Source organism: Rhizobium sp. NPDC090275 (assembly GCF_044772225.1).
GTDB lineage: Bacteria > Pseudomonadota > Alphaproteobacteria > Rhizobiales > Rhizobiaceae > Rhizobium.
Genome location: NZ_JBIVYL010000008.1, coordinates 115,344 through 173,014 on the forward strand (window position 1 = coordinate 115,344; position 57,671 = coordinate 173,014).

The window sequence follows — 57,671 nt, forward strand, 5'->3', positions numbered from 1 at the left end:
GCCGCCCGCAACATCACGCCGACCATGACGCTCTCGCTGAACACGCTGAAGCCGAAGAGCGCGCAGCCGCCGCACAAGCACAATTCGGCCGCCATCACGCTGGTCGTCGCCGGCGATCCCGCTTACTCCATGGTTGCCGAGCAGAAATGCGACTGGTCGCCCTGGGCAACGCTGGTCACGCCTGCAGCCGCCAAGCACAGCCACCACAATGACGGCAACACCCGCGCCGAATTTTTGATCGTGCAAGATGGCGGGCTCTACTATCATGCCCGTACCATGGGATTCGAGTTTTACTGATGCGGCTTATCATCGATACCGATACCGCAGGGGATGATACCTATTCCCTGCTGCTGGCCATGAAGACGCCGGGGTCGACGCTGGAGGCGGTGACCGTCTGCGTCGGCAATGTGCCTTTCGACCAGCAGGTGGAAAACGCGCTGGCGACCATCGAGGCCGCCGGCTTCTCCGGCAAGGTGCCGGTTTACTGCGGTGCACGGCGACCGATGGTCAAGCCGTGGGAAGCCTCCACCATGCACGGCAATGACGGGATGAGCGGCGCCAACCTGCCGATCGCCCGCCAGCGGCCTGAAACGATGCATGCGGTCGATGCGATCATCGAAAAGGTGATGGCGGAGCCCGGCGAGATCGACATCCTCGCCCAGGCGCCGCTGACCAACATCGCGCTGGCGGTGATGAAGGAGCCGCGCATCGCCAAGGCGGTTCGCCATCTCTGGATCATGGGCGGCACCGACAACTCGGTCGGCAACATCACGCCCTGCGCGGAATACAACTTCTTCATCGATCCGGAAGCGGCGAAGATCGTCTTCGAGGCGGGCTTCAATATCACGCTTTCGACCTGGACGCTCACCATGCGCTCCAGCCTGTTCGAAGCGGACCAGCTCGACGAAATCTTCGCGATGAAAACGCCGCTGTCGGAGTTCTACCGCAAGGTTTCGGCCACGCCCCGCCAGACGGCCGAGGCGCGGTATGGTCGGCCGATCAGCACGCATCCGGACTCTTTGACCTGCGCCATGGCGCTCAATTCCGATCTGATCGAGATTGCGCGCGACGCCGTTGTCCGGATCGAGACCGCGGGTGAGATCACCCGGGGATTCTCCGCCGTTCACCCGCCAGTTCTCGGCAATCGCTGGCCCGAGTTCAAGGTCAACGCCCGCGTTGTCGAGAAGGCGTCGAACAATGGTTTCTTCGAGATGATGAAGCGGGCGCTCTCCTAGGTCCAGGCCTTCTTCGTCAATTTTCGAGGACCGGGGACGGCGTCGTTCCCGGTCTTTTTTTGCGCATGCCCATCCGCGAAAATGGCTGTTTGCCGATATTTCGAGCCTTGATGTCTGATGGCTAAAAAATACCCACGTCGTGCACAACAAATAGCGCATCAGGAACACGAATATTGAGTATATGTATGCAAATAATGATAAAAATGTATAATTATTGCGCTGATGCGGTGATTGCAGACCTAATTACCGCTCTCTGTCGCGGTAAATGTAGGTTTCTGGGTTGAAAATTACGTGGCTTTGCATCTGGCACGGTGCTTGCTTGTATTTATTCGACGAAGATTTGCATACGTGACAGGAGTCGTGCTCATGACTGACAGGGCGATTACGCCGGCCGAACTATTTCCTCGCGGTCCGGCTTCCGGCGCCATGGGGCTGATCGAGTTGCTGAAACCGCGAAAGGCGCAAGCCACTCTCCCAGCTCCGGCCTTGCTCGAATCTGCCGATACCATGGATGACGGAAAGCCGCTCATTGAGCTGCGCAACGTCTCCAAGACCTTCGGCGCGACGAAGGCGCTGAGTGATCTCGAGGTGTCCATTCGCCCTGGTGAGCTGGTCACCGTGGTCGGTCCCTCCGGTTGCGGCAAGAGCACGCTCTTCAACATCCTTGCCGGTCTGGAAGAGCCGGATGCGGGTAATATCCTGCGTCTGAAGGGCGTGAGCTCCACGGCTTCGGATCTGCTCGGCAAGGTATCCTTCATGCCGCAGCGCGATCTGCTGCTGCCGTGGCGCAATGTCATCGACAACGCCATCATCGCGCTTGAAATCGAGGGCATGCCGCGCGCCGAGGCGCGCAAGCTGGCGATGGAGATGCTTCCCGAGTTCGGTCTCGCCGGCTTCGAGAAGCAGTATCCCAACCAGCTCTCAGGCGGCATGCGCCAGCGCGTGGCGCTGATGCGTACCTTCCTGTTCAAGCGCGACCTGATGCTGCTCGACGAACCGTTCGGCGCACTCGATGCGCTCACCCGCACGATGATGCAGCGCTGGCTGCTCGATGTCTGGCAGAAGCACAAACGCACGGTTCTGTTCATCACTCACGACGTCGACGAGGCTATCTTCCTCGGCGACCGCGTGCTGGTCATGACTGCGCGACCAGGCAAGGTGAAGCTCGAACAGGTTGTCGACCTGCCGCGTCCGCGCAAGGCCGACATCGTGACGTCTCCCGAATTCATTTCACTGAAAAAGACTCTTCTTGAGGCAATCGAGGAGGAAAGCATGAAGTCCTTCCAGGTCGCCGGACACTAATTGAAGCATGAGGAAACAGATTATGACTGACCACTATTCGGGTCGCCCGGCCCATATCGCCGAAGACGAATGGAAGGCTCGCGTCGATCTCGCCGCCTGCTACCGCATGGTTGCCCGCCTCGGCATGGACGATCTGATCTACAATCACATCTCGATGCGCGTGCCCGGTCACGATGACCAGTTCCTTCTCAACCCCTACGGTTTCCTGTTCGAGGAAATCACCGCGTCGAGCCTCGTGAAGATCGACATCGAAGGCAATAAGCTCGACGACACCCCCTACACGGTCAACAAGGCCGCCTTCGTCATTCACGGCGCACTCCACAAGTCGAGCCATGATGCCGTCTGCGTGCTGCACACGCATTCCGATGCCAGCGTCGCCGTATCGTCGCAGAAGGGCGGCCTGTTGCCGCTCAGCCAGTTCGCCATGCGCTTCTATCAGCGCCAGGCCTTCCATGCCTATGAGGGTGTCGCCATCGATCTGGCGGAGCAGGAACGCCTTATCAGTCATCTTGGCGACAACAAGGTGATGCTGATGCGCAACCACGGCATCCTCACCATCGGCCGCACGCCGGGCGAAGCCTTCATGCTGCTCTATTACTTCGAGCGCGCAGCGCGCATCCAGCTCGATCTCCAGGCAGCGAGCGCTTCTGGCGCCGAGCTCGTAGTCCCGCCGCACGACGTTTGCGAGAAGGCGGCACGCCAGTTCTGGGAGAGCAAAGGCGACATTCTTATTGCCGGCGAACGGGAGTGGCCGGCTTTCCTGCGTCAACTGGACCGGGAAGGCTCGGACTTCCGGCAGTAAGCACATCGATGGGAGGGTAACGATAAGTCACGAACAATATAAAAGAGGGTTTCATGCTCAACAGACGTAACGTCATCGCAGCTTTCGCTGCCGCTGCCATCACGCTTCCGGCACTCGGCATGGGCGCTGCTCCTGCCTCCGCACAGGAGATGGTCGATGCCAGCCTGCGCCTCAAGTGGCTCACGCAGGCCCAGTTCGCCGGCTTCTACGTCGCGCTCGAAAAGGGCTATTACAAGGACGAGGGCATCAACCTCACCATCAATCCTGGCGGACCGAACCTTCTGACCGAAAACCTCGTCGCCACCGGCGCCGACACGTTCGGCCTCTCCGGCGGCACTGACAGCGTCTTCGCGGGACGTGACAAGGGTCTGCCGATCGTCTGCATCGGTGTCGCACATCAGCAGACCCCATTCGTCTTCGTGTCGCACAAGGACGGGTCGGTTCAGAGCGTTGCCGATTTCAAGGGCAAGAAGATCACGACCTGGTTCACCGGGGCCAACCACGTGCTTGCGGCCATGCTGTCGAAGGCCGGCATCGATCCCAAGGAAGCTGATATCCAGCCGCAGCAGGTTTCCGTCACCCCCTTCGTCGACGAGCAGGTCGATGTCGTGACCGCCACCCGCTACAACGAGCTCTATGTCATCAACCAGCGCGTCGGTAAGGAAAACCTCAACCTCTTCGTGCCCGAGGACAGCGGCGTTTCCTTCCCGCGCGATACGCTGATCGTTTCCGAACAGACCGCCGCCGAGAAGCCTGAGCTCGTCGAGAAGTTCCTGCGCGCCAGCGTCAAGGGTTGGAAAGAAGCCTTCGCCAACGAGAAGGAGGCGATCGACATCATCATGAAGATTGCGCCGACTCTCGACCGCGCCCAGCAGGAATTCATGCTGTCCGAGATCAAGACGCTGATGACGGCGGGCAAAGCTTCCACGGATGGCATCTTCACGATCGACAAGGCCGCCGTCGGCTCGGCCAACGAACTGCTCGCCAAGTACGGCGTGATCTCCAAGCCCGTCGATCTCGACAAGGCCTTCAACGCTTCCTTCATCGACAAGATCCCGGCCGAGGAACGACGCCTGTGACTGGAATGAAAGCTTCCGCGACAAGCCTGCCCGTCATCTCGACGGGCAGGATCTACGCAGCGGTGAAACCAATCCTGTGGCTGGCCATAGGGCTGTTGGCGATCGAGGTGATCGTCATGGCCTTCGGTATCCGCCCCTATTATCTGCCGCGCCCAAGTGCCATTGCCGCCAACATCATGGCGACGCCCGGCGCCTATCTTGCCGGCCTGTGGCGGACCTTCCTTGAGACGGCGCTCGGCTTCGTCGCCGGTAGCCTGTTCGGCGTGGCGATCGCGGTCGTCTTCCATCGCTGGACTGCGCTTCGCGAGCTGTTCTTCCCGCTTTTCATCGTCTCGCAGACCATTCCGGTCATCGCTTTCGGCGCCGTGGTCGTGCTCTGGTTCGGCAACACGCTGTTCGCCAAGGCGGTGATCTCCTTCTACGTCAGCTTCCTTCCGGTGACGGTCAATGCCATCCTCGGCTTTTCGTCGGTCGATCCGAAGCAGGTTCAACTCATGCGCAGCTTCGGCGCCAGGGACGGGCAGATCCTGCGGCGCATCTATCTGCCGGCCGCCTTGCCGCAGATCTTCGTCGCGTTGAAGCTCGCCTCTTCGCTGGCTCTCGTCGGTGCGATCGTCGGCGAATGGTTCGGCGACACGACCGGCCTCGGCGTGCTGCTGCTGCAGGCGATGTACAACGAAAACGTCGTCGGCATCTGGGCAACCATCGTCGTCTCCGCCTGTCTTGGCATGGGGCTCTATGGCCTCGTTTCCTGGGCCGAGCGCCATATCGTCTTCTGGGGGATCGAGAAATGAGCACTCAACGCACGGACAACCTGCGCCAGATCGGCCGCGGCATCGCCGGCGCGCTGCTCATCGCGGTTATATGGGAACTGGCAGCGCGCGGCTTCAACCTGCCCGCCTATGTGCTGCCTTCGGTTTCCAGCATTCTCTCCGGAATGGTCTCGGACGCTCGCAATCTTCTCGACGCCACCGCCTATACGGCGGGTGAAGCACTTGCGGGTTATGTGATCGGCTGCGCCATCGGCATGTCGCTCGCCGTCCTCGTCACCGTCATCCCCGCCGCGCGCGGTGTCGTCCTGCCGCTGGCGACCGCCATCAATTCGGTCCCCGTCGTCGCCTATTCGCCGCTCGTCCTGCTCTGGTTCGGCATGGGCATGACGTCGAAGGTGGTGATGGTAGCGATCGCCGTCTCCTTCACGATCTTTCTCAGCACCATCGCCGGCCTCGACCGGGTCGACCGCAAGACGGTCGATCTCATCCGCTCCTTCGGCGCCGGACAGTTTGCCATCGTCTGGCGGCTGCGCCTGCCGACCGCGCTGCCGCTGATCATCGCCGGCATGCGCGTCTCGACGGTGCGCAGCGTTCTGGTGGCCATCGTCACCGAAATGCTCGGCGCTTACGGTGGCCTCGGCTGGGTCATCTACCAGGCAGTGCTTCAGATCGACTTCGTCAAGGTCTGGGCGGCCATCATCGTCGCCTCGACGATCAGCCTCGTGTTCTTCGGCGCGATCAGCTTCGTCGAGCGGCGTTACGTCTTCTGGAGATAAGCATAGCATGACACGCAAGATTCACTTCGGTCTCTTCCTTCTCGGTACCGGCAGCCATGTCGCCGGATGGCGGATGCCGGGCGCGGTCGATAGTTTCCAGAATATCGACCAGGTCCGCGCCATCGCGCAGGAAGCCGAGCGCGGCCTGTTCGACCTGATCTTCATGGGCGACAACCTGCACGCCGATCCTGCAGCGCATCCTTCCTACACGGCTCGGCTCGAGCCGCTGACGCTGCTCTCGGCCGTCGCCGGCGCGACGAAGCATATCGGCCTCGGCGCCACGGTCTCGACCACCTACAGCGATCCCTTCACGGTCGCCCGCGTCTTCGCGTCGCTCGATCACCTGAGCGGCGGTCGCGCCGCCTGGAACGCGGTGACCACGGCGAACCCGACGGCGGCGGCGAACTTCGGGACCATCCATCCCGATCACGCCAAGCGTTACGAGATCGCCGAGGAGTTCCTGACTGTCGTTCGCGGCCTGTGGGATTGCTGGGCGGACGACGCGATCGTCGCCGACCGCGAGACCGGCCTTTACATCGATCCTGCCAAGGTTCGCTGCCTCGACCACGACGGAGCGCACTTCAAGGTCAAGGGACCGCTGAACATCGGCCGCTCACCGCAGGGCCAGCCGATCATCCTGCAGGCCGGCGGTTCGGGCCCCGGCCAGGAACTGGCTGCCAAGTCGGCCGACGTGGTCTTCTCGGTGACGCAGGATCTCGACGAGGCGCGTGCTTTCTACCGCTCCGTCAAGGATCGTTTGTCGAAATACGGTCGCGCCGAGGACAGCATGGTCATCCTGCCGGGTCTCATGCCGATCGTCGGACGCACCGAGCGCGAGGCGCACGACAAACTCGCGGCGCTTCAGGGTTTCATCAGCGAGACCAATGCGCTGTCGCTGCTGTCCGATCGCTTCGGCATCGATATGAGCGTCTACGATCTAGATGGTCCCATTCCCGACGACCTGAAGCCATCGGACAATTACCACGCCTTCGCCAAGGTCATGCTGGACAAGGCGCGGCGCGAGAACATGCGGCTGCGGGATGTCTACAACCTCATGGCCGCGGCGCGCGGGCATTGGGTTCTATGCGGCACGCCGGAATACATCGCCGACACGCTGGAGACCTGGTTCAAAACCGGCGCTGCGGACGGTTTCAACATCATGCCGTCGCACTTCCCTGATGGCCTGACCGATTTCGTCGACATGGTCGTGCCGATCCTGCAGCAGCGAGGCATCTACCGGACCGAGTACGAGGGCAACACCCTGCGCGATCGCATGGGTTTTGAACGGCCGGAACGGGTATAGGAGCCTGACATGGGGATCATGGATCACAGCTTCGAGACGGTGGAAAGCATGCAGTTCCGTCGCGGCATGTCGCGCCTCGGCGCGGCGGTCAACATCGTGACGACACGGGCCGACGACGGGCCTTATGGCTTCACGGCATCAGCGGTTTGCAGCGTCAGTGATACGCCGGCCACTCTGCTCGCCTGCATAAACCGGACGAGCTCCTGTTTTCCGGCATTTGAGACCGCGCGTTTCTTCTGCGTCAATACGCTCGCCCCGAGCCACGAAGCGTTGTCCAATCTGTTTGGCGGCAAAACCGCGATGGCCGAACGCTTCGCAATGGGTCAGTGGACGGAAGGGAAAAGCGGTGTGCCTGTTCTTGAGGACGCCCTTGTCAGCTTCGAATGCGAGCTGACACACGCTGTCGATCAAGGGACGCATCGGGTGCTGTTCGGGCGCGTTCTTGGCTTGTGCGCTGGGGGCAACGAGGAGGCGCTTCTTTACTGCGCACGGCGGTATCTGACGGTTGGGGCTCCGAGCTAGCGAAGACATCCTCAGCCTATGGCGATGCTGGACGAAGCGGCCTTCCAGCGCGCCATGTTGCCTTTCCGCGAAAGTCGTCATCTTATGTCCCGACCATCGCGGTGGGGAAACCAATGGACGGCACACATCTCTTTGAACTTGTGATCGCAATGTTCGTGGCGATCATCGCGCTTCATTATCTTGCTCATCGGTTGGGACTGCCTCCATCCGTGGCGCTTCTCACGGGCGGTGGGCTTCTCGCCTTCCTACCCGGGCTGCCGGCAATCACGGTCGATCCGGAGCTGGTGCTTGTTATATTTCTCCCACCCTTGCTGTTCGACGGTGCTTGGTCCATCGCCGTAGAGCGGCTGCGTCGTCACATGCTTGGCATTGCGTCGCTTGCGATCGGCGCCGTGTTCTTCACCACCGCTGTGATTGCCGTGGTCGTCCATCTGCTGATGCCGTCACTGCCATGGGCCGCGTGCGCAGCTTTGGGAGCAATCGTTTCCCCGCCCGATGCAGTATCCGCACGTGCGGTTCTCGAGCGAGTGAAGTTGCCGCGACGTCTGCAGATACTTCTCGAAGGCGAGAGCCTTCTAAATGACGCAAGTGGTCTGGTTGTCTTCCGCTTCGCCGTGGCGACGGTGGCAACCGGGACGTTCAGCGTATTTGACGCTGTCGGCACGTTTACGCTCCTTGCCGTCGGCGGTGCTGCCGTCGGCATTGTCGTGGGAACTGTCTGGGTCCAACTCATTCGTCGCCTGCAGGACGACTATCTGATCATAGCATCCACGGCATTGCTTTCCTGGGTCGCCTATCTTCTTGGCGAGCAGCTTCACGTATCCGGCGTCATTGCGACTGTTACGACGGGCCTGATCGCGTCCTGGCATCAGCATACGGTTCTTTCGGCTGCGACGCGTATGCGCGGGACGTCGTTCTGGACAGTCGTAATCTTCCTGATGGAGGCCGCGGTCTTCATCTTGATCGGCCTTTCGTTGAGGGACGTAATCGAGCGCGGTGGCGGCTTCGGTGCGATGATCGAATCCATGGCGTTTCCGGCTGTCGTCGTCCTCCTTGCGCTTGTGCTGGCGCGGTACATTTGGGTGTTCGGCTCCGATCTCGTTGTCCGCCTGTGCAACTCCGCTGGCCTTGCGAAGACCGTCCCTTTGGGCCTCGGAGGCGTGTCCGTACTCGGCTGGGCGGGTGTTCGTGGCGTCGTGACGCTCGCGCTCGCTCTGAGCTTGCCGGAAGACTTTCCAGAGCGAGACTTTATTTTGATCACAGCCTTCGTTGTGATCGCCGGCACAGTGCTCATCCAGGGGACGACGCTCGGCAAGATGATCGCATGGGCAGGATTGGGAGATGCGGAAACCGAGCGCGCTCCTATGACCATGAGCCAGGCTGAAGCTGCAATGGCACAGGTGCAGTTCTCAACGGTGCAGGGGCTGGCTTACGATGAAGCCGGCACACTGATCCATCCGCAGCTGCTGAAACGCTACGAACACCGCGCGACCGCCATCGTCGACTACGCTGCCCGTACCGAGGACTACGTGCCGATGTTGCAGGCACATTTCGACGTCGTTCTCGAAGCTGTCGCGGCTGGCCGCAGGGAGCTCATCCGCCTTCATCGTGCGGGTGAAATCGATGATGAGACACTGCGTGAGCTCGAACGCGACCTCGATCTGGAAGAGCTGAGTTCGATTTCCGCCAAGGCCTGAGGCGGCGGGTAATAGCGAGCAGCCGAGTCCACCGTACCTGGACAGCCAAGCGCGAACGCGCTTTGTAACGGTCGCAGACTGTAATAGCGTGGCGCAGCGATCTTGCACCCCGATGCATTGCCAAATCGGGTAAACACCGTGAAGCCCGAGGGAATGCATTATGAAGGCCATGTATTACGAAGCGTTCGAACAGACACCGGAGATCCGGACACTGCCCGATCCGGAACCGACGTTTGGCGGCGTGGTGATCAAGGTCGGCGCGACAGGTCTGTGCCGCAGCGATTGGCATGGCTGGAAGGGGCACGATCCAGACATTCAGCTGCCGCATGTGCCCGGCCATGAACTGGCCGGCAACGTGGTGGCGACGGGCAAGGGTGTGATGCGCTTCAAGGTCGGCGATCGCGTTACCGTGCCTTTCGTTTCCGGTTGCGGCCATTGCGCGGAATGCCATTCCGGGAACCAGCAGGTCTGCCCCAGCCAGTTCCAGCCCGGCTTCACCCATTGGGGATCCTTCGCGGAATATGTGGCGATCGATTATGCCGACACGAACCTCGTTACCTTGCCGGAAGAGATCGACGACGCGACGGCCGCCAGTCTCGGCTGCCGTTTCGCCACCTCTTTCCGCGCCGTTGCCGATCAGGCTCGTACGGGCCCCGGCGACTGGGTCGCCGTGCACGGTTGCGGCGGCGTGGGCCTCTCCGCCATCATGATCGCCACTGCGCTTGGCGCAAACGTCATCGGCATCGACCTGACCGAGGACAAGCTGGCGCTCGCCCGCCAATGCGGCGCGGTTGCCACGATCAACGCCGGTTCCGTGCCTGATGTGGTCGAAGCGGTGCGTGAAATCACCAAGGGCGGCGCGCATGTGTCGATCGACGCGCTGGGTCACCCGACGACCTGTTTCAACTCGATCAAGAATCTTCGCCGCCGCGGCCGGCATGTGCAGGTCGGTCTGATGCTCGGCGAACATTCGACACCGCAAATCCCGATGGCGCAGGTGATCGGGCATGAGCTTGAGATCTATGGCAGCCATGGCATGCAGGCCTGGCGATACGACGCCATGCTGACGATGATCACATCCGGCAAGATGAAGCCGCAGCAGCTTATATCCAAGAAGGTAGGCCTTGCCGAAGCAATTCCCGAGCTGATGACCATGGACAAGGCCGAGACACCCGGTATCGCGGTTATCACCAGCTTCTAGGACGCTTCGGCAACGCATTGCACGGAGGCGCGGAATTTGCGCTGCAGCAATTTTGCGCTTGCATTTAAAGACGACCGTTCGTAAATAAATCGCCGAACAGGAGTGTGCGATGGGCCGTACGAGAAAAATCAGCGAAGATGATATCCTCGATGCTGCCGAGCGCGTCGTTGTGCGCCTGGGCGCCGCCGGGCTCTCGATCGATGCCGTCGCCCAGGAGGCTGGTGTCAGCAAGGCGAGGGTGGTCTACGACCACAAGTCCAAGAGCGGCTTGCTGGAGGCGCTTGTCGATCGCAAATTCAAGACTGATGTCGCGCATGTCGAAGAATGCGTGTTGGCAGCCAAGGATACGCCGCATCCGGAGCTTTTCGGCCGCATCGCGTCAGCCGAGAGCACGATTGATGACACCGATCGCGCCGTTGCGATGGCGGTGAGCGCGTCGATGGCAAGCGGTGACAAGCTTCAGGAGACCATGCGGGAGTGGTGCGATCTCGATCTGAGAAAAATGGCGGAAGGCGCGCGGCCGAAGGCAGCTCTCATGGCCTATTTGGCGCTCACAGGCTTCTTCTGCACCGAGCTTTTTACATTTCATACGTGGCCGGAGGTGGAGCGGCGTGAGATTCTCGACGGCATACGGTCAATCTATCTCTCTTACGCCGACAAGACATGACGCACCCTAAGGGGTGCGGTGCAATTCAAGAAGGAATACGGAATGCAGCGTAGTAGAACGGCGCGCCTGAAGCTGTGCCTGATTGCCACCACTTTTCTGATTGCCGCATCTGGAGCCGCGTTGGCTCAAGAGGGAGCCGCGATGCCACCGCCGGCGGTCGGCGTCGTCGAACTCAAGGGCAGGGATGTGCCTGTTGTCAACGAGCTTCCCGGCCGCATCGCCGCGACCCGTATCTCGGAGGTGAGGGCACGTGTCTCCGGCATTCTGCAGGAGCGTGTCTTCGAGCAGGGCGCAACGGTCAAGAAGGATGATGTTCTCTATCGTATTGATCCGCGCCTGTTCAAGGTTCGCGTCGCCAGCGCGGAAGCTGCCCTTCAGCGCGCCAAGTCGATCGAGGACAATGCGAGGCTGCAGCTTGAGCGCCAGAAGAGCCTTCGTGACCGCAACATTGCGTCGGGTATCGATTACGACACCGCGGCCGTCAATCTCGCCCAAGCAAGCGCCGATGTCGCCTCTGCTGAGGCGGGTCTCGACGAGGCGAAAATCAATCTCGAATACACGGAAGTTCGCGCACCAATCTCCGGTGTCATCGGTGCCGCTCTGGTGACAGAAGGCGCGCTGGTGACCGCCGACGGAACATCGAACCTGGCGCTGATCCAGCAGGTCGATCCTGTCTACGCCGATTTCACGCAGTCGGCGCAGGAATTGCTGAACCTTAAGAGAGCCGTGGCTGCCGGTACGCTGGCGAGCGCTGCGCCAGGCGAGGCGCGTGTCGAACTGGTCTTCGACGATGGCTCGCTCTACGCCGAGACCGGCAAGTTGCTATTTGCAAACGCCAATGTCGATTCCAACACCGGACAGGTGACGTTGAGGGCGGAATTCCCGAACAAGTCGGGTGATCTGCTGCCCGGCATGTATGTCCGCGTGCGGATCGAGCAGGCCGTCAAGCACAATGCTGTCACCGTTCCCCAGCGCGCGGTCATCCGCGACGATACGGGCCAGGCGCAGGTCTACGTGCTCGGGGCCGACAATGTCGCGGAACCTCGCAAGATCACGCTCGGCCAGGCGCAGGGCTCCGAATGGCTCGTCGAGAGTGGCTTGAAACAGGGTGAAACCGTGATCGTCGACGGCGTCCAGAAGGTCCAGCCGGGTGGAAAGGTGGCGCCCGAGGCATGGCAGCCTGCCGACCAAGCGACGAGTTCCTCTCAGCAGCCCGCGAAGGCACCGGAGTAATCGATCATGGCACAACTTTTCATTCGCAGGCCGATTCTGGCCTGGGTCTTCGCGTTGTTCATCTCCATCGCCGGGATCATCGCCATCCCGTTCTTGCCGATCGCGCAGTATCCCAAGGTCGCTCCGCCACAGCTGACGATCTCCACAGCATATCCCGGCGCATCGCCGCAGGAAATCTATCAGGGCGTGACGCGCCAGATCGAGGATGAGCTGAACGGCGTTGCCGGACTGATGTATTTCGAATCGACCTCGGACAATTCTGGGTCGGTGAGCATCAACGCCACGTTCCGGGCGGGAACCAACATCGATCAGGCATCGGTCGACGTTCAAAACGCGATCCGTCGCGTCGAGGCGAGGTTGCCCGCCACCGTGCGTACGCAGGGTGTTACCGTCGAAGAGGCAAGTTCCGGGTTCTTGATGATCGTCTCGATGACGTCGACCGACGGTAGCCGGGACGAGGTCGAGCTAGGCGATTATATCAATCGCAGCGTCATCGGCGAAATCCGACGCATCGATGGCGTTGGTCGTGCCCAGCTCTTCGCCGCGCAGCGCGCGCTGCGTGTCTGGATAGATCCCGACAAGATGGTCGGCCTCAACATCAACACCGACGACATCAACGCGGCAATTACCGCGCAGAACGCGCAGGTGGCGGCGGGACAGATCGGAGCAAGTCCGAACCCCATCACCCAGGATCTGACGGCTACCGTTCTCGTCCAGGGTCAGCTGGGTACGCCGGAACAGTTCGGCGAAATCATTCTGCGCGCCAATCCCGACGGCTCCACGGTCCGCTTGAAGGATGTCGCCCGTATCGAGCAGGGCGCGGAATCCTACAACTTCACGAGCCGTCTCAATGGTCAGCCGTCGGCGGCGCTCGGTATCCAGTTGTCGTCTACCGGCAATGCCGTGGCGGTTTCCGCGGCAATCAAGGCCAAGATGGACCAGTTGAGCCGCTTCTTCCCAAAGGGCGTCGAGTATAGCGTTCCCTACGATACCAGCCCGTTCGTCTCCGCTTCGATCGAGAAGGTGATCCACACCCTGCTCGAAGCGATCGTCCTAGTCTTTATCGTGATGTTCGTGTTCCTGCAGAACTTCCGCTACACCGTCATTCCGACGCTTGTGGTACCGGTGGCGCTGCTTGGCACCTGTGCGGTCATGTATGCGACAGGATTTTCGATCAACGTCTTGACCATGTTCGCGATGGTTCTCGCGATCGGCATCCTGGTCGATGACGCAATCGTCGTCGTCGAAAATGTCGAACGCATCATGGCCGAGGAAGGGCTGTCGCCAAAGGCGGCAACGCGGAAGGCCATGGGGCAGATTACCGGCGCCATCCTCGGCATCACCCTTGTTCTATCGTCGGTCTTCATTCCGATGGCCTTCTTCCCTGGATCGACGGGTATCATCTACCGGCAGTTCTCGCTGACGATGGTCGTATCGATCCTGTTCTCGGCCTTCCTGGCATTGTCGCTTACGCCTGCACTTTGCGCGACCTTCCTGAAGCCGATCAAGGGCGGTCATCATCAGAAGGGCGGTCCGGGCGGCTGGTTCAACCGCAAGTTCGAGCAGCTGACCAACGGATATGCCGCGTCGGTCACCGGAATGGCGCGCCGCGCCGGCCGCATGATGGTCGTCTATCTCGCGCTCGCCGTCGGTCTCGGCTATCTGTTCGTCAACCTGCCGACATCCTTCGTTCCCGACGAAGACCAGGGGTTCCTGATCGTCGACATCCAGGGGCCGCCGGAAGCCAGTGCCAACCGCACGATCGAATCCATCCGGAAGATCGAAACGATCTTCAAGGCGGAGCCGGCCGTTGCCAATATCGTTGCCATTCAGGGCTTCAGCTTCTCGGGCAATGGCGCCAATGCGGGTCTTGCATTCGTCACGCTGAAGGACTGGTCCGAGCGCGGCGAGGGCAACTCGGTGCAGGACATCGCCAACCGCGCCAACATGCAGCTCTTTGCACTGAAGGACGCGACCTCCTTTGCACTGTCGCCACCGCCAATCGAGGGCTTTGGTACAACCGGCGGCTTCTCCTTCCGTCTTCAGGATCGCGCGGGCCTCGGACAAGCAGCGCTTGCGCAGGCGACCGCCGAACTGATGGCGAAGGCCGCGCAAAGCCAGGTCGTGACCGGCGTGCGCATGGAAGGCCTGCCGGATGCTGCGCAGGTTATGTTCGTCATCGACCGCGAGAAGGCCAACACCTTCGGCGTGACGTTCGCGGACATCAACAACGCGATCACCGCCAATCTGGGCTCCTCCTACATCAATGACTACCCGAATAGGGGACGTATGCAGCGTGTCATCGTGCAGGCGCAGGATCGCAGCCGTCTGCAGATCGAGGATGTGCTGAAGATCAACGTGCGCAATGCCAGCGGTGGCATGGTTCCGCTGTCGTCCTTCGCGATCGCGCAGTGGCAGAAAGGCCCGCCACAGATCGTCGGCTACAACGGCTATCCCACCGTGCGCATCTCCGGTGCGCCGGCGCCTGGCCAATCGACCGGCGCAGCCATTGCTGAAATGGAACGTCTGGCGTCGGAACTGCCAGAAGGCTTCGGCTTCGAATGGTCCGGCCAGTCGCTGGAGGAAATCACGTCAGGCAGCCAGGCGCCGTTCCTGTTCGGCCTCAGCATCCTCTTCGTGTTCCTGCTTCTCGCGGGCCTCTATGAGAGCTGGTCCATTCCGATCTCGGTCATCCTGGTCGTGCCGCTCGGCGTGATCGGCTCGGTACTGGCCGTGATGCTGCGCGACATGCCGAACGACCTCTATTTCAAGGTCGGATTGATCGCGATCATCGGCTTGTCGGCGAAAAACGCCATCCTGATCGTCGAGTTCGCCAAGGACTACTACGCCGAAGGCAGATCGCTGCTGGATTCGGCCGTCGGCGCCGCAAAGTTGCGCTTCCGCCCGATCGTGATGACGTCGCTTGCATTCACGCTCGGTGTCGTGCCCTTGGCGATTGCGACCGGACCAAGTGCCGCCAGCCAGAACGCTATCGGAACGGGTGTGCTCGGCGGCATGATCTCGGCGACCATCCTCGCCATCTTCTTCGTGCCCGCCTTCTTTGTCTTCGTGTTGAAGGTGATGCGGACAAAGAGGCCTGTCGAGGACGAGGGCGTAGAAGAGACGCGCGGCTGAGCGCTTCGCGCTGGACCGTCGCGTCGACGATCACGATCAGTTGCTTGCCTTGCGATCGGCTTTTCGAGGTGTCGTCAAAATGTTAGCATGCCAACATCGACAGTGTCGGTACGCGTGACCACTCGGCCACGCGTACCGACAACGCATTTATGTCCGTGCTTCATAAGCCCAAGCAATTTCGAGCCACTTATAACCGGTGGTGAAATAAACGAAACTCAAAGGCTAACTGCGAGACTGGGCGAATTCACTCCTGGTCTTGATTCCAAGGGATCGACCGATCGCAGCTGAATCCAGCTGTGCCGGCTGTCAAGGAGCGATCATGAGACTTGAGATCAATAACCAGACGCATGAAGTTCAGTCGGAAGGTGACACGCCGCTGCTGTGGGTCATTCGCGACGAACTTGGCATGACCGGAACCAAATATGGCTGCGGTCTTGCCCAATGCGGTGCCTGTTCCGTGCTGGTCGATGGCGCGATCGTTCGATCCTGCGTGACGCCGATCGACAGTGTTGTGGGCCATTCGATCACCACCATCGAGGCGATGGAAAATGATCCGGTCGGCCAAAAGGTGGTCGCTGCATGGGTTGCCCATCAGGTTCCGCAGTGTGGCTACTGTCAGTCTGGCCAGGTCATGGCCGCGACCGCGCTTTTGAAGCAGACCCCCAATCCTTCGGATGACGATATCGCCGCTGCGATGGTGAACCTCTGTCGATGCGGAACCTACAACTCGATCAAGGCGGCCGTTCAGGATCTCGCCGGACAGAAAGTAGGCACGCTATGAACGAGATCACTCACAATATTCAAGCCGAAGGCGAAGTCCCGAACGGCGAGCCGGTCAACATCTCCCGGCGCCGCTTCCTTCTTGGAACCATGGGCGCCACTGCCGGCGCGCTGGTCATTGGCTTCGGCGTGCCGGTCCGCGCCGTGCGTGCTCAGGAAGCCGCTGCAAGCATGGCGCCCGGTACCCGCGTTCCGGCCTTCCTGGAAATCCGTCCGGACAATACGGCCCGGCTGATGAGCCCGTTCGTCGAAGGCGGGCAGGGCGTCTTTACCGCCATGGCGCAGATCGTTGGCGAAGAACTCGACCTGGACCCACAGTCCTTCGTCGTCGAGAACGCGCCGACTGGTCCCGATTATCTCGTCGTGATGGGCAAGATGCGCATTACCGGCGGCAGTATGTCGGTTCGAACGAGCTATGACACAATGCGCCGTCTCGGCGCGCTGGCGCGCGCGATGCTCTTGCAGGCTGCGGCCGGCAGGTTGAACCTGCCGGTCGATCAGCTGTCGACGGAACCCGGTTATGTGGTGCACGCCGCCACGGGCCAGAAAGTGGCCTATGGCGATCTCGCCCACGATGCGTTGGCGCTTCCGGTTCCAGCGCCCGACAGTGTCACCCTCAGGGATCCGAGCCAATTTCGCTGGATCCGCAAGCCGGTGCAGCGGCTTGACGTTCACGACAAATCCGTCGGCAAGGCGATCTATGCGATCGACTGCAAGGTGGACGGCATGCTTCACGCCGCCGTGCAACACGCACCGCGCCTCGGCATGTCGGTCGGCGCGATCCGCAACGAGGATGCGGTCAAGGCGATGGCCGGCGTTCAGTCGATCCACCGCCTTCCGGGCGCGGTTGCGGTTGTGGCCGAGCGCTGGTGGCATTCCAAGCGTGCCGCTGAATCGCTGCAGGTAGAGTGGAGCGAGGCCGGTGAGACGCCGATCATTGAGGGTATCCGCGCCATGCCCGCGGATTTTTCGACCGCTGCGTTCAGCCAGCGTCTCGCGAACGAGCCGGGCAACGGCAAGGACGCGGAGAGCAAGGGCGATGCTGCCGGTGCACTTGCATCGGCAAAGACGGTGGTCACCGCGACCTACCACAGCCAGTATCTCCACCACGGCCAGCTTGAGCCGCCTTCGACATTGGCGCGGTTCAACGATGACGGCAGCCTGGATCTCTGGATGCCGAACCAGGCGCCGGAAATGTATCAGGCCGCGATCGCCAAGCTGATCGGTCTCGATGCGGCGAAGATAAACATCCACAGCCCGCTTCTCGGCGGCTTTTTCGGCCGGCACTTTCTCTATCCGTCCGCCAACCCCTATCCGCAGGCGATCCAACTCGCCAAGGAGACAGGCAAGCCGATCAAGCTGATCTGGACCCGCGAAGAGGAATTTCTGCGCGACCCGCTGCGGCCGATGGCTGCGGTGCGATTCCGTGGTGGCCTGGATGAAAGCGGAATGCCGATCGCACTGGAGGCCATCAGCATTTGCGAAGGCCCCTCGGAGAATATCAACGGCCACAGCGAGGACAAGCTCGATGAGACCGCCGTCGAAGGTCTGACGGGCAAGGAATACGCCATCCCCAACCGACGGATCGCTCAGATCTACGTCGAGAACCCGACAATGCTCGCCTATTGGCGTTCGGTCGGTAATTCGATGAACGACTTCCTCTATGAAACCTTCCTCGACGAACTGGCGGACAAGGGCGGTAAGGATCCTTACGAGCTGCGCGTGCAGCTCTTGAAGGATAACGCCAGACTGTCAAACCTGCTGAAGGCCGTGGGCGAGATGTCCGGTGGCTGGAAGCGTGGCCCGTTCACGGCCGAGGACGGCACGCGCCGCACGCGCGGGGTTGCCATGGCCTCTCCGTTCGGCAGCTTTACCGCTGCGATCGCGGAGGTTTCGATCCGGGCGGGCGAGGTTGTCGTGCACGATATCTGGGAAGCCATCGATCCCGGCAGCATCGTCAATCCGGCGATCATCGAGGCGCAGGTCAATTCGGCAACGGCGCTTGGCCTTTCGCAAGTGCTCCTGGAAGAGGCCATCTACGAAAAGGGCGAGCCGGTCGCGCGCAACTACGATCTCTATCCCATCCTTCCGCCGAGCCGGATGCCGCGGGTTCATACGCGGATCATCGAGAGCGGGGAGAAGATGGGCGGGATTGGAGAACCGGGACTGCCTGCCATCCCGCCAGCTGTGGCGAACGCTGTCTCTACCCTGACGGGGCAACGCATCCGCAGCATGCCGCTCTCCCACTACACGTTTGAAAGCTAGCGCGCGTAAGCGGCGCACCGCCCGTGCCGGCCGGGGAGGATCGTTCCCCGGCCGTTTGAGCCTGAGGCAACAGCCTTCAAACGCAGCACTCATAAGGGATGACCAATCCTTGAAAAAAATTCTTCTCGTTCTTCTCGCGATCATTGTCATCGTCGCCGGAGGCCTGACATGGTTCGTTACCAGCAAACCATCCTCACCCTTTGACGGCGGAACCGCCTCAGGGGCGGCAAGCAATGATCTGGTGCAGCGCGGCGAGATGGTCGCGCGCCAGGCCGACTGTGTCGCCTGTCATAGCACGCCCAGCGGCAAGCCGTTTACCGGCGGCCTTGAAATGGGCACGCCACTCGGATCGATCTTCGCCACCAACATCACGCCCGACCGGGAAACCGGTATCGGCAGCTACTCGTTGGCCGATTTCGATCGCGCTGTCCGCCACGGCGTGACGCCGGATGGCCGGCGTCTCTACCCGGCCATGCCTTATCCCTCTTACGTCAAGTTGAACGACGACGACGTACGCGCGCTCTATGCCTTCTTCATGAATGGCGTCCAGCCCGCGAACGAGCCAAACAGGCAGAGTGGCATCAAGTGGCCCTTGAACATGCGTTGGCCACTCGCTTTGTGGAACGCAGTGTTCGTCGATCAGGGCACTTATGTCAGCAAGCAGGACAAGGACGATCTTTGGAATCGTGGGGCCTATCTCGTGCAGGCCGCCGGGCATTGCGGCGCTTGTCACACGCCACGCAGCCTGACCATGAACGAAAAGGCGCTGGACGACGCAAGCCCGCTCTTCCTTTCCGGCGCGCTGCTTGACGGCTGGTATGCGCCGAGCCTTCGCCAGGATCACAACACCGGTCTTGGTCGCTGGAGCGAAGACGACATCTTCCAGTTCCTGAAAAATGGCCGCAACAAGCACGCGGTGGTCTTCGGCTCCATGGCGGAAGCTTACAACAATTCCACGCAGTTCATGACGGACGAAGACCTGAAGGCGATCGGCCACTATCTGAAGTCGCTTCCGGGCGACGCCGGACGCGATGGCTCACCGTGGACATATGCGGAGGCGACACCAGTGTCGGCACCGGCCGCCAACAGCGCGCCGGGTGCTCAGACCTACGCCACCCGCTGCAGCTTCTGTCATGGGGTTGATGGCCGCGGAAAGAACGAGTGGATCCCGCCGCTGGCTGGATCGGCCGCCTCGCTGATCGAACATGTCGACTCTCAGGTCAACGCCACGCTCAACGGTTCGGCACGCGTGGTGACGGCAGGCGTTCCCGATGCCTACCGGATGCCACCCTTCCGCCAGCAGTTGTCGGATCGCGAGATCGCCGACGTGCTGACCTACGTCCGTTCCTCCTGGGGCAATCATGGCGGCCCGGTGAAGGCCGAGGACGTGAAGGCGATGCGCGAGCATACGGACCCAGCGAGCAGCAACCCGATCGTTCTACAGATGCGGTAAAGCAAAGCGCATCTGAGCCAGCGCAAACTTGGCCGGCTCAGATGTAGTTGCTGAGGTCATCGGTGCACGATCTAGTACCACAAGGACGGCGGCTGAGGCTGTCAGACTATGCTTTCCGCGCGTGCGAAACGTGGATGTGCCTGCGCTGTGCCACCCACAGAAGAAAAGCCACACCGACCAAAGCCATCGCGCCCGACATGATGGCCGTCCAACCATCAAGTTCCCAGAGAAAGCCTGCGAGCAAGGAACCAACCGCGCCGCCGAGAAAGTTGCACGAAACGAAAGCGGTGTTGAGACGGCTTCGAGCTTCTGGCTCGACCGAGAAAAGGCGGGTCTGGTTGAGAACGTTGTTGCCTTGGATCGCAACGTCGAAAAGGAGAACGGCAACGGCGACGGGTATGATGCTGGCCGAGCCGGCGGCGCCGATCCCGAGCGATACAAACGCCAAGAAAAGTGCCGCACCCGTGCCGGCAGCAGAATAGCCATTGTCATGCAGCCAGCCGACGCGTCTCGCGGCAAGCGAACCGGCAAGGCCGACCACGCCCATCAGGCCGATCTGGCTGAGAGAGTATGAGAACGGCGGGGCGCTGAGGAGGAATGTCAGCCCCGTCCAGAACATGGTGAAGGTGCAGAAGCCGATGGTTCCGATCGCCAGGGTGACCTGAACCGATCTGTGTTTGCGGACGACGGCGGGTACCGAGGCAAGCAGCAGTCCATAGGCGATGCGGGGTCTCTCGTTTTCACTTGGCAACACGCGCGTCAGCAACACCGAGAAGGACGCCGTGGTCGCCGCGGCGAGAAAATAGACGGTCCGCCAGCCGAAGGCGTCCGCGATGACGCCGCTGACCGTGCGTGACAGCAGGATACCGATCAGGATGCCGCCGACGATGGTTCCGACCGTTCGCCCACGCTCCTCGGGGCTTGAGAGGTCGCTTGCGAGCGGAATGAGCAATTGGCCGGCCACGGTCGTGAGGCCGACAGCTGTGAGGGCCGCCAGAAGCGTCGTGTAAGACGGCGCCAGCGCGGTCGCGAGCAGTGCCAACGCTGAGACAAACATAACGACTGGAATCAGCGTGCGCCGGACCATGACGTCCCCCAGCGGAACGATCAGGACGATGCCGAGCGCATATCCGATCTGCGTCATCGTCACGAGCGCGCCGGCCGAGCCAATTGGCACGCCGAGGGATTTCGCGATCGTTGCAAGCAGAGGCTGCGCCCAATAGAGGTTGCCAACCGCCGCGCCGCCGACGATGGCAAACAGCCAGGTCATTCCGCCCGACATCCGTTTCGGTGTTGATGGAAGTTCGGTTGCCGACATGTCATTTCCTGTAAGGCAATTGCGAAGAGGCTTGCAAAAGCACCTCGTGTCAATCTTTAAGCTCGCGGGTCATCTCGATCATGGTGGGTCGGAAGCCAAGTGCAGCGAATAGCTGTTGAGCTGTCTTGTTTTGCTGAGCAGTTGAGAGAACGACCCGTTCAGCCCCACGCGACGTGATCTCGGACAACGCCGCTTGAAGAAGCAAGCTACCGATGCCTTCGCGTCGACGGGAAGCATCGACGAAAAGATCGTGCACAACACCGGCAGGTCCACGCAAGGACATTTAGTCGTGCCCTTCCATCTCTTCATAAACGTAGCCAAGCAAAATGCCGCCCTGTTCAGCAACGAGTAGTATCGCGTTCGGATCATCGATCTTCCGCTCCAGAAAGCGGGCATAGGCTGGTGGCGTGTCCTTGGTCGCTTCGATGAAGCGCTGAGGATCGAGTTTGTGATGTAGCGCGACAAGAAGCGTGCCGAAAGCACCCAGGATCTGGACATCCAATGGTACTGCGGCTCGGATAACGAGGTCGGATGACGCTGAGCCAGTTCTCTTCATTGATGCCTGGAGCCTGTGCGATGATCGGCGGAATAGTTAGCGACAATGCGTTCTATCTGTTTCTACGACTTCCGTCAGCCGATCTCTGTCTTCTCGGCTGCTGATCGCCCCAGAAATGGTGACAGCCATGCGGCGGATTAGAGCGCCAGATCCAAATAGGCCTGTTCTGCCGGCTCATGGGTCGTTATCGGGCAGATCCCAGGCATCTTCGATCGCTCGGTCGTAGATGCCTGGGCTTCGTCAGTTAGACGCGCAGCAGAGCCTTGATGGCGCGGCGTTCGTCCATCGCCTTGTAGCCCTCGGCGACGTCCGCGAGGGGAACCTCGAGGTCGAACACCTTTCCGGGGTTGATCTTGCGATCGAGCACGAGATCCATCAGGTAAGGCAGGTAGCGACGGACCGGTGCCGGACCGCCAAGCAGGCTCTTCTGCTGGAAGAACAGGTTCTGCCCGTCGAAGGTCACGCCATGCGGTACACCGACGAAACCGATCTTGCCGCCGGGACGGGCGGCGCTAACGGCCTGTGTCATGGATTCCTGCGTGCCGACGCACTCAAGAACGGAATCCGCGCCAACGCCGTTGGTCATCTCCTTGATCAGCTTGACACCTTCTTCGCCACGCTCGGAAATGATGTCTGTCGCTCCGAACTCGAGAGCGAGATCCTGGCGCGTCTTGTGGCGGCTCATGGCGATGATGCGCGATGCGCCCATCTGCTTGGCCGACAGCACACCCATCAGGCCGACGGCACCGTCGCCGACAACGACCGCCGTCGAACCTTCCTGCACACCTGCCGCGTCAGCCGCATACCAGCCGGTGCCGAGCACGTCGGAAACCGCCAGCAGGCTGGGAATGAGGTCGTCGGCGGGCATCTCTGGCGTTGCGACCAGCGTACCGTCCGCGAGAGGGACGCGTGCGAACGGCGCCTGCGCGCCAGTCATGAATTCGCGCTGTTCGCACGAGGACTGGAAGCCGAATTTGCAATGCGGGCAGGTGTTGTCCGACAGGCAGAACGACCCAACCACGAACTGGCCGGGCTTCACCGTCTTCACAGCGCTGCCGACTTCGACAACCACGCCGCAATATTCATGGCCCATGGCCATTGGTGCGGTCACCTGATTGGCGCCGCGAAACGGCCAAAGGTCCGAACCGCAGACGCAGGAGGCCGCCAGCTTGATGATCGCATCGGTCGGCTTGAGTATCTTGGGCTCCGCGACCTCTTCGCATCTAACGTCGCCTGGAGCGTAAAGCATTGTTGCCAGCATGGGTGAGTTCCTTTCATGTTACAATGGGACCGCGTTCACTCGTTCGGCGGCAAATCGGTCAGCGCGCAGAGTTCTGTTTGCGCTTCGAAATCCGCTGCCCGTTGATTATTTCTGTTTCATTTCCGTTCCATCTTGAGTCACCAGGCCGACGCAAAGCACACAACCTACACCCATCAGGCCAATGACCCAGCCCATTGGCCATGGTGTTCCGTCGGCGAAAAGTCCAACAAGGCCGGAACCGGCAATGCCGCTGCCGTATTGAATTGCGCCGACCAGCGCCGACACTGCTCCAGCCTGCTCCGGGAAGTCGGACAGCGCTCCGGCAATCGAATTGGCGACGATGAAGCCGGTCATGGACACAAATATGAGAAGTGGGACGAATATACCCCAAAGGCCCCCAGCGTCGAAATAAGAGGCGACCGCCAGAACGATACCAGCGATCATAGCGCAAAACGCTGCGCGGGACAGTATCGTGTCCATGCCAGAACGTGGCACGAGACGGGTGTTCATCAGGTTGGTTGCAACGATGCCTATAATGCCCGAACCGAACAGCAGGCCGTAATATTCAGCCGGAACATGATGGTATGTGATGAAGGCGAATGGGGTGCCAGCTATATAAGCGTAAATGCCCGAATAGAAGAATGCACCCACGCCGGCGTAGCCGAGGATTTTCCTATGGCCGAGTAGTTTGCCATACCGACCAAACGCGCCAAGAAGCGAATCCTGCCGGCGCTTTTCGGGCGGTAGGGTCTCCGGGAGCGTGAACAAGGCAAGCAAAGTGGCCGCACCGACTATCACTAGCGTCCAGAAGATAGCTCGCCAGCCGGCGACAGCAGCTATCTGGCCGCCGATGATCGGGCCGAGGAGCGGTGCGATAGCCATGACCGCAATCAACGTCGAAAGCATCTGTGCTGCACGCGGCCCGGCGTAGAGGTCGCGAACCATAGCTCGTGACAATACGACACCGGCGCATGCCCCCAGCGCTTGAACGATACGCCAGATTATAATCGCTTCGACATTCTCGGCCATCGCGCAGCCAGCCGAGCCGATGATAAAGAGAACAAGGCCGGCGGCCACGGGCACGCGGCGTCCATATTTGTCGCTCACAGCACCCCAAAAGAGTTGGCCGAGGCTGAAACCGATCAGGAAACCGGAAATCGTGAATTCTACGCTGCCGGTACTCGCTCCAAGTGAGGCAGCCATCTCCGGCATTGCCGGCAGATAGAAGTCGGTCGAAATGGATGCAAATCCCATGAGAGCGCTGAGAATGCCGAGAACATGCCAGCGACTTGCATGAGTTGCCTGTATCTCAATCTTTCCTGCCCGAACAAAGGCGGCGGCGTCGTTTTCGGATGACATGTGATCTCTGTAAGCTGGTGATTATCGGCATGCTTTTGCAGAGAATATATATGCCCCCATCGACGCCGATTAGGCGCTGAGTTCGGGATGAACTTATGCTGTGGGTTCATTAATGGGCCGCATAGGGCTGGTCCGGGCCAGAAAGCCCTTTGATGCTATGCAGCGAGTGTATCGCACTCGAATTCCAACACAGGCCCTTCCGACATCTTGTAACAGACCCTGGAGCCCCGATCGGGCGAGGGGTTCGGTGCGTGCCTAAACACACGGCAGCGATAAGCTAAAGCCGGAATAAACTAAGGTACTTGCTTAAAGACGAGCAATCGCCTGCTGGTTAGATATCGCGCGGTCATCCAGAAGCCGATCTCCCATGACCTCGTTAAGGCGGTCACGTAAATCCTGGGGGGTGACGTCTCCTTCGGCCGCAAAACGCATAAGCAATTCTGCCGCCTGGATAGCGGTGTGATCTCTGACCGAGAGATCGTGTTGATCGCAGAATTCATCGAGGACTTCTCGCATGACGATGACGTGCCAAAACTCTCCACGCATGTGTCCGTCTCCTTGAGGGGTATCGGTACGTGAACCTAACGCCGCCGTGTCGCAGAGATTTGCCCGGCTGTACAAAATTTGTCGCAGAGCCGTGTCACGCGACCTCGCCGGCAAAAGCCAATGTCTGTCAATGCGTTGCAGATGATGAGGGAGAATGGTCCCGGGTTCCTCGGCTGTGCCGTCAGTCTAGGCAAATGAGAGATCGTCAAAAGTCAAATATAGTTTCGCGGAAATCCACCAACTAAAAGGATAGGTGAGGAATCGGCCGAAGTAGGTAGCGTCAACTATCACCACTTTCGAATATAGTTAATGGGAATATAAGAATATGATCTTCGTATCTCTAATCTATCCCAAATAATCGAGAGGGGCATCCATGTATCGCAGCGCGCACCGGTGGGTTTCCCGTTCCATGTTGACGGATCTATTTGATCCGCGTTGGTGGCTGACGACAGGCGGGACGGTGAAGGCGCGCGTGGCTGCTCCCAAGCCCGACGACGCAACCCAGGTTGCCTCCGCGCCGGTGCAGGCTGTGGAAAAAGACAAGTACGATCTTCACGTCGACAGTGCTGCCGATGGAGCCGCGCTGAGCGACCGCGGCACTGAAGAGAGTGGCGATGTAGCAGACAATCTCGACAGCCCTGCAGACGAGGGCTCGCAGCGGCGGGAGCACGGCCCGGCGAGCATCGGCAGGGTGGCAAACCATGCCGATGGCCATGCGGGCTCGTCCCGGACAGTTGGAGCTCCCGGTTTCGTGAGTGCATCTGCGTCGGGCCCAGGATCGCAGTTGCATCCCGCGCATTTTACGCGGGGTTCCATGAGCACGGATCCGCTGGCGCCGTTTCTGCGGCAAGGTGGGGCGCCAGCGGGACGCGGTTCTGGCGCCTCCATGAGTGGGACCGGCGATTCCGGCCACGTCGTGATTCTGGATGTGACCCCCTCAGGTCAGGCGAACGCACAAGTCACCGGTCCTCATGTCCACTCGTTCGGCATGCCATTCAGCGTCTGTGGCTGCGGCTATTACACCTCGCCGACACGGATACTCGAACTGGGGAAGGACAGTGGCATCCTCCAGGCCGATGGCCAGTTGCCAGGAACCCGACTGGTGGAGGGACCCGATCACGTTTCTACAGGTAAAGCGGTCATGGGCGCTTCGGTCAGCGACCCGCTGCTCGATCGCAACCTGTCATTCGCGACGACATGGACCGGAACCGCGAACTGGAACAGCGCGACGGCTCAGAACGGAACGCTGCCGGGCGGCGGAGAGGCCGGAAGCGGCGGCACCAAGGGCACCGGTGTGCTCACGGGATCCGTTACCACCGCGCAGGTTGCGCAGAGAGCCGCGACGCAGAGTTTCGCTGCGACCGCCACGTTCGCGGCCACAGCTGCGGCAAGCGCGACCAACGCGGTCGTGCTGGAAAACCAGAAGCAGGGCAATCCCGAGAGCGAGTGGGGCATCGATGGTGCCGGCAGCTCCAACATCGAGGGCTTCGCGACGGATATCAGCGTCGATAACGGCAAGACGATCAGCTTCAAGATCAATACGGATTCCAGCAACTATCGCATCGATATCTACCGCCTCGGCTATTATGGCGGCTTGGGCGCGCGCAAGGTCGGTACGATTCAGCACACGGGTGTGCAATCTCAACCCAATCCATTGCGGGATGCCACGACCGGTGCGGTCGATGCCGGAAACTGGGCTGTTTCGGCGTCCTGGACCGTGCCTGATGATGCTGTCTCCGGCGTCTATATCGCCAAACTTGTCCGCCAAGACGGAACGTTCGGCGAAAACCACATCCCCTTTATCGTTCGTGACGACGACAGCCATAGCGACGTGGTCTTCCAGACAGCGGATGAAACCTGGCAGGCGTACAACGGCTGGGGCGGCGCGAATTTCTATGGTGGCAACGGCCCGGCCACAGGCCAGGGCGCCGGCCGCTCCTATGCCGTCAGCTATAACCGCCCGATTGCGACACGTGGCGGTGTCGGCACCTACGCCGGTCCGCAGGATTATCTGTTCGGCGCCGAATATGCCGGTATCTACTGGCTGGAGCAGAACGGCTACGATGTGTCCTACATCTCGGGCGTCGATGCTGACCGCTACGGTAGCCTGCTTCTCAATCACAAAACCTATATCGACGCGGGCCATGACGAGTATTGGTCCGGTCAACAGCGAGCCAACGTCGAAGCCGCGCGCGACGCGGGCGTCAATCTCATGTTCTGGAGCGGCAATGAGGTCTACTGGCGGACGCGCTGGGGCAATGCCTACAGCGCAGACGGCACGCCCTATCGCACGCTGATCTCCTACAAGGAGACATGGTCGCCGGGTGCCAGCATCGATCCTTCCAACGAGTGGACCGGCACCTTCCGCGATCCGCGTCTAAGCCCGCCGGCCATCGGTGGCGGCAATCCAGAAAACTCGCTGACCGGCCAGCTGTTCAAGGTCGATGACGTCGGCAGCAACCTTGAATCGATCACTGTTTCCTACGACGACGCGAAGCTGCGCTTTTGGCGCAACACCAGCATCGCCAATCTCCAACCCGGCCAGACGGCGACGCTGACCAAGAACTACCTCGGCTATGAGTGGGACGAGGCGGTCGACAACGGCTTCGACCCGGCCGGCCTCGTGAAGCTGTCGTCGACGACGGTTCCTGTTAGCAGCTATCTGTTCGACTACGGAAACACGACGGGCAATGCAGTCGCGACGCATAACCTGACGCTCTATAGGGCGCCCAGCGGCGCTCTCGTCTTCGGGGCCGGTACGGTTTACTGGACTTGGGGTCTGAGCGACAATCACGACAACCAGGCGACGCCGACCGATCCCCGCGTGCAGCAGGCGATGGTCAACTTGCTCGCTGACATGGGGATCCAGCCAGGGACGCTGCAGGCTGGACTGATCGCGGCAACAGGCTCGACCGACCACACGGCGCCGACTTCGGTGATCAATACGCCATCAAGCGTGGCTGTCGGATCCAGCATCACGATCAGCGGAACTGCGGTGGATGCGGGTGGTGGCGTGATTGCCGGCGTCGAGGTTTCCACGGACAACGGAGCCAGTTGGCATCCGGCGACCGGAGATGAGAACTGGACATACTCGTGGTCGCCCCAGGCTGCGGGCACCTACACCATCCTGTCCCGTGCGGTCGACGACAGCATCAACCTCGAGAAGCCGTCGGCCGGTAAGACGGTGACAGTGAGTGGGCCGAGCTTTACCTCGCTCTTCCTTGGCGCGACGCCGGCCGTCGTAAATACGGATGACCAGGCGTCCGTCGAACTCGGCGTTCGTTTCCAGACGTCGGTCGCGGGCACGATCAGTGGCATTCGCTTCTATAAGGGTAGCCAGGATACCAGTACGCACACCGGCTCACTGTGGTCGAGCACGGGCGTGCAACTGGGAACGCTGACATTTACGAACGAGACGGCGACAGGTTGGCAGACGGCCTATTTCACAAGTCCAATCACCGTGACACCCGGTCAAATCTACACGGCATCTTATCACACCGATACCGGCCGCTACTCGTCGACAACAAATTACTTCACATCCGATGTGACTAGCGGGCCGCTGACAGCACCTGCGAGCAACAACGGCGTCTACCGCTACGGCAGCGGCAGCCTGTTCCCAACTGCCACGTTCCAGGCGGAGAATTATTGGGTCGACGTAATGTTCAATTCCGGCTCTGCGCCGGCGAACACGGCTCCGACTGCGGTTGCCGATACCGGTGACGCAACGGAAAAGGGTGGCATCGCCAATGGGTCGGGCGGCGTTGCAGCGACCGGCAATGTGCTCACCAACGATACCGATCCTGACAGCGGCGACACCAAGACAGTCAGCGCGGTCAGCTTCGGGGCCACAGTGGGCACGCTCGGCTCGGCGCTCAACGGCACTTACGGCAGCCTCGTCTTGAATGCGGCTGGTACCTACACCTACACGATCAACGAAAGCAACGCGGCGGTTCAGGCCCTGCGCCTGTCGACCAACACGCTGAGTGAAGTCTTCAACTACACGATGCGTGATACGGCCGGCGCGACGTCAAGCTCGACGCTGACGATCACCATCCATGGCGCCAATGACGCACCGGTCCTGGCAGCACAGACGGCGGCGCAGAATGCCACTGTCGGCACAGCCTTCTCGCTGGCGCTCCCGGCCAACACCTTCACCGATGTCGATACCGGCGACACGCTGACCTACAGCTCGACGCTGGCCGATGGTACGGCATTGCCGTCCTGGCTGAGCTTCAATGCCGCGACGCGAACCTTCAGCGGCACGCCGACGGCAGCCGGTACGCTCAGCGTACGGGTCACCGCCACCGATCTCGGCGGTCTCGCCACCAACGAAACTTTCAATATTGCCGTGTCGGTTCCCGGCAACACGACGCCAACTGCGGTCGCCGATACCGGTGACGCAACGGAAAAGGGCGGTGTGGCGAATGGGTCCGGCGGTGTTGCAGCGACCGGCAACGTGCTGACCAACGATACCGATCCTGATGCCGGCGACACCAAGACGGTCAGCGCGGTCAGCTTCGGGGCCACAGTGGGCACGCTCGGCTCGGCGCTCAACGGCACTTACGGCAGCCTCGTCTTGAATGCGGCTGGTACCTACACCTACACGATCAACGAAAGCAACGCGGCGGTTCAGGCCCTTCGGCTGTCGACCAACACGCTGAGTGAAGTCTTCAACTACACGATGCGCGACACAGCTGGTGCCACGGCCTCTTCGACGCTGACGATCACCATCCACGGCGCCAATGACGCACCGGTTCTGGCAGCGCAGACGGCGGCGCAGAATGCCACTGTCGGCACAGCCTTCTCGCTAGCGCTCCCGGCCAACACCTTCACCGATGTCGATACCGGCGACACGCTGACCTACAGCTCGACGTTGGCCGATGGTACGGCATTGCCGTCCTGGCTGAGCTTCAATGCCGCGACGCGAACCTTCAGCGGCACGCCGACGGCAGCCGGCACGACCAGCGTGAAGGTCACCGCCACCGATCTCGGCGGTCTTGCCACCAGCGAGACCTTCAATATCGCGGTGTCGACAGCGCCGACGACCTACAGCCTGTTCACCGCATCCAATACACCGGCGCAGACCAATCTGAACGACGGGGCGCAGCTCGAACTCGGCATCAAGTTCCAGTCGAACGTCGCCGGCACGATCACAGGCATCAAGTTCTATCGCAGCGCCAACGACAACGGCCAGAACGTTGTCGATCTCTGGAGCTCGACGGGAACCAAGCTTGCCACCGCGACCTACTCAAGCACGACGGGGAGCGGCTGGCAGACGGTGAACTTCGGCACAGCCGTCTCGATCTCCGCCAACACCACCTACATCGCCTCGTATCACACGACCGGCACGTATGTGGCGACCAACAATTACTTCACCAATGCTGTCACCAGCGGCCCTCTGACGGCCATGTCGAACACCACGGCCGGCGGCAACGGGGTCTATGCGTATGGTGGATCCGCGACGTCAGGAATTTTTCCGAACGCCACCTACGACTCGGCGAACTACTGGGTAGATGTCGTCTTCAGCAGCGGCTCTGCGCCGGCGAACACGGCTCCGACTGCGGTGGCCGATACCGGTGACGCAACGGAAAAGGGCGGTGTGGCGAATGGGTCTGGCGGCGTTATCGCTAGCGGCAATGTGCTCACCAACGATACCGATCCTGACAGCGGCGACACCAAGACGGTCAGCGCGGTCAGCTTCGGGGCCACAGTGGGCACGCTGGGCTCGGCGCTCAACGGCACTTACGGCAGCCTCGTTCTGAATGCGGCTGGTACCTACACCTACACGATCAACGAAAGCAACGCGGCGGTTCAGGCCCTTCGGCTGTCGACCAACACGCTGAGTGAAGTCTTCAACTACACGATGCGCGACACGGCCGGTGCGACGTCAAGCTCGACGCTGACGATCACCATCCATGGCGCCAATGACGCACCGGTCCTGGCAGCACAGACGGCGGCGCAGAATGCCACTGTCGGCACAGCCTTCTCGCTGGCGCTCCCGGCCAACACCTTCACCGATGTCGATACCGGCGACACGCTGACCTACAGCTCGACGCTGGCCGATGGTACGGCATTGCCGTCCTGGCTGAGCTTCAATGCCGCGACGCGAACCTTCAGCGGCACGCCGACGGCAGCCGGTACGCTCAGCGTACGGGTCACCGCCACCGATCTCGGCGGTCTCGCCACCAACGAAACTTTCAATATTGCCGTGTCGGTTCCAGGCAACACGACGCCAACTGCGGTCGCCGATACCGGTGACGCAACGGAAAAGGGCGGTGTGGCGAATGGGTCTGGCGGCGTTGCAGCGACCGGCAATGTGCTGACCAACGACACCGATCCTGATAGCGGCGACACCAAGACGGTCAGCGCGGTCAGCTTCGGGGCGACAGTGGGCACGCTGGGCTCGGCGCTCAACGGCACTTACGGCAGCCTCGTCTTGAATGCGGCTGGTACCTACACCTACACGATCAACGAAAGCAACGCGGCGGTTCAGGCCCTTCGGCTGTCGACCAACACGCTGAGTGAAGTCTTCAACTACACGATGCGCGACACAGCTGGTGCCACAGCCTCCTCGACGCTGACGATCACCATCCACGGCGCCAATGACGCACCGGTCTTGGCAGCACAGACGGCGGCGCAGAATGCCACTGTCGGCACAGCCTTCTCGCTGGCGCTCCCGGCCAACACCTTCACCGATGTCGATACTGGCGACACGCTGACCTACAGCTCGACGCTGGCCGATGGTACGGCATTGCCGTCCTGGCTGAGCTTCAATGCCGCGACGCGGACGTTCAGCGGCACGCCGACGGCAGCCGGCACGACCAGCGTGAAGGTCACCGCCACCGATCTCGGCGGTCTTGCCACCAGCGAGACCTTCAATATCGCGGTGTCGACAGCGCCGACGACCTACAGCCTGTTTACCGCATCCAATACACCGGCGCAGACCAATCTGAACGACGGGGCGCAGCTCGAACTCGGCATCAAGTTCCAGTCGAACGTCGCCGGCACGATAACAGGCATCAAGTTCTATCGCAGCGCCAACGACAACGGCCAGAACGTTGTCGATCTCTGGAGTTCGACGGGAACCAAGCTTGCCACCGCGACCTATTCAAGCACGACGGGGAGCGGCTGGCAGACGGTGAACTTCAGCACAGCCGTCTCGATCTCCGCCAACACCACCTACATCGCCTCGTATCACACGACCGGCACGTATGTGGCGACCGATGGCTACTTTACTAACAGCGTCAGTAACGGGCCTCTGACCGCAATGTCCAACGCTTTGGCCGGCGGCAACGGCGTCTATGCTTACGGAGGCTCGGCGACCTCAGGCATCTTCCCTAACGCGACCTACGACTCGGCGAACTATTGGGCCGACGTCGTCTTCAAGCCGCAACTGGCAGCATAGGGAGCTGAATGGTTGATCAAATGAGGCAGGCGCGAAGACGATGGACATGCTGATGACCCCACCGCATCAGCGAGGCAAGGAGATACCGGAAAGCGACGTCAAGAAACTGCCGGTCACGGTGTTGGCCGGGTTTCTTGGCGCGGGCAAAACCACGCTTCTGACCCATGTCTTGACCAACCGTGATGGGCTGCGCGTCGCAGTGATCGTCAACGACATGAGCGACGTGAACATTGATGCCAGCCTTATCCGAAACAGCGGCTGCAACCTGTCGCACACGACTGAGACACTGATCGAGCTCAGCAATGGCTGCATTTGCTGCACCTTGCGTGACGATCTGCTTGCGGAGGTTCGACAGTTGGCGCAAAGCGGGCGCTATGACTACCTGCTGATCGAGGGCACCGGTATCGCCGAGCCAAGACCGATCGCGGCGACATTTTCGTTTCGTGACGAGAACGGTTTTGCGCTGTCCGATTTCGCGACGCTCGACACGATGGTAACCGTTGTCGATGCCGCCAATCTTCTCAGCGAATATAGCCGCGCGGATCTTCTAAGCGATCGCGGACTGCAGCGGGACAACGAGGACACGCGCACACTCGTCGATCTCCTCGTTGACCAGATCGAATTCGCCGATGTCGTCGTGATCAACAAGATCGCGGATGCGACAGAGGATCAGCGCGCGGATGTGCGCAAGGTGGTCGCCGCGCTCAATCCGCAGGCGCGCCAGATCGAGGTGGATTACGGTCGGCTGCCGCTCGACGCCATCCTAAATACCGGGCTCTTCGACGAGGAGAAGGCAGCCGAAAACCCGCTTTGGTACAAGGAACTGTATCAGCCGGAGACGCATGTCCCCGAGACCGAGGAATATGGGGTCTCGAGTTTCGTCTATCGGGCCAGGCGGCCTTTTGATCCTGGCAGGCTTGTCGCTTTTCTCGATGCCCCATGGCCGGGCGTCGTTCGCGCCAAGGGCCATTTCTGGCTCGCTACACGTCCGCATCACGTCGGCCTGATGTCGGCTGCGGGTATACAGCGAAGGTGCGAACCCATGGGGTTCTGGTGGGCCACTGTTGCGCGTGATGATTGGCCCGATCACCCCCAGTTCCATGAACAGATGCGTAGCCAGTGGGATGATACCTGGGGTGACCGACGCCAGGAGTTGGTCTTCATCGGTGTCGACATGGACGAGGTTGGTATCCGCTCCGCGCTCGACAGCTGTCTCGCCAGTGCCAATCCGCATGATTGGCCCGAGCTCGAAGATCCGTTTCCACCTTGGTGATTCCGTGTTGCTTGGAGTTATGCTCGGCGATCTTCTCCGAATAGGCGCTATGCGCGCCCGGAGCTGCCAAAAACTTAATAGGAAATGAAACTAGATCGACGTTTGCTGCGTATTGGTTCCCAGAATGGCATGGAATTGCGTGGAGCAGCAGTTGCGTCTTTTAATAATGGTACTTGGTATAGTTACGTTACTCGCGTGGATCGTGACTTTTTATCTCACCTCGATCTATCACTAGCACTGGTTGAGCCTGCCAGATCAAACGGTCGCATTAAAGCAACGTCTAGCCTACCGCACGAGGCGGCAGGCTAGACGCTTTAAAGCACAATCAGAGGATCGAGACGTTTTCAGCCTTCGACTTGCCCGTCTTGCGATCCTGGCCGAGGTCGAAGCTGACCTTGTCGCCTTCGCGAAGCGAGGCGCCGCGCGGCAGGGCCGTGATGTGAACGAAAACGTCGGTTCCGCCGTTCTCAGGCGTGATGAAACCGAAGCCCTTGTCCTCGTTGAAGAATTTAACTGTACCCTCAGGCATGGATATTCCCTTTTAAGTGTTTTGCTTGCAATGGCGACGCGAACCTATAGTGCTGAGGCGCGTCCATCAACTCCCAGCATGCGTCGAAGCCATTTCATTTGCATGAAATATGGGAATCTGGTCAGCGTTCCGCTCAATTCGGCCTGCCATGCGGACGAGAGCGCCAAAATCGACAAAGTTTTGCTGCATCCAGTGCAGCATATTCTTCGAAAAAGAAAGCGACGATGACCATTTCAGCCGATTTCGATTGTCAGACCTGCGGCGCCTGTTGCTCGTATTCATCGAGCTGGCCGCGATTCTCGACCGAAACGGATGCCGATCTCGACCGTTTGCCCGTCCGCTTCGTCGCCGATGATCAGACGGGCATGCGTTGCCACGACGATCGCTGCTCGGCTCTGGACGGCACGGTTGGTTCGAGCACATCATGCATGGTCTACGAGATCAGGCCGCAAGTGTGCCGCGACTGCCTTCCCGGCGACGGCGAATGCCTTGAGGCGCGCGCCGCCTTCGGCTTCCGCTAACTGGCCGCTCTTCCATCCAGATATCGCCGCATCGCATCGAAGGAGAAGGCAGCGATCGGCAGCTTGCTCCCGCCATCAAGCGCCAGATCTGCAAGGATTTCGCCGACCACGCTCGTAAACTTGAAGCCGTGTCCCGAGCAGGGCGAGGCGACAACGATATTTGAGCTTGATGGAGCAAGGTCGAGCAGGAAATCCTCGCTCGGCAGCATCGTGTAGCGGCATGTCGTAGCGTTGGCTCGCAGACCGGCGGCCGCCGATAGGCGCCTGCCGATGAAGCCATCAAGCAATGCGGTATCGGTATCGTTGACCGGCGGGTTTGGTTGGTTGGGGTCGATGGGTTCACGGAAATGGGCGTGCCGGCCGACCTTGACGCCATCTGTACCGATGGCGGGGAAGCCAAAATAGGATCCTTCGTCACCCTCATCGCGCAGGAAGCATGGCATGTGGCTGGGTTGCGTGACGAAGCCGTCGCGTGGCTGGTACCAGGCAACGACCTGGCGGATCGGAATGGCATGGCCTTGCAGTTCGGGCACGAGTTCCGCGATCCAGGAGCCCGTAGAGACGATCACCTTGCGAGAGCGATAGGTTCCCTCGGCGGATCGGATGGTGACACCCGCATCATCGTGGTCGATCGATGTCACGCGTTCGCCGAAGTGCAACACGGCACCATCTTCTGCCGCCAGCTTCAGGTAACCCATGACCGCGGTCTCCGGACGCAGGTAGCCCCCTTGCGGGTCGAGTACGGCGATCTCGTTCTGATCGAGCGCGAAGACCGGATAGCGACGGGCGGTTTCTTCGCGATCAAGCACCTCGTGCGCCAGGCCATGCATGGCGCAGGATGCCCGCGTCCCGCTGACGATCTTGCTGTCCGGAGCCCCGATCTGCAGGACGCCCGTTATCTCGAGCACGTTGGTCCGTAACCGCGCTTCGAGCGCGCGCCAGTTTTGATAGGCGCGTTGCAGCAGCGGCACGTAGGAGGGGTCCTCGAAGTAGCCGAGGCGGATCAAGCGGCTGTCGCCATGCGAAGAGCTTAGAGCATGCGCAGGGTGATGGGCATCGATACCGATCACCTTGACACCGCGGGCGGCGAGGAATGCGACGGCCGCACTGCCCATGGCGCCAAGCCCGACAACGGCAACGTCATATTGAGTGGTCATGGCTTTTCCTTCAGGCGATTGACGGCGGCAAGCTGCGCTGGATGAGCGACCGCACGTGCTCCATATCAAGCGATAGCGGCCGGTCGTCTGCATAGTGGGCGACGACGCCTCGAACGGCGGCGTGAATCATGTCGCTGCCGGGCGCGCGCCGCGCCGTTGACGATAGGAAGTCATGTGCCTGCGCTGCAGCCATCAGCTCGATGGCGAGGATGTATTCTGCGTTGTCGATGATCGAAAGAAGCTTATTTGCGGCCGCCGTCGGGTGGGCGAGGAAATCTTCCTGCAGACCGGATGTCAGTCCGCCATCGAGCGATGCTGGCGCGGCAAGACGGCGGTTCTCGTTGCTCAAGGCGGCTGCCGTGTACTGCGCGATCATGAAGCCGGAATTGCTCCCAGCATCGCTTGCCAGAAATGCCGGCAGGCCGCTGACGAGCGGATTGACGAGACGGTCCATGCGCCGTTCGCTCATGGCGGCGATCTGTGCGAGTGCGATACCCAGGCTATCGGCCGCCTGACCAAGTGCCGGCGCCACCGCATGCGCTTCCGATGAGACGATGGGAGCATCAGGTGTCCCCGATACGGCTGGGTTGTCGGTGACAGAGGCAAGTTCGCGATCGACGACAGCGCAGGAAGTGTCAAACACATCGCGCGCGGCGCCATGGGCATGCGGTACGGATCGCAGGCTCAACGCATCTTGCGTGCGCTTGCCGAGCGCCGCCTTGATGAGGCCGCTGCCCGCGAGATAGCGGCGCAGCCGGGCGCCTACGTCCTGAATGCCCTTCGAATGCCGTAGGGCCAAAACATCCGCGTCGAAGGCAGCTATCTGGCAGCCGACAGCCTCGAGGGCCAGCGCGGCTATGGCGTCAGCCCAATCGAGCAACCGCTCGGCGCGCGCCAGCGCCACGCTGGAAAGACCGGTCGCGCAGGCCGTCCCGTTGACAAGGCTCAAGCCCTCCTTGGCGCCGAGCACGAGCGGCGCAAGTTCGAGAGCGGCAAGCGCCTCGCGGCCAGACATCGGTTTTCCGCCGAGATGCGCGCTACCTTCGCCAATGAGTACGAGCGCGGTATGGGCGTTGTGCGTGAGATAGCCGGCCGAGCCCTTGGCGGGCACATCGGGGATGCAGTCCCGCTCAAGAAACGCCAGGAGATAGCGCAGGATATCGGGCCGCACGCCGGAGTGACCATGGCTGAAATTGGCGATCTGGGCGGCGATGATGGCGCGCACTTCGCGCGGTGCCAGCCTGTCTCCGACCCCACAGGCATGGCTGAGGATGATGTTGCGGGACAATCGGCTTTGCGACTGGCGATCGACTACCGTATCGGAAAGCGCGCCGACGCCGGTGTTGACGCCATAGGCCCGAACGCCGGTCTCGACGATCCGTTCGACAATGCGACTGGCGTTATCCACGCGCTGCCAAGTCGTCTCCGAGAGCGCAAGTGTTTCTCCTTCGGCGACGCGGGCGATATCCCGCCAACCGAGGACGCTATCGAGAACAATGGTCATTGCCCGGTTCCGAAGTGACCGATGAACTGCCGGAATGCCGGTGAGCCGCCGCCACCGAACATTTCGTCTGGCGTGCCGCTGCTGTCGACGACGCCTTCGCGCATGAAGACCACCCGGTTCGAGACGTTGCGGGCAAAGCTCATTTCATGGGTCACGACCAGCATGGTCATGCCCTCTTCGGCAAGCGCGCGCATGACGCGCAGCACTTCGCCGACGAGTTCGGGATCGAGCGCCGAGGTCGGTTCGTCGAACAGCATCACCTTCGGCTTCATGGCGAGCGCGCGGGCGATCGCGGCGCGCTGTTGCTGACCGCCCGAAAGATGGGCCGGATAGGCATGACGCTTGTCGGCGATGCCAACTTTTTCGAGCAAGGCTTCGGCTTCGGCGATGCACTCGGAGCGCGGGCGCTTCAGGACATGCACGGGGCCTTCGATGATGTTCTGCAGGATCGTCATGTGAGACCAGAGATTGAAGGACTGGAACACCATGCCGAGTTCGGAGCGGATGTGGTCGACCTGCTTCTGGCTCGCGGGCCGGCTTTTGCCGCCCTTGTGGATCATCCGGATCTGTTCGCCGTCGACCCAGATCTCGCCGTCGGTCGCGGTTTCCAGCAGGTTGATACAGCGCAGAAAGGTCGATTTGCCGGAGCCGGAAGCGCCGAGCAGCGAGATGACGTCGCAATCCTGCGCATCAAGCGAGATGCCGCGCAGGACCTCATGGATGCCGAAGCTCTTGCGGATATTGCGGACCGAAAGTCGGGTTAGGCCGGGCATGGGTGCTCCATCGGTTTGGTTCTGCTCTTATGCCTTCAGCGCGGGCGGCGCGGCGCGGCGATGTCGCGAAAGCGAGTATTCAAGCAAGGCCATGGCCTGCAGGATTATGAAGTTCAAAACGAGATAGATGATGGCCGCGCAAAGGAAGACCTCCATTGTCCGGTAGGTCTGCGAGATCAGCCGTTGTGCGACGCCGGTCACTTCCCAGACGGTGACGAGGCTTGCGAGCGCCGTCGACTTCATCATCAGCACGACTTCGGTGGAATAGGCGGGCAGCGCGTGGCGGAATGCGATTGGTGCCAGGATGCGGCGCACGAGCAGAAAGCCCGACATGCCGATCGAACGTGCTGCTTCGATTTCGCGGGGCGAGACCGCGCGGATGCCGCCTCGGAAGATCTCGGCCGAATAGCCGGCGGTGCACAACGCCAGTGAAAGTACGGCGCAGATGAAGGGCTCGCGCAGGAAAGGCCAGAGGAACGAATAGCGGATGAAGCCGAACTGGCCGAGGCCGTAGAAGATCAGAAACATCTGGATCAGCAAGGGGGACCCGCGAAACACGAAGATGTAGCCCTTGGCAAAGGCAGACAGAACCGGGTTTCCGCCAACGCGCATCCAGACGATCAAAAGCGCAAGCAGGCAGCCAGAGACCACGGATACCGAAAACAGCGCCAGCGTGGTCGGGACCGCTTTCAAGAGTGTCAGCATGGTTTGGGTGAGAAAGGCGATATCCATGGGCTTGTCCTTATGCCTTTCCCATCGCCGCCGTGGGCATGCTGCGGTTGGCGCGCCGTTCGGCGCCGTTGAAGACGCGGTCCGACAGGCTGGTCAGGATCAGATAGAGAATGCCGCCGACGATGAAAAAGAGGAAATACTGCCGCGTCGAACCCGCCGCCACCTGGCTGGTGCGCATCAGCTCGGCAAGGCCGGTAACGGAGATCAGCGCGGAATCCTTCAGGCTCAACTGCCAGACATTGCCGATACCGGGAATGGCGAAGCGGAAAACCTGGGGCATGATGATGCGGCGGAAACGCAATGCGCGGTGCATGCCGATCGCTGACGCTGCCTCGAGCTCTCCCTTGGAAATCGCTTGGAAGGCGCCGCGAAAGACCTCGGCCTGATAGGCGCCTGAGATGATGCCGACCGCCAGCGCCCCTGCGATAAACGACGGCATGCCGAGGAATCCCTCGTAGCCCATCGCCTTGCCGATCGCGGTGACCGCCGAAGAGCCGCCGAAATAGATCAGGTAGATGATGAGAAGCTCAGGCACGCCGCGAAAGACGGTCGTGTAGATATTGCCGAGCGTGGCGAACACGAGGTTGCCGGACAGCTTCGCAGCAGCGACGATCGCGCCGATCACCGCGCCGATCACGAGCGCTGTGGCCGTTACGCACAGGGTGATGAAGGCGGCAAAAAGCAGCAGCGCGCCCCATCCGCCGGAGCCGAATCCAATCAGTGACAGTGATGCCATGGCGTGTTCCCCGCATGCGTCGCTCGATCGACGTTGTCAGACATACGGTCTCCGGCGCGAGCGTCGGAGACCGGGCTGTATTTGCCGGAGGCCTTACTGCTGCGGGCTGACGTCGACCTTGAACCACTTCATCGACAGGTTCTTCACGGTGCCATCGGCAAGAGCCGACTTGATCGCTTCGCTGAACTTGTCGCGGAGGTCGGTATCGGCCTTGCGGATACCAAGCCCTTCGCCTTCGCCCCAAATCGGTCCGATGATCTCGGGGCCGGTGAAGGCGAGTGCGCCGCCGGCGGTCTCGAACGCGCTGTTGAAATAGACGGCGTCGTCGAAGCCGAGGTCGATACGTCCGTTCTGCAGGTCGAGGTCGCGATCGGCACCCGTCTTGTATTCGCGGATCTGGGCGATATCACCGAAATTGTCGTAGACGAACTTGGCGTAGACGGTGGCGGCCTGGATGCCGATCGTCTTACCTTTGAACGCTTCCTTCAGCGTGTCGATTTCCTTCACGCCGGTCTGGCCGGGCGTCATCTTGATGGTCGCACCGGTGCCGGCGGCATTGGCCAGCGGGCTGTCCTTGGCAGTGGCGAAAGCAGCCGGCGTCGCGGCATAGGGCACCGTGAAGTCGATGATCTGCTTGCGCTCTTCGGTGATCGAGAGCGCATCCATGATCACATCGAACTTGCCGGCGTTCAGTGCCGGGATCATGCCGTCCCAATCCGAAGCCACGAGCGTGCATTCGATCTTGGCGCGTTCGCACAGAACCTTCGCCAGTTCGGGCTCAAAGCCGCCGAGCGTGCCGTCGGCATTGGTCATGTTCCACGGCGCATAGGCGCCTTCGAGCGTGATGGTGGCGGTCTTCCAATCTTTGGCGGAAACGGGAGCGACAAGCCCGGAAAGCGCGACGGCGCTGGAAAGAAGAATGGCTGCGAGTTTCATAGAGATCTCCTCTGAAGTTACGATGGCCTTGCGGCTGCTCGATGCCGATCTGCGCCGGCTTGCCTGTCATCCTTCGAAGAGAAGTTGATCAGGTGGTTGTATAGGGTACCATATGAGATAATTTGTGTTATGCAAGAGGAAAGTCGATCGAATGGGCGGAATTCATTCGTGCAAAAGGAATAGGCAATGAAGCATTCCAGCGAGATGAAGCGTGAGCTGGCGCAGAACGATAGCGCGCCCCTCTATGTCGGTGTCAAGCAGATGATTCTCGACCGTATCCAAAGCGGCGAGTGGCCGCCAAAATTCCGCGTTCCTTCCGAGAACGAACTGGTCGCTGAACTCGGCGTCAGCAAGATGACGGCGAACCGCGCGCTGCGCGAACTGGCAGCGGAAGGAGAGCTCGTTCGCATCCAGGGTGTCGGCTCGTTCGTGGCGGAGCGCAAGGGCTATTCGCCGCTGTTCGAGGTCAGAAATATCGCCGACGAGATTGCGGAGCGCGGGCATTCGCATGAGGCCTCGGTGGTCGTCCTGGCCGAGGAACCTGCATCTCCGGAGACCGCGGACGCGCTTGATCTTGATATCGGTGCCCTGGTTTTTCATTCGCTGATCGTTCACAGCGAGAATGGTGTGCCGGTCCAGATCGAGGACCGCTTTGTCAATCCGGCGGCCGCGCCGGACTATCTCCGGCAGGATTTTTCATCGCAGACGCCCAATGCCTATCTGGTGGCTGCAGCGCCGCTCAGCGGCTCCGAGCATGTGGTCGAGGCGGCCATGCCGCAGGCCTGGGAATGCAAGCTTCTGACGATCCTGAAAAGCGAGCCTTGCCTGACCATTCGGCGCCGGACATGGTCTGGCCGCCAGGTGGTGTCGACAGCCCGGCTCGTCTATCCCGCGCACCGCTACCGCCTGGAGGCGCGAAGCGGCAAGGTGTTTGAAGAGTAAAGCGTGACGCTATGTTGTATATGGTACTTGACGCATCTTGCACGATGTCGGCAAGACCATTGTAGGGTGGCCGAGGTCGGGCGAATACGAGGCGCATGATTTTCCCGCGTGGGTATCAGGCCCATCTATGGGCTTTCCGCAAGCAGAGATCTTGAGGGCTGCGATGCAAGCGCGAAGCCAGGCGCCGTACTCGCCGGAAATTCACACGGCCGCCCTGTGCAAAGCCGCGTAATCCGGCGTGTGCGGGATTGCTGGAGCCGGCGGAGAGCATTTGTGTGGAAGATGGCGTCAGAAGCTGACGCCATCTTCCCTTCCATCAGAAGCTGACGTTGAGGCCGGCCTTCAGCGTGTGGTCGTGGACGTTGCCCGTCGTGCCGACACCGTTGGAGAAGGTACGCACGCTGTTGGTGATCGTGTAGTTATATTCGACGCGTGCCGAGACGTTGGAGGTCAGCTTCTGCTCGACGCCGGCACCAAGAATGTAGCCCGGCTTCCAGCCGTCTGGGCCGGCGATGTTGCCGTTGTCGCGGAAGTTGGTCATCGCGAAGCCGGCGGTGCCGTAGATCAGAGTCTGGTCGATCGGCGCACCGACCTTGCCCTTGGCGCTCAGGCGGTGACGCTCTTTCAGCTTGCCGTCTTCCACTTTCACGCGGCTGTCGCCAAGATAGGAGGCTTCGACTTCGCCGCCGACGACGGCGCCGCCAACCATGGTGTTGTAGCCGGCCTGTCCGCCGACGCTCAGGCCCTTGTTGCCGGAGAAGGGGTTGAGGTTCGGGGAGGCCATGCCGCCGTGGACACCGGCATAGGCGCCTTCCCAGCTGCCGGAAGACGGCTGGTCGTAGGAACCGAAATCGGCAGCAAGAACCGGCGAGGCAAGAAGGCTGACGGCAAGGGCTGCCGCGAAGTGTTTGATACTCATGATACGCTATACTCCATACGCATTGCTACGCACCGTCTCGCGCGTGAGCATTTACTCATTGAACCACGTCATTGGGATGCCAACGCGCTCGGATGCCGCATTGCCACGATCGTCCTCTCTAATTTTCACGATTTCATAAATAGTTTCTTAACTTGCCAGCCAATCGCACGGATGTGATCGCTGGTGTATTTCCGTCGCTCAAAGCGTGGGGCGGATGGTAATGCCGACTGATTTTTTCGCGGTGCAGCATGAATTCGCGATCAAGAGATTGCCAATTCGAATGTATTGAACCATTGTGAGTATGAGCTTTAACTTATAATCCAGCCGCGAAGGTGATGGATTTGGTGAGTGATGCATCACGAGAGCAGACAAGCGTGCCGTTGCGGAACAATATCCGCAGGTCCCTCTGGTCGATATTCTTCCTCATCCTGCCGTGCTTCGCGGTCGCGGCGCTGTTTCTTGGCGATCCTCAGCGGTTCGAAGACCTCTTTCGCCATTTCGGAATTCAAATCTTCGATGAGCCGCCACAGCCGCCCATGATTGTCGAGCCGGCCGCGACGTCCACGCCACCGCCGGCGCAACCGGTCGACATCCCCGTTCGCTTGATCGAAGCCCCGGAACCCGACGTGGCGGCTCAGTTCTTGCGCATGTGGCGGGTATCCGGGCCTACCGTCTGCAAGGCGCTGCGCGATGCCGGTATAGAGACAAGCGAATGGCGCGCGCCGTCGATGCGCAGCACCAGCCACGAATGCTATTTCCAGCGCATATACAAGAAGAACGACGTTCGGCCGCTGAACTCGGTATTCCTGAGGGTCAAGGGCAACGCCAGCGGCGACATCGTGGAAATCAGGGGAAGGCTCGTCGGTCCGCCGACGGACGCCGAGGGGCGGCTGGACGTCGGTCACATGAAAATATTCGAGACCCTGGTCCGGCAGGCGGGGTGGAGTGATTTTGAGGACGCGCTGGCGCCCATACGCAGTCTTCATGATTTCGAGAATGAGCGGTTTGGAGCCTATTTCAGCTTCCGGCGCGATACCGAGAGCCAGGACAGCTACAATTTCATGCTTGTCGTCGCCGCCGGTTCCGGGCCGCAGACGCGCACCAAGGCCTACTTCTCGCCGGAGCGATGGGTTGAGGCGCCTGATCCCCGAATTGCCGAACTCTCCTTGCCGATCAGCCAGTTGGCATCGAAACAAGCGGCCGATCGCCAGCAGGGCGTAGCCTCCCGCTGACCGCGCGCGCACTATACGCCACAGATCGCCCGCATCATCCGCACGATCGCCTGGTCAAGGGCCGGATCAACCGGCAACCGCTGCGACGACAGCTTGACGATGACAGTTTCGCTCTCCGGGTGGATCCATATCCACTGGCCATGGATGCCGATCGCCGCCAGCTCTCCGGCGCCCGTCTCGTACCAGTAATTGCGGTAGCTTCCGTCTGGAAATAGCTCCAGCTGATCGCCGTTCTTCCATGCTTCGCGGCGCTTGCGCGACCAGAGGTCGGCGATGAAGTCCTCTGACACGATCCCGGCGCCACGCCTACGGACAAGGTCCCCCAACAGCGCAAGATCCCGTGCGGTGGCTGACATGCCGCCCGCAGCGCGCGCGGTGCCGATACGGTCGACGGTGACCATGGCGTCCGCTCCGGCGCCGATTGCCTTCCACAGGTGGTCGCTGAGCAGCGAGGCGAACCGCGCTCCAGCAGCGCGTTCGAGGACGATGCCGGCGAGATCGGTATTCGGAGAGCGATAGGCGTGCCGTTCGCCATGTGACCCGCCACCCTTGCCGATGCTGCATATGAATCTTTTTAGATCCGGTGCGGGATCGCCGGGCTTTTCGGGGTTCCATCCGGTGGAGCGGCGGTAGCGCTCGAAACCACCTGAGGTGTCGAGGTAGCTCTCCACGAAATCGACGCTGATCTCCATGTCGAACAGCTGCTGTACCGTCGCATCGGCATAGGCCGAGCCGGCGACCTCGGGCACATAGCGGCTGATCGGGCTTTCGAAGGACAGCAGGTCTTCATCCGCAAGAATTCCGGCGAGCAGGCCGGTCAGCGACTTGGAGACCGAGAATATGATGTGCGGGCAGGAGGGATCGGAGTGCGGCGCCGACCAATCAGCGATAACGCGTCCGTCTTTCATGACGACGAGTTCGTCAGTTTCGCTCTCGGTGAGAAAGTCTGGCAGCGATGACGGTGCATCTTCCAAGCCCGAAAGCGAGACGCCTGATAGCGCATCGAGGCCGATTGGCTCGGCCGCTTTTCCACCGCGCGTGCCCGGGATGATCGCCGAAGGAACGATCTCGCTGACATGCTCGAAGGACCAGCGGCTGTAGGGGACGGTGCGCCAGTTGGCGAGCGTGACGTCGGCGCGATTGAAGGGGATCTCAGCCATTCCAACTCTCTCCGCCGGCAATCATGCGCCTTCAAAACCGGTCAGCACGCTCACCGCGTTGACGCCGATCTCCTCGACGGCATAGCCGCCTTCCATGACGAACAAGGTCGGGAGCCCGAGCCTGGCGATCCGCTCGCCGATCTTCGGAAAGTCCTCCGTCCTGAGCTTGAATTTGCTGATCGGGTCTTTCTCGAACGTATCGACGCCAAGCGAAACGACCACCACGTCTGGCGCGTAGGAAAGCAGCTTGCCGCAGGCCTCGTCCATCGACTGGCTCCACTTCGCCCAGTCGGTGCCGAAGCGCATGGGGTAGTTGAGGTTGAAGCCTTCGCCGGCGCCGATGCCCCGCTCATCAGTATGGCCGAGAAAATAGGGGTACTCCTGCATCGGATCGGCATGCAGGTTGATGACCTGCACGTCGTCACGCGCGTAGAAAATCTCCTGCGTGCCGTTGCCGTGGTGGTAGTCGACGTCGAGGATCGATACCCGCTGGGCGCCGTTGTCGCGCAGCCATTGTGCTGCCACGGCGGCATTGTTGATGTAGCAATAGCCGCCCATGAAGCCGGCGCCGGCATGGTGGCCGGGCGGGCGGCAGAGCGCGAAGGCGGCGCGTTCGCCGGACTGCACGAGGCCGGCTGCCGTCAGCGCCACGTCGTGGGAGGACTTGATCGCATCCCAGGAGCCCTCGACGATGCCGCAGCCGGCGTCGAACGAGTAATAGCCGAGCAGGCCATCGATGAATTCGGGAAGGACATCGCCGCGCAGGCCGCGTGTCGGCCATGTGAAAGGCAGCGCCGTACCAGTCCGTCCCTCCGCCGTCCATCGGTCCCAGATCGTCGGCAGAAAATCGAGATAGTCCTGACGGTGAACCCGCGCCGCTGTCGTCAGATCGTGCTCCGCCGGTTCGATGATCGTGCCGAGTCCGACCGCCGCGACACGCGCGGCGATATACTCCGCCCGCGATGTCAGCTCGAAGCCGGGTACAATGGCGCCCGCCACAAGCTCAAGCTGGTTGGCATGCCCGCGATGGCGGGGGGAAAAGACGGTCTTCATCAAAACATCCATTCGCCAGAAAACGGCGGCACCCCGCGCCATCAAGGCCGGGGTGCCGAGATCGGACTTACTTCTGCAGCTCGGTCCAGATCTTGGTGTAGAGCGCCTGAACATCAGGCGGGCAGGTCTGGGATGGCACGCCGACCGACGCGAATTCAGCCGGGATGTTGATCTCGGGCGCATTCTTCATGTCCTCAGGCATGAACTTGTCGGAGCCGGCGATCCCGTTTGCATAGCGGTGGAAACCGGAATTCATGCCGGCGTTTTCAGGGTCCATCATGAAATTCTGGAACAGCTTGGCGTTCTCGACATTCTTGGCATCCTTGAGGACGGAGAGGTTGTCGCTCCAGTTGACGTAGCCTTCCTTGGGATAGCCGAACTTGATCGCGGGGTTCTTGAGGCGCTGGCGGAAGGCCGAGCCATTCCAGTCGCTCGACGCCGCGAAGTCGCCCGAACCCATCTTCTCGATGGTGCCATATTCCATCGCGACCCAGTCGGGCTTGGCCTTCAAGAGCGTGTCGCGCACTTTCTTGAGTATCGCCAGGTCGCCGGTGCACTTCTTGCCGCCGTTGTAGAGCACGGCCGCGTCGATGACATCGGTCATTTCGGGGACGACGTTGACCTTACCCTTCAGCTCCGCCGGTGTGTCGAAGATGATGCCCCAGGTGTTGATGTCACCCTTGTAGACGTCGGTATTGACGACGGTGCCGACGATACCCATCGCCCACGGAACGGTGTATTTGCGGCCGGGATCGAAGTCGGGGTTGGCCCATTCCTTGGCAACGTTCTTGAAGTTTTCCATCTTGTCCGGATCGGTCTGCAGTAGCAGGCCCTCGGAAATCCAGATTGGAATGTAGTTCTGCGAGGGCACGACCATGTCGAAGCCGGAGCCGCCCTGGCGCACCTTGGCAAGCGCGGTGTCGTTGGAATCGTAGTCGGTGATTGTCACCTTGACCTTGTACTTGTCCTCGAACTTCTTGATCATCTCGGGGCTGGTGTAATTGCCCCAGTTGTAGATGTTGAGCTCACCCTCGGCATGGGCGAGGCCCGCGGTGCCAAGGAGTGCCGCCACCAGGGCGATTGTCGAAGTCATCCGTTTCATGCGCATGTTCCCTCTCTTGTTTTCAGGCACGTTTTCGATTGACGACAAAGAAGATGGAGACGACGAGGATCGACAGGCCGAGAAACAGCGTCGAGATCGCGTTCATTTCGGGCGTGATGGAGCGGCGGATCTGGCCGAGCATGTAGGTCGGAAGCGTGTCCTGGCCTGCGGATTTGACGAATTCGGTGATGACGACATCATCGAGCGAGATGACGAAGGCCAGCATGAAGCCGGCGAGAATACCCGGCCATAGCAGCGGCAGCGTCACATGGCGGAACGCCTTCCACGGCGTGGCATAGAGGTCGGCCGCCGCCTTCTCCAGCGTCAGGTCCATGTTCTCGAGGCGCGCGCGGATCGGCAGATAGGCAAAGGGGATGCAGAAGGCTGTGTGGGCGGCGATAAGGTAGCCGATGCCGGCGTAACCGGTCCAGATCTTGATGCGGGCGAAGAAGATCAGAAGCGCCACGGCGGTGACGATCTCCGGGATCATCAGCGGCTGGTTGATGAAGGCATACTTCATCGTCAGGCCGCGATAGGGCGCCGTGCGCGTTGTCGCCAGCGCTGCCATCGTTGCCGCGATCGTCGAGACCACGGCGGCAATCGCCGCGATCTGAAGTGAGCGCAGCGAGGCGTCGATCACCTGCTTGTTTTCGAACGCCTTCTGAAACCAGCGCAGCGACACGCCGTCGAACGAAGCGAGCGACTCGCCGGCGTTGAACGAATAGAAAACCAGCACGCCGATCGGCAGATAGAGGGCCGCGAAGCAGATCATCGCGATCGTGGTGAAGCCACGCTGGCGCCGGATGGAGAAGGATCTAGCCATGCCGGTTCTCCTGCCCGCCGGCGTTGCGCACGTAGAAGAGCAGGGCGATCATCACGATCATCATCAGCGTGATCGACAATGCCGAGCCGAGCGGCCAGTTGCGTCCCTGTCCGAACTGCAGCTCGATCAGGTTGCCAAGCATCAGGTTCTTGCCGCCGCCGAGGATGCTGGGGGTGACGTAGGCCCCGAGCGCCGGGATGAAGACGAGGATGGAGCCGGCGATGATGCCCGGCTTGACCAGCGGAATGATGATCCGGCGCAGGACTTTGAACGGCGTCGCGTAGAGGTCGTATCCGGCCTCGACCAGCCGGAAGTCGATCTTCTCCATGCTGGCATAGAGCGGCAGAACCATCAGCGGCAGGTAGACGTAGACCATGCCGGTCAGGATCGCGCCGTCGGTAAACAGCATCTGGATCGGCTTCGAGATCAGTCCGAAGCGCATCAGCAAGCCGTTGATCAGCCCCTCATTGCGAATGATTTCAAGGATCGCAAAGGTGCGGATCAAGAGGTTCGTCCAGAAGGGAATGGTGATCAATAGCAGCCAGAGCTCGCGGGTCGTCTCGCGGCGGGTGGCGATGAAATAGGCGGTCGGGAAGCCGATGGCGAGCGTAAGCAGCGTGGTGGCAAGCGATAGCACGACCGAGCGGATGAAGATCGAGACATGAGCGTCGGCCATGGATAGCGAGCCGTCGAAAATGTCCTGCTGCAGCGCGACGTTGATCCAGCCCTCGATGGAGGGCACCCAGACGACGTCGCCGTAAGGCCCCGGGGTCAGGAAGGAGTAGGCGACGACGATCAGCAGCGGGCCGCTGGCGGCCGCGAGAATGATCAGCAGGGCGGGCAGCGAAAGAAGCCAGCGCGTCCGGATGTCCCGGCTCTTTTCCGCTTCGATCACATCCGCCACATGGGTCATGTCAGCTCCTCAGCACCCTGGCGGCATTGGGCTCGATCGCGATGCCGACCCTGTCACCCTCGGCGTACCGCGCAGCCTGCAGCGGCTTGTTCTGCTCGCGCAGCGTGAACAGCGTTTCGTTGTCGGCAAGGCGAACGTGATAATGCGTATCCGTGCCGAAATAGACGATCGTCTCCAGCGTGCCCGTCATCTGGCAGCGCCCATGATCCGTTGGCCCGCAAAGGGCCGCGTGCTCCGGCCGCAGCACCAGGGTGACCTCTCCGTCATCGGAAAAGTTGCTTGAAATCGTCGCCGAAATGCGACCGGCGGCGGCGGTCTCCACGTCCGCGATCCCCGAATTCACCGCGTGAATGCGGCCCTTCAGGAAATTCGTCTCGCCGATGAAATCGGCCACGAAGCGGTCGGTCGGCGCATCGTATATTTCTCTGGGATTGCCGACCTGCAGGATTTTTCCCGCCGACATCACGGCGATGCGGTCCGACATGGTCAACGCCTCTTCCTGGTCGTGGGTGACGAAGATGAAGGTGATCCCGGTTTCGGCTTGCAGGCGCTTGAGTTCGATCTGCATGTCCTTTCGCAGCTTGTAGTCCAGCGCCGACAAGGGCTCGTCGAGCAGAAGCACCTTCGGCTGCGGCGCCAGCGCGCGGGCAAGCGCCACGCGCTGCTGCTGGCCGCCGGAGATCTGGCTGGTGCGGCGGTTGGCGAGCGCTTCCATGCGCACCAGCTTCAACATCGCCGCGACCCGGTCGCGGATCTCCTGCTTCGGCCGGCCGAGCATGGTCAGGCCGAAGCCGATATTCTCGGCGACCGTCATGTGCGGGAAAAGCGCGTAGCTCTGAAAGACCGTGTTGATCGGCCGCTTGAATGGCGGCATCGCGGCGATGTTATCGCCGTTCAGCATGATCTCGCCCGACGTCAGGTATTCGAAGCCGGCGATCAGGCGCAGGAGCGTTGTCTTGCCGCAGCCAGACGGTCCCAGAAGGGTAAAAAACTCGTTCTGCCGGATGGAAACCGATGCGTCGTCTACCGCGGAAAAGGCGTACTCGCCAAAGCCGAACACCTTGGAAACACTGCGAATCTCAATCGCGTTCAATCCCGCCATATGCGGCCCACTCGTGGTTGCTGATGCTGCTGTTCCCGCCTTTTCGGCTTTTGGCTAGGTGACCACACGCGTTCTGCGTTGACAACCAGATTTTACGCTTCCGGTAGAAAATATTTATCAATCGGAAAAACTAATATACCCGCCGCAGATCGTCGTGACCGGCTTGATGGTATCGAGATCATCGGGCTCGATCGCCTCGACATCGCTATCGAGAATGACAATGTCGGCCAGGTAACCCTGCCTGATCATGCCCTTGCGATCCTCCTTGAACTCGGCGTAAGCGCCCTCGACGCAATAAGCGGCGAGCGCTTCCGCCAGCGAGAACGACTGGTCGGGATCGCTGTCGCTCCATTTCTTGCGCGTCACCGCGGCCTTGAGGCCGACGAGCGGATCGATCGGCGAAACGGGCCAGTCGGATGCGAAGCAGATATGGGCGCCGGCGTCCTTCAGCGTGCGCCAGGCGTAGCTGACCGGCCAGCGGTTCCTGCCGATACGCGAGATCGTCGGCTCCAGCGGCAGGCCCGCGCAGCCGGGCGGATGGGGAGGCTGCATGGAGGCGATGACGCCGAGCTCGGCGAAACGCTTGATATCATCAGGGTGCACCACTTCGATATGTTCGATGCGATGGCGGCTGTCGCGCGCGCCGTTCTCTTGGCGTGCCGCCGCGTAACCATCAAGCACCGCCCGGACGGCGCCGTCGCCGATGGCGTGAACGGCGATCTGCAGGCCACGCCGATCGGCCTCGACTGCGACCGCGCGAAACGCTTCCGGCGTGAAGAGACCCTCGCCACGATCGCCGGGCTTGTCGGCGTATGGCTCGACCATCACGGCCGTGCCGCTTTCGATCACGCCGTCGTAGAAGAGTTTGACAAGGCCGGAGGAGAGCCAGTCGCTCTTGTAGCTGGCCGCCATGTTTGAGGCTTTCTCCAACATGTCGAGCGACATAAAATTCTTGAAATGAAAGGGGATCTGCACGCGGCAGGGCAGGTGGCCATCCTCTTTCTCGATCGCGGCGAGCAGCTGCAGCTGATAGAGATTGCCGTCCATGTTCTGGACGGTGGTGATGCCGTGGCGGGCGCAATAGGCAAGGCCGGTTCGCATCACTGCAATGTCCTGCGCCCACTGGTCGGCATCCGGATAGGGCTCAGGCTCGCCGCCAGTCGACAGCCCCAGCCGGTATCGATCGAAACCACCGGCGGCCTGAAGCGGGCTGAAGGCTTCCATCTCCCTGAGTTCGCCGGTGGCCAGCCCGTCGGCGCCCATCACGACCTCGTTGCCGGGCCTGAGGTCAGCGCCGTGGAGAATGCCGACCAGCTCTAGCGCAACAGTGTTTGCCCATGCCGTGTGATGGTCTGGCGCGAAGAGGACGAGCGGTTGGTCGGGCAGGATGGCATCCAGATGCTGGCGGGTCAGCGGCTCTGTGTCGCCGAGAATATTGTAGTCGACGCCCTGGGCGAAAAGCACCTTCTGCGTCCGGCGGCCCTGCGCATAGTCACGGATGGCCTCGGCCAGCGCAGCCAGTCCCGTCACACCCTTCAGCTGCAGATGATCCAGCTCGGCGGCGCCTGAAAACAGGTGCATGTGATTTTCCGAAAAGCCCGGCAATACCGTCTTTCCGCGCGCGTCGATGACCCGTGTCTCCGGACCGCGATGCACTTCGATTTCCTCATTCGCACCGACGGCGATGATCCTTCCGTCGCCGAGCGCCACTGCCTGTGCGCGTGCGTGATCCGGATCGAGGGTGAGAACGCGGGCGTTGATTACGATGATGTCGGCCGTCGATGTCATGGGATGCTCGCTGCTGAAAGGACGCGTGCGAGCTAAGCCGATGCCGAGATCGAATTCAACCGGCTTTCGCGAACCGGACGCAAGATCGCCGCCATCTTCCGATCGAAATTAGCGCTGGCGATATCGATATGCGGGATGCTAAATTCGAACAGAACTAATGCGATGGATTCATGGATGAAGCGCGACGAACTCGGAGACCTTGCTGCTTTCTTGATGGTGGCCGAAGAGCGCAGTTTTACGCGCGCGGCGGCGCAGCTTGGCACATCGCAATCCTCGCTCAGCCACACCGTTCGCCGTCTCGAAGAGCGGATGGGCGTGCGCCTGTTGACGAGGACGACGCGTAACGTCTCGCCGACGGAAGCGGGCGAGCAGCTCGTCGAGACGTTACGGCCCGCGTTCAACGATATTCGCGGCCGTATCGACGCTTTGAGCGCGATGCGGCAAAAGCCCGCCGGCATGATCCGCATCACGTCGAGCCGGCATGCCGCCGAGACCATTCTGATGCCGGCCGCCAAGCGGCTGATGGCGGAGTATCCTGATATCAGCATCGAGATTTCGATCGAGCAGCGGCTGATTGATCTGGTGGCAGAGCGCTACGATGCCGGCGTTCGGCTTGGAGAACGGGTCGAAAAGGACATGATCGCGGTCAAGATCGGGCCGGAATTGCGGATGGTGGTCGCCGGATCGCCCGAGTATTTCGAACGAAATCCAAAGCCCGTGACGCCGCATGACCTGACGCATCATTCCTGCATCAACCTGCGGCTACCCACACTCGGCGGCCTGTACACCTGGGAATTCGAGAAGGACGGTCGCCCGCTCAACGTGCGCGTCGAAGGGCAGTTCATCTGCAACGACGTGCCGATGATCATCGACGCGGCGATCAGTGGCCTGGGGCTGACATGTCTGCCGGACGATCACCTTGGTCCGCTGGTCGAAGAAGGAAAACTGGTCAAAGTCCTGGACGACTGGTCGCCACCGTTTCCGGGCTATCACCTTTATTATCCCAGCCGTCGTCTCGCCTCGCCAGCCTTCGCCCTTCTTGTCGACGCGCTGCGTTATCGGTGAGCGCGGTCAGCCGCTTATGAGCCACTCGCATAACGTCATGCGGTAGAGTGCCTCTAGTCGATGGCTCTCGGGTGGCCTATTTCGCTCCCTCATACAGCCTCGAATCTCAGGAGCGACATCCATGGAAATCAGAAAGAGTGGAGCGCAGGCCTCCGCGAAAGGACCTGAAGACTACTTCACCGGCACGGTACGTATCGACGCGCCCTTCGGTGGCAGTGGTGACTTGAGCGGAGCGACCGTGACGTTCGAGCCGGGCGCGCGCACCGCGTGGCATACGCATCCTCTCGGCCAGACCTTGGTCGTGCTTTCCGGCCTGGGCCTGGTTCAGCGCGAGGGCGGCAAGGTCGAGGAAATTCGCCCCGGCGATATCGTGTGGTTCGAACCCGGTGAGAAACACTGGCATGGCGCATCTCCGAGCTGCGCGATGAGCCATCTGGCGATAGCCGAAAAGAAAGACGGCACCGCCGTCACCTGGATGGAGAAGGTGGCCGACGAAGACTACCAGGGCCAAAGCGCATCATGAAGCCGTACATCATCTGCCACATGATCACCTCGCTCGACGGCGGTCTGCATCCGAGCCGCTGGACCGCCAGCCCGGATGGCAATCGCGCCGGATGGTCGGCCACATACGAGGATATACACAAGCGCTTTGGCGCCGATGGCTGGCTGGTTGGCCGTGTTACGATGGCCGAAATGTCGAAAGCCGGGCCGCATGCGCCGGCGGGACCATTTGATGTCGACCGCTCGCTGCATGTTGCCGACCGCGAAGCCAAGAGCTTTGCCATTGCCATTGATCAGCACGGCAAGCTGCATTTCAACGGCGGCCATTTCGATGGCGATCATGTGATCGTGCTGCTCGGCAAGGACGTCGCCGATCAGCATCTCGCCGAACTCGTCGCCGACGGCGTGTCCTATATCGTCTCCGACGGGCAGGAGATGGATCTTGCCAGCCTGCTGGAAACGCTCGGCCGCGAATTCAACATTCGCCGTCTGCTTCTGGAAGGCGGAGCGGCGGTCAATGGCTCGTTCTTCGCGGCGGGGCTGGTTGATGAGCTGAGCCTGCTCGTGGCGCCAGCCGTCGATGCGCGCAAGGGAAGCGACCGTGTGATCGAATATGGGCGGGATGGCTTGGCGGGAAAATGCGAGCTTTCGCTGCTCTCTTGCGACAGACTGGACGACGGTCTGCTGCATCTGAAATACGCCGTAAAGGCTTCGGCCTAACCTTCAGAGAGAGCGTTGCGCCGAGCTTGGCGCAACGCTTTGTATCTTTCCGGGGTCTGGATCACTTCAACGCTTCAGCCATGAACGCGCCCGCCCGGGTAGCGCCGTCGGCTGAAATGGTATGGCCGAGCCCGGGAACGATGATCGTCTCCACGCTCATGCCAAGCGTCTCCAGAGCCACCGCGGCACGTGTCGTTTCAACCGCCGGAATGACCGGATCGGCGCTGCCATGCACCAGGAGCACCGGCGTCTTGACCGCGGGCGCGAGCGGAAGCGGCGAGGCGAGGCGGCCGGAGAAGCCGACGACGGCGCCGACTGGCCAGCGCCCAGACGCCACGGCGTCGAGCGCCATGATGGCGCCCTGCGAGAAACCAACCAGAACGACGCGATCGAGCCGATCGGCAAAACCGTTCTCCTTGATGATCGCCGAGATGGTGTCGTCGAAAGCCGGGCGCGCATCCTTGATGCGTCCGCTTCTGTTCTCCTCGGTCACACCGGCAACGCTGAACCACTGGTAGCCCGCGCCGAAGCTCGATGGGCTTGGTGCGTTCGGTGAAGCGAAGACGGCGCCTGGAAGGGCGTCTTTCCAGACGTTGGCCAGAGGTGCAAGATCGGCGCCGCTCGAGCCGACGCCATGGAACATGATGACCAGTGCATGTGATGCGATTGTCGACATGGCTGTTTCCTCTCAGATTACGAACGGAAGCTGCGGACCGACGGGCACGATGCCCGTCGGGTTCAGCGCCTTGATCGAGTAATAGCCGCGCTTGATGTGATCGATGCTGACTGTCTGGCGAATGCCCGGTATGGCGAGCATGTTGTCGACGTAACGACTGAGGTTGGGATAATCCGCCAGCCGGCGCAGGTTGCATTTGAAAAGCCCATTGTACGCAGCGTCGAAGCGGATGAACGTAACGAAGAGGCGGACGTCGGCCTCCGTCAGTCGCGTGCCGAAGAGGAACGGTCGCTGTCCGTCGAGGCGCGCCTCCAGTTCGTCGAGCATCGTGAAGACGTCGGCGAAGGCTTCCTCGTAGGCGACCTGTGTTGTTGCGAAGCCGGTACGATAGACGCCGTTGTTGAGCTGCGGATAGATGCGCTCGTTAAGGGCATCGATCTGCGCGCGAAGATCTTCCGGGTAAAGATCGACCGCTCCATCGGCAAGCGCGCCGAAGCCGGAGTTGAGCATCCGCAGGATATCCGCCGACTCGTTGTTGACGATGATGCGGCGTTCCTTGTCCCAGAGCACGGGCACGGTGGCGCGGCCCGTGTAATGTGGGTCGGCGCTGGTGTAGATCTCGTGCATATAGGTGGCGCTGTTGAGCTCGTCGCGATTGGCGCCCGGATAATCGCCAAAACGCCAGCCCTGATCGGATAGCGCCGGTTCGACGACTGATACCGAAATCACATCTTCCAGCTTCTTCAGCGCGCGGCCGATCAGCGTGCGCGAGGCCCAGGGGCAGATCAGCGCGACATAGAGATGGTAGCGGCCTGCCTCGGCCTTGAATCCGCCGTCACCGGTCGGACCGGCGCTGCCATCGGGCGTGACCCAGTTGCGGAAACCCGAAATCTGCCGGACGAAGCCGCCCTTGGCGTCGGTCGCCTGTACGGGGTGCCAATCGGCGGTCCACTTGCCATCCACGAGCATGACTGAACTCCTGATCTGTTCTTGCGCGGTGTTGGAATTTGATATGGCGCAATTCCAGATGGATGATTATCCGGCCATGAAGAGAATATTTCCTTCCGAAATGGAAGCAATTAGTTCCAGCCCTTGTCCCACACCGGTTGTCCGCGAAAGGCGTCGGCCAGGAAGTCAACGAGCACTCTGACTTTCAACGCCAGATGCCGGGCAGGGGGATAGACCGCGTAGAGGCCGCGCGGCTCATCCTCGAAATCGGATAGCAAAGGGCGCACCGCCTGAAGACGAAGTCGCGCACCGGCAACGAAGCTCGGGACACGCGCGATGCCGAGACCCGCTTCCGCTGCGGCGACGCAGGCCTCGGCGTTCGAAAACTGGATGCGCCCACGAACTTCCGTCACCAGTGGCTGCGAACCAGCCTTGTCGCGGAACCGCCAGGTGAGCGGATCGCGGAAGTTGGTGTCGATGATGCAATCATGGGCCGCGAGATCCGCGGGCGTCACCGGCACACCGCGCTGGTCGAGATAGGAGGAGGCGGCAACGAGCACGATGCGCGCGGCGCAAAGCTTGCGTGCGATCAGGCTGCTATCATCAGGGCGCCCGATGCGCACGGCGGCATCAAATCCTTCATCGACGAGATTGACTGTCCGGTCCGAGAAGCTGACGTCGAGATTGATATCGGGGAAGGCCATCGCGAACTGATTGAGCACGGGTGTCAGCTGCGTGGTGCCGAAGGTGATCGGCGCGGTGATCCGCAATCTGCCCGACGGCGCGCGCGAGGCATTGCGCACCGAGGCATCAAGCGCATCGAATTCCTCGAGAAGCGATTTCACGCGCTCATAGTAGGCGCGACCGGCTTCCGAAAGCGACAGCGCGCGCGTCGTTCGCATGATCAGCTGCACGCCGAGGCTTGCCTCCAGGCGCGAGACCAGCTTCGAAGCCTGGCCGCTGCTGGTGCCGAGGCGGGCTGCCGCGCCAGCAAAGCTTCCCGTATCGATGACGGCAACGAACATGCGGTCGCATTCGAGACGATCCAAGTATCTGTCCCCCTACCAACTTGCCGCCGTGAGAGCAGTCACCGCTGAGGCAAAGAAACCGGCGGCGCATGACGCCGCCGGCAGTGTTATCAGCCGAAGACCTTGAAGCGGTCGCTGTCGTCCATGAACGCCTTTTCGCCGAAGGCGGCGGAGTTGGCGCCGAACGGCATCTGCGCGCGCAGCTTCCACGAGGCCGGGATGTTCCACGCGGCTGCGATCTCGGCATCGGCCAGCGGGTTGTAATGCTGCAGGCTGGCGCCGATATCGGATGCGGCCAGAGCCGACCAGACGGCGAACTGCGTCATGCCGCTCGACTGTTCCGACCAGATCGGGAAGTTGTCGGCGTAGAGCGCGAACTTTTCCTGCAGGCCCTTCACGACGTCCTGGTCTTCGAAGAAGAGAACGGTGCCGGCACCGGCGGCGAAGCTGTTGATCCGCTTTTCGGTCGATTCAAAGGCGTCGGCAGGAACGATCTTGCGCAGTGCGTCCATCACGAAGCCCCAGAGTTTGTCGCTCTCCGCACCGTAGAGAACCAGAACACGCGAGCTCTGCGAGTTGAAGGAAGACGGCGTGTGCTTCACGGCTTCCTGGATGAGCTTGGTGGTTTCTTCCTGGGAGATCGGCAGGGTCTTGCCGAGAGCATACTGGCTGCGGCGCTTCTTGATGGATTCAATCAGAGTATTCGTCATGTGGGGCGCTATCCTTTTTCATATATGCGGCCACCCTGCTGCTGGGAGGAGCAGCGACATGCGGCCGGCAAGAAGGGATAGTGCATGCGAACGAATATGCATATTGCGTTGCATCAAGCGCGCGAGATTTTTTTGCTCCATCGCGATCTTGTGACCGGCT

The 57,671-nt window shown here is 61.1% G+C and carries 50 protein-coding genes (1 of these 50 only partly in view); 25 read left to right on the forward strand and 25 right to left on the reverse strand.

The features are described from left to right. The 17 genes from ACIQUB_RS20680 to ACIQUB_RS20760 all read left to right on the forward strand — a co-directional run. Positions 1-297: the 3' portion of a cupin domain-containing protein gene (locus tag ACIQUB_RS20680; RefSeq protein WP_402931690.1), read on the forward strand. The gene continues 633 nt to the left of window position 1, outside the view; the window shows 297 of its 930 coding nt (coding positions 634-930); its start codon lies beyond the left edge, outside the window; it ends in the stop codon at positions 295-297. Then, positions 297-1,235 carry a nucleoside hydrolase gene (locus ACIQUB_RS20685; RefSeq protein WP_402931692.1) on the forward strand — a complete coding sequence of 313 codons (939 nt, stop codon included), beginning with the start codon at positions 297-299 and terminating at the stop codon, positions 1,233-1,235. The genes ACIQUB_RS20680 and ACIQUB_RS20685 overlap by 1 nt, the downstream gene beginning before the upstream one ends. A 366-nt stretch (positions 1,236-1,601) precedes the next feature. Continuing rightward, a complete protein-coding gene (locus ACIQUB_RS20690; protein WP_402931694.1) occupies positions 1,602-2,537 on the forward strand; it encodes an ABC transporter ATP-binding protein in 936 nt (311 codons plus the stop codon). Between the two features lie 22 nt (positions 2,538-2,559). Continuing rightward, the gene (locus ACIQUB_RS20695) at positions 2,560-3,339 is read left to right on the forward strand and encodes a class II aldolase/adducin family protein (protein WP_402931696.1); all 780 of its coding nucleotides are present in this window, start codon (positions 2,560-2,562) and stop codon (positions 3,337-3,339) included. Positions 3,340-3,392: 53 nt separating this feature from the next. After that, positions 3,393-4,418: an ABC transporter substrate-binding protein gene (locus ACIQUB_RS20700; RefSeq protein ID WP_402931698.1), complete on the forward strand. Its 1,026-nt coding sequence runs from the start codon at positions 3,393-3,395 to the stop codon at positions 4,416-4,418. A gap of 5 nt (positions 4,419-4,423) precedes the next feature. Beyond that, positions 4,424-5,212 carry an ABC transporter permease gene (locus tag ACIQUB_RS20705; RefSeq protein ID WP_402931987.1) on the forward strand — a complete coding sequence of 263 codons (789 nt, stop codon included), beginning with the start codon at positions 4,424-4,426 and terminating at the stop codon, positions 5,210-5,212. After that, a complete protein-coding gene (locus ACIQUB_RS20710; protein ID WP_402931700.1) occupies positions 5,209-5,967 on the forward strand; it encodes an ABC transporter permease in 759 nt (252 codons plus the stop codon). Before ACIQUB_RS20705 ends, ACIQUB_RS20710 begins: the two co-directional genes overlap by 4 nt. A gap of 7 nt (positions 5,968-5,974) precedes the next feature. Beyond that, positions 5,975-7,270, forward strand: a complete 1,296-nt coding sequence (locus tag ACIQUB_RS20715; RefSeq protein WP_402931702.1) for an LLM class flavin-dependent oxidoreductase — start codon at positions 5,975-5,977, stop codon at positions 7,268-7,270. Between the two features lie 9 nt (positions 7,271-7,279). Then, on the forward strand, positions 7,280-7,792 hold the full coding sequence (locus tag ACIQUB_RS20720) for a flavin reductase (protein WP_402931704.1): 513 nt from the start codon (positions 7,280-7,282) through the stop codon (positions 7,790-7,792). A 113-nt stretch (positions 7,793-7,905) separates the two neighbouring features. Next, complete coding sequence (locus ACIQUB_RS20725; RefSeq protein ID WP_402931705.1) at positions 7,906-9,489, forward strand: Na+/H+ antiporter; 1,584 nt, start codon at positions 7,906-7,908, stop codon at positions 9,487-9,489. 160 nt (positions 9,490-9,649) lie between these two features. Continuing rightward, complete coding sequence (locus tag ACIQUB_RS20730) at positions 9,650-10,690, forward strand: zinc-dependent alcohol dehydrogenase family protein (protein ID WP_402931707.1); 1,041 nt, start codon at positions 9,650-9,652, stop codon at positions 10,688-10,690. A 109-nt stretch (positions 10,691-10,799) separates the two neighbouring features. Continuing rightward, the gene (locus ACIQUB_RS20735) at positions 10,800-11,357 is read left to right on the forward strand and encodes a TetR/AcrR family transcriptional regulator (RefSeq protein WP_402931709.1); all 558 of its coding nucleotides are present in this window, start codon (positions 10,800-10,802) and stop codon (positions 11,355-11,357) included. A gap of 42 nt (positions 11,358-11,399) precedes the next feature. Then, the gene (locus ACIQUB_RS20740) at positions 11,400-12,590 is read left to right on the forward strand and encodes an efflux RND transporter periplasmic adaptor subunit (RefSeq protein ID WP_402931711.1); all 1,191 of its coding nucleotides are present in this window, start codon (positions 11,400-11,402) and stop codon (positions 12,588-12,590) included. Between the two features lie 6 nt (positions 12,591-12,596). Then, entirely contained in the window at positions 12,597-15,725 is a 3,129-nt protein-coding gene (locus ACIQUB_RS20745) for a multidrug efflux RND transporter permease subunit (protein WP_402931713.1), read from the forward strand. A gap of 319 nt (positions 15,726-16,044) precedes the next feature. Beyond that, a complete protein-coding gene (locus tag ACIQUB_RS20750) occupies positions 16,045-16,506 on the forward strand; it encodes a (2Fe-2S)-binding protein (RefSeq protein WP_113234952.1) in 462 nt (153 codons plus the stop codon). Then, positions 16,503-18,770 carry a molybdopterin cofactor-binding domain-containing protein gene (locus ACIQUB_RS20755; protein ID WP_402931715.1) on the forward strand — a complete coding sequence of 756 codons (2,268 nt, stop codon included), beginning with the start codon at positions 16,503-16,505 and terminating at the stop codon, positions 18,768-18,770. Before ACIQUB_RS20750 ends, ACIQUB_RS20755 begins: the two co-directional genes overlap by 4 nt. Before the next feature lie 109 nt (positions 18,771-18,879). Further along, entirely contained in the window at positions 18,880-20,223 is a 1,344-nt protein-coding gene (locus ACIQUB_RS20760) for a c-type cytochrome (protein ID WP_402931717.1), read from the forward strand. Between the two features lie 106 nt (positions 20,224-20,329). Here ACIQUB_RS20760 and ACIQUB_RS20765 read toward each other — a convergent pair whose 3' ends face one another. The 6 genes from ACIQUB_RS20765 to ACIQUB_RS20790 all read right to left on the reverse strand — a co-directional run bounded on the left by ACIQUB_RS20765 (position 20,330) and on the right by ACIQUB_RS20790 (position 25,263). Then, on the reverse strand, positions 20,330-21,541 hold the full coding sequence (locus ACIQUB_RS20765) for an MFS transporter (protein ID WP_402931719.1): 1,212 nt from the start codon (positions 21,539-21,541) through the stop codon (positions 20,330-20,332). A gap of 49 nt (positions 21,542-21,590) precedes the next feature. Continuing rightward, the gene (locus ACIQUB_RS20770) at positions 21,591-21,824 is read right to left on the reverse strand and encodes a GNAT family N-acetyltransferase (RefSeq protein ID WP_402931721.1); all 234 of its coding nucleotides are present in this window, start codon (positions 21,822-21,824) and stop codon (positions 21,591-21,593) included. After that, on the reverse strand, positions 21,825-22,043 hold the full coding sequence (locus ACIQUB_RS20775; RefSeq protein WP_402931723.1) for a hypothetical protein: 219 nt from the start codon (positions 22,041-22,043) through the stop codon (positions 21,825-21,827). 298 nt (positions 22,044-22,341) lie between these two features. Continuing rightward, complete coding sequence (locus ACIQUB_RS20780; RefSeq protein WP_402931724.1) at positions 22,342-23,358, reverse strand: zinc-dependent alcohol dehydrogenase family protein; 1,017 nt, start codon at positions 23,356-23,358, stop codon at positions 22,342-22,344. 105 nt (positions 23,359-23,463) lie between these two features. Continuing rightward, entirely contained in the window at positions 23,464-24,717 is a 1,254-nt protein-coding gene (locus tag ACIQUB_RS20785) for a multidrug effflux MFS transporter (protein ID WP_402931726.1), read from the reverse strand. A gap of 306 nt (positions 24,718-25,023) precedes the next feature. Further along, positions 25,024-25,263 (reverse strand): hypothetical protein, encoded by a 240-nt coding sequence (locus ACIQUB_RS20790; RefSeq protein ID WP_402931727.1) that lies wholly within the window; start codon positions 25,261-25,263, stop codon positions 25,024-25,026. A gap of 373 nt (positions 25,264-25,636) precedes the next feature. Between ACIQUB_RS20790 and ACIQUB_RS20795 the strand changes: the two genes are divergently transcribed. After that, on the forward strand, positions 25,637-32,668 hold the full coding sequence (locus ACIQUB_RS20795; protein ID WP_402931728.1) for a DUF4082 domain-containing protein: 7,032 nt from the start codon (positions 25,637-25,639) through the stop codon (positions 32,666-32,668). A gap of 52 nt (positions 32,669-32,720) precedes the next feature. Further along, positions 32,721-33,941: a GTP-binding protein gene (locus ACIQUB_RS20800; RefSeq protein ID WP_402931729.1), complete on the forward strand. Its 1,221-nt coding sequence runs from the start codon at positions 32,721-32,723 to the stop codon at positions 33,939-33,941. Between the two features lie 325 nt (positions 33,942-34,266). Here the strand turns inward: ACIQUB_RS20800 and ACIQUB_RS20805 are convergent, their stop codons facing one another. Then, on the reverse strand, positions 34,267-34,470 hold the full coding sequence (locus tag ACIQUB_RS20805) for a cold-shock protein (RefSeq protein WP_018896919.1): 204 nt from the start codon (positions 34,468-34,470) through the stop codon (positions 34,267-34,269). A gap of 224 nt (positions 34,471-34,694) precedes the next feature. Here ACIQUB_RS20805 and ACIQUB_RS20810 point away from each other — a divergent pair, with 224 nt between their 5' ends. Then, positions 34,695-34,991, forward strand: coding sequence for a YkgJ family cysteine cluster protein (locus tag ACIQUB_RS20810; protein ID WP_402931730.1), 297 nt, complete (start codon positions 34,695-34,697; stop codon positions 34,989-34,991). On the opposite strand, the gene solA is transcribed toward ACIQUB_RS20810, so the two are convergent. The 6 genes from solA to ACIQUB_RS20840 all read right to left on the reverse strand — a co-directional run bounded on the left by solA (position 34,988) and on the right by ACIQUB_RS20840 (position 40,829). Beyond that, entirely contained in the window at positions 34,988-36,148 is a 1,161-nt protein-coding gene (gene solA, locus ACIQUB_RS20815; protein ID WP_402931731.1) for an N-methyl-L-tryptophan oxidase, read from the reverse strand. The two genes, ACIQUB_RS20810 and solA, sit on opposite strands and share 4 nt — an antisense overlap. Before the next feature lie 10 nt (positions 36,149-36,158). After that, entirely contained in the window at positions 36,159-37,652 is a 1,494-nt protein-coding gene (gene hutH / locus ACIQUB_RS20820) for a histidine ammonia-lyase (RefSeq protein ID WP_402931733.1), read from the reverse strand. Beyond that, positions 37,649-38,425: an ABC transporter ATP-binding protein gene (locus tag ACIQUB_RS20825; protein WP_402931735.1), complete on the reverse strand. Its 777-nt coding sequence runs from the start codon at positions 38,423-38,425 to the stop codon at positions 37,649-37,651. The genes hutH and ACIQUB_RS20825 overlap by 4 nt, the downstream gene beginning before the upstream one ends. Positions 38,426-38,452: 27 nt before the next feature. After that, a complete protein-coding gene (locus ACIQUB_RS20830) occupies positions 38,453-39,157 on the reverse strand; it encodes an ABC transporter permease subunit (RefSeq protein ID WP_113200508.1) in 705 nt (234 codons plus the stop codon). A 10-nt stretch (positions 39,158-39,167) separates the two neighbouring features. Further along, positions 39,168-39,893, reverse strand: coding sequence for an ABC transporter permease subunit (locus ACIQUB_RS20835; RefSeq protein WP_047503529.1), 726 nt, complete (start codon positions 39,891-39,893; stop codon positions 39,168-39,170). 93 nt (positions 39,894-39,986) lie between these two features. Next, entirely contained in the window at positions 39,987-40,829 is an 843-nt protein-coding gene (locus tag ACIQUB_RS20840; RefSeq protein WP_402931738.1) for a transporter substrate-binding domain-containing protein, read from the reverse strand. 186 nt (positions 40,830-41,015) lie between these two features. Between ACIQUB_RS20840 and hutC the strand changes: the two genes are divergently transcribed. Further along, on the forward strand, positions 41,016-41,771 hold the full coding sequence (gene hutC / locus ACIQUB_RS20845; protein WP_402931740.1) for a histidine utilization repressor: 756 nt from the start codon (positions 41,016-41,018) through the stop codon (positions 41,769-41,771). A 316-nt stretch (positions 41,772-42,087) separates the two neighbouring features. Here hutC and ACIQUB_RS20850 read toward each other — a convergent pair whose 3' ends face one another. Continuing rightward, entirely contained in the window at positions 42,088-42,690 is a 603-nt protein-coding gene (locus tag ACIQUB_RS20850) for an outer membrane protein (RefSeq protein ID WP_111565078.1), read from the reverse strand. Between the two features lie 344 nt (positions 42,691-43,034). Between ACIQUB_RS20850 and ACIQUB_RS20855 the strand changes: the two genes are divergently transcribed. Next, the gene (locus tag ACIQUB_RS20855) at positions 43,035-43,922 is read left to right on the forward strand and encodes a DUF6030 family protein (RefSeq protein ID WP_402931742.1); all 888 of its coding nucleotides are present in this window, start codon (positions 43,035-43,037) and stop codon (positions 43,920-43,922) included. Between the two features lie 11 nt (positions 43,923-43,933). Here the strand turns inward: ACIQUB_RS20855 and ACIQUB_RS20860 are convergent, their stop codons facing one another. The 7 genes from ACIQUB_RS20860 to ACIQUB_RS20890 form a co-directional block, all read right to left on the reverse strand. Further along, positions 43,934-45,082 carry a serine hydrolase domain-containing protein gene (locus ACIQUB_RS20860; protein WP_402931744.1) on the reverse strand — a complete coding sequence of 383 codons (1,149 nt, stop codon included), beginning with the start codon at positions 45,080-45,082 and terminating at the stop codon, positions 43,934-43,936. 21 nt (positions 45,083-45,103) lie between these two features. Beyond that, complete coding sequence (locus ACIQUB_RS20865) at positions 45,104-46,135, reverse strand: histone deacetylase family protein (protein ID WP_402931746.1); 1,032 nt, start codon at positions 46,133-46,135, stop codon at positions 45,104-45,106. Between the two features lie 67 nt (positions 46,136-46,202). Further along, the gene (locus ACIQUB_RS20870; RefSeq protein WP_402931748.1) at positions 46,203-47,237 is read right to left on the reverse strand and encodes an extracellular solute-binding protein; all 1,035 of its coding nucleotides are present in this window, start codon (positions 47,235-47,237) and stop codon (positions 46,203-46,205) included. A gap of 22 nt (positions 47,238-47,259) precedes the next feature. Continuing rightward, positions 47,260-48,060, reverse strand: coding sequence for an ABC transporter permease (locus ACIQUB_RS20875; protein WP_112981824.1), 801 nt, complete (start codon positions 48,058-48,060; stop codon positions 47,260-47,262). Continuing rightward, the gene (locus ACIQUB_RS20880) at positions 48,053-48,973 is read right to left on the reverse strand and encodes an ABC transporter permease (RefSeq protein ID WP_113176744.1); all 921 of its coding nucleotides are present in this window, start codon (positions 48,971-48,973) and stop codon (positions 48,053-48,055) included. The genes ACIQUB_RS20875 and ACIQUB_RS20880 overlap by 8 nt, the downstream gene beginning before the upstream one ends. A gap of 1 nt (position 48,974) precedes the next feature. Then, positions 48,975-50,075: an ABC transporter ATP-binding protein gene (locus tag ACIQUB_RS20885; protein WP_402931751.1), complete on the reverse strand. Its 1,101-nt coding sequence runs from the start codon at positions 50,073-50,075 to the stop codon at positions 48,975-48,977. Between the two features lie 117 nt (positions 50,076-50,192). Continuing rightward, entirely contained in the window at positions 50,193-51,863 is a 1,671-nt protein-coding gene (locus ACIQUB_RS20890; RefSeq protein ID WP_402931753.1) for an amidohydrolase, read from the reverse strand. 174 nt (positions 51,864-52,037) lie between these two features. Between ACIQUB_RS20890 and ACIQUB_RS20895 the strand changes: the two genes are divergently transcribed. The 3 genes from ACIQUB_RS20895 to ACIQUB_RS20905 all read left to right on the forward strand — a co-directional run bounded on the left by ACIQUB_RS20895 (position 52,038) and on the right by ACIQUB_RS20905 (position 54,149). Further along, positions 52,038-52,928: a LysR family transcriptional regulator gene (locus ACIQUB_RS20895; protein WP_402931755.1), complete on the forward strand. Its 891-nt coding sequence runs from the start codon at positions 52,038-52,040 to the stop codon at positions 52,926-52,928. A gap of 121 nt (positions 52,929-53,049) precedes the next feature. Then, positions 53,050-53,451, forward strand: coding sequence for a cupin domain-containing protein (locus ACIQUB_RS20900; RefSeq protein WP_402931757.1), 402 nt, complete (start codon positions 53,050-53,052; stop codon positions 53,449-53,451). Then, a complete protein-coding gene (locus tag ACIQUB_RS20905; RefSeq protein WP_402931759.1) occupies positions 53,448-54,149 on the forward strand; it encodes a RibD family protein in 702 nt (233 codons plus the stop codon). Before ACIQUB_RS20900 ends, ACIQUB_RS20905 begins: the two co-directional genes overlap by 4 nt. Before the next feature lie 61 nt (positions 54,150-54,210). On the opposite strand, the gene ACIQUB_RS20910 is transcribed toward ACIQUB_RS20905, so the two are convergent. From ACIQUB_RS20910 to ACIQUB_RS20925, 4 genes are all read right to left on the reverse strand, one after another. Then, complete coding sequence (locus ACIQUB_RS20910; RefSeq protein ID WP_402931761.1) at positions 54,211-54,825, reverse strand: alpha/beta hydrolase; 615 nt, start codon at positions 54,823-54,825, stop codon at positions 54,211-54,213. Positions 54,826-54,837: 12 nt separating this feature from the next. Beyond that, positions 54,838-55,794 carry a glutathione S-transferase family protein gene (locus tag ACIQUB_RS20915; RefSeq protein ID WP_402931763.1) on the reverse strand — a complete coding sequence of 319 codons (957 nt, stop codon included), beginning with the start codon at positions 55,792-55,794 and terminating at the stop codon, positions 54,838-54,840. Positions 55,795-55,904: 110 nt separating this feature from the next. Beyond that, positions 55,905-56,822, reverse strand: a complete 918-nt coding sequence (locus tag ACIQUB_RS20920; protein ID WP_402931765.1) for a LysR family transcriptional regulator — start codon at positions 56,820-56,822, stop codon at positions 55,905-55,907. Between the two features lie 89 nt (positions 56,823-56,911). Then, complete coding sequence (locus ACIQUB_RS20925) at positions 56,912-57,511, reverse strand: nitroreductase family protein (protein WP_018896941.1); 600 nt, start codon at positions 57,509-57,511, stop codon at positions 56,912-56,914. Positions 57,512-57,671: the final 160 nt, after the last annotated feature.

Excerpts from the sequence above, each read along its gene's own strand:
- ACIQUB_RS20710 (WP_402931700.1), top strand. The coding sequence starts at position 5,209 with ATGAGCACTCAACGCACGGACAACCTGCGCCAGATCGGCCGCGGCATC.
- ACIQUB_RS20800 (WP_402931729.1), top strand. The coding sequence starts at position 32,721 with ATGACCCCACCGCATCAGCGAGGCAAGGAGATACCGGAAAGCGACGTC.
- ACIQUB_RS20725 (WP_402931705.1), top strand. The coding sequence starts at position 7,906 with ATGGACGGCACACATCTCTTTGAACTTGTGATCGCAATGTTCGTGGCG.
- solA (WP_402931731.1), bottom strand. The coding sequence starts at position 36,148 with ATGACCACTCAATATGACGTTGCCGTTGTCGGGCTTGGCGCCATGGGC.
- ACIQUB_RS20795 (WP_402931728.1), top strand. The coding sequence starts at position 25,637 with ATGTATCGCAGCGCGCACCGGTGGGTTTCCCGTTCCATGTTGACGGAT.
- ACIQUB_RS20865 (WP_402931746.1), bottom strand. The coding sequence starts at position 46,135 with ATGAAGACCGTCTTTTCCCCCCGCCATCGCGGGCATGCCAACCAGCTT.
- ACIQUB_RS20825 (WP_402931735.1), bottom strand. The coding sequence starts at position 38,425 with ATGCCCGGCCTAACCCGACTTTCGGTCCGCAATATCCGCAAGAGCTTC.
- hutC (WP_402931740.1), top strand. The coding sequence starts at position 41,016 with ATGAAGCATTCCAGCGAGATGAAGCGTGAGCTGGCGCAGAACGATAGC.
- ACIQUB_RS20765 (WP_402931719.1), bottom strand. The coding sequence starts at position 21,541 with ATGTCGGCAACCGAACTTCCATCAACACCGAAACGGATGTCGGGCGGA.
- ACIQUB_RS20900 (WP_402931757.1), top strand. The coding sequence starts at position 53,050 with ATGGAAATCAGAAAGAGTGGAGCGCAGGCCTCCGCGAAAGGACCTGAA.
- ACIQUB_RS20860 (WP_402931744.1), bottom strand. The coding sequence starts at position 45,082 with ATGGCTGAGATCCCCTTCAATCGCGCCGACGTCACGCTCGCCAACTGG.
- hutH (WP_402931733.1), bottom strand. The coding sequence starts at position 37,652 with ATGACCATTGTTCTCGATAGCGTCCTCGGTTGGCGGGATATCGCCCGC.
- ACIQUB_RS20735 (WP_402931709.1), top strand. The coding sequence starts at position 10,800 with ATGGGCCGTACGAGAAAAATCAGCGAAGATGATATCCTCGATGCTGCC.
- ACIQUB_RS20755 (WP_402931715.1), top strand. The coding sequence starts at position 16,503 with ATGAACGAGATCACTCACAATATTCAAGCCGAAGGCGAAGTCCCGAAC.
- ACIQUB_RS20915 (WP_402931763.1), bottom strand. The coding sequence starts at position 55,794 with ATGCTCGTGGATGGCAAGTGGACCGCCGATTGGCACCCCGTACAGGCG.
- ACIQUB_RS20905 (WP_402931759.1), top strand. The coding sequence starts at position 53,448 with ATGAAGCCGTACATCATCTGCCACATGATCACCTCGCTCGACGGCGGT.
- ACIQUB_RS20895 (WP_402931755.1), top strand. The coding sequence starts at position 52,038 with ATGAAGCGCGACGAACTCGGAGACCTTGCTGCTTTCTTGATGGTGGCC.
- ACIQUB_RS20870 (WP_402931748.1), bottom strand. The coding sequence starts at position 47,237 with ATGAAACGGATGACTTCGACAATCGCCCTGGTGGCGGCACTCCTTGGC.
- ACIQUB_RS20780 (WP_402931724.1), bottom strand. The coding sequence starts at position 23,358 with ATGCTGGCAACAATGCTTTACGCTCCAGGCGACGTTAGATGCGAAGAG.
- ACIQUB_RS20805 (WP_018896919.1), bottom strand. The coding sequence starts at position 34,470 with ATGCCTGAGGGTACAGTTAAATTCTTCAACGAGGACAAGGGCTTCGGT.
- ACIQUB_RS20785 (WP_402931726.1), bottom strand. The coding sequence starts at position 24,717 with ATGTCATCCGAAAACGACGCCGCCGCCTTTGTTCGGGCAGGAAAGATT.
- ACIQUB_RS20745 (WP_402931713.1), top strand. The coding sequence starts at position 12,597 with ATGGCACAACTTTTCATTCGCAGGCCGATTCTGGCCTGGGTCTTCGCG.
- ACIQUB_RS20715 (WP_402931702.1), top strand. The coding sequence starts at position 5,975 with ATGACACGCAAGATTCACTTCGGTCTCTTCCTTCTCGGTACCGGCAGC.
- ACIQUB_RS20750 (WP_113234952.1), top strand. The coding sequence starts at position 16,045 with ATGAGACTTGAGATCAATAACCAGACGCATGAAGTTCAGTCGGAAGGT.
- ACIQUB_RS20885 (WP_402931751.1), bottom strand. The coding sequence starts at position 50,075 with ATGGCGGGATTGAACGCGATTGAGATTCGCAGTGTTTCCAAGGTGTTC.
- ACIQUB_RS20700 (WP_402931698.1), top strand. The coding sequence starts at position 3,393 with ATGCTCAACAGACGTAACGTCATCGCAGCTTTCGCTGCCGCTGCCATC.
- ACIQUB_RS20705 (WP_402931987.1), top strand. The coding sequence starts at position 4,424 with ATGAAAGCTTCCGCGACAAGCCTGCCCGTCATCTCGACGGGCAGGATC.
- ACIQUB_RS20690 (WP_402931694.1), top strand. The coding sequence starts at position 1,602 with ATGACTGACAGGGCGATTACGCCGGCCGAACTATTTCCTCGCGGTCCG.
- ACIQUB_RS20880 (WP_113176744.1), bottom strand. The coding sequence starts at position 48,973 with ATGACCCATGTGGCGGATGTGATCGAAGCGGAAAAGAGCCGGGACATC.
- ACIQUB_RS20830 (WP_113200508.1), bottom strand. The coding sequence starts at position 39,157 with ATGGATATCGCCTTTCTCACCCAAACCATGCTGACACTCTTGAAAGCG.
- ACIQUB_RS20890 (WP_402931753.1), bottom strand. The coding sequence starts at position 51,863 with ATGACATCGACGGCCGACATCATCGTAATCAACGCCCGCGTTCTCACC.
- ACIQUB_RS20790 (WP_402931727.1), bottom strand. The coding sequence starts at position 25,263 with ATGCGTGGAGAGTTTTGGCACGTCATCGTCATGCGAGAAGTCCTCGAT.
- ACIQUB_RS20850 (WP_111565078.1), bottom strand. The coding sequence starts at position 42,690 with ATGAGTATCAAACACTTCGCGGCAGCCCTTGCCGTCAGCCTTCTTGCC.
- ACIQUB_RS20720 (WP_402931704.1), top strand. The coding sequence starts at position 7,280 with ATGGGGATCATGGATCACAGCTTCGAGACGGTGGAAAGCATGCAGTTC.
- ACIQUB_RS20730 (WP_402931707.1), top strand. The coding sequence starts at position 9,650 with ATGAAGGCCATGTATTACGAAGCGTTCGAACAGACACCGGAGATCCGG.
- ACIQUB_RS20770 (WP_402931721.1), bottom strand. The coding sequence starts at position 21,824 with ATGTCCTTGCGTGGACCTGCCGGTGTTGTGCACGATCTTTTCGTCGAT.
- ACIQUB_RS20835 (WP_047503529.1), bottom strand. The coding sequence starts at position 39,893 with ATGGCATCACTGTCACTGATTGGATTCGGCTCCGGCGGATGGGGCGCG.
- ACIQUB_RS20740 (WP_402931711.1), top strand. The coding sequence starts at position 11,400 with ATGCAGCGTAGTAGAACGGCGCGCCTGAAGCTGTGCCTGATTGCCACC.
- ACIQUB_RS20840 (WP_402931738.1), bottom strand. The coding sequence starts at position 40,829 with ATGAAACTCGCAGCCATTCTTCTTTCCAGCGCCGTCGCGCTTTCCGGG.
- ACIQUB_RS20695 (WP_402931696.1), top strand. The coding sequence starts at position 2,560 with ATGACTGACCACTATTCGGGTCGCCCGGCCCATATCGCCGAAGACGAA.
- ACIQUB_RS20810 (WP_402931730.1), top strand. The coding sequence starts at position 34,695 with ATGACCATTTCAGCCGATTTCGATTGTCAGACCTGCGGCGCCTGTTGC.
- ACIQUB_RS20910 (WP_402931761.1), bottom strand. The coding sequence starts at position 54,825 with ATGTCGACAATCGCATCACATGCACTGGTCATCATGTTCCATGGCGTC.
- ACIQUB_RS20875 (WP_112981824.1), bottom strand. The coding sequence starts at position 48,060 with ATGGCTAGATCCTTCTCCATCCGGCGCCAGCGTGGCTTCACCACGATC.
- ACIQUB_RS20685 (WP_402931692.1), top strand. The coding sequence starts at position 297 with ATGCGGCTTATCATCGATACCGATACCGCAGGGGATGATACCTATTCC.
- ACIQUB_RS20925 (WP_018896941.1), bottom strand. The coding sequence starts at position 57,511 with ATGACGAATACTCTGATTGAATCCATCAAGAAGCGCCGCAGCCAGTAT.